Source organism: Pseudomonas sp. PGPR N4, from assembly GCF_059693665.1.
Window position 1 is genome coordinate 627,345 of the sequence record NZ_JCAUKV010000002.1, and the last position, 57,211, is coordinate 684,555.

53 protein-coding genes (2 of these 53 only partly in view) are annotated in these 57,211 nt (G+C 62.5%); 27 read left to right on the top strand and 26 right to left on the bottom strand.

Features of this window, described 5'->3' with window-relative positions:
• The 6 genes from exbB to AC58X1_RS12520 form a co-directional block, all read left to right on the top strand.
• Positions 1-942, top strand: partial view of a tonB-system energizer ExbB gene (gene exbB, locus AC58X1_RS12495; protein ID WP_188036948.1) — the 3' portion only. 24 nt of this gene lie to the left of the window's left edge; only the last 942 of its 966 coding nucleotides appear in the window; its start codon lies beyond the left edge, outside the window; the stop codon is at positions 940-942.
• 3 nt (positions 943-945) lie between these two features.
• The gene (gene exbD / locus AC58X1_RS12500; protein ID WP_101322869.1) at positions 946-1,374 is read left to right on the top strand and encodes a TonB system transport protein ExbD; all 429 of its coding nucleotides are present in this window, start codon (positions 946-948) and stop codon (positions 1,372-1,374) included.
• Positions 1,371-2,105 carry an energy transducer TonB gene (locus tag AC58X1_RS12505; protein ID WP_101322868.1) on the top strand — a complete coding sequence of 245 codons (735 nt, stop codon included), beginning with the start codon at positions 1,371-1,373 and terminating at the stop codon, positions 2,103-2,105. Before exbD ends, AC58X1_RS12505 begins: the two co-directional genes overlap by 4 nt.
• 93 nt (positions 2,106-2,198) lie before the next feature.
• A complete protein-coding gene (locus AC58X1_RS12510) occupies positions 2,199-3,125 on the top strand; it encodes a hydrogen peroxide-inducible genes activator (RefSeq protein WP_101322867.1) in 927 nt (308 codons plus the stop codon).
• Between the two features lie 3 nt (positions 3,126-3,128).
• On the top strand, positions 3,129-5,207 hold the full coding sequence (gene recG / locus AC58X1_RS12515; RefSeq protein ID WP_101322866.1) for an ATP-dependent DNA helicase RecG: 2,079 nt from the start codon (positions 3,129-3,131) through the stop codon (positions 5,205-5,207).
• 78 nt (positions 5,208-5,285) lie between these two features.
• Positions 5,286-6,689: an aminoacyl-tRNA deacylase and HDOD domain-containing protein gene (locus AC58X1_RS12520; RefSeq protein ID WP_497428910.1), complete on the top strand. Its 1,404-nt coding sequence runs from the start codon at positions 5,286-5,288 to the stop codon at positions 6,687-6,689.
• A 36-nt stretch (positions 6,690-6,725) separates the two neighbouring features.
• On the opposite strand, the gene AC58X1_RS12525 is transcribed toward AC58X1_RS12520, so the two are convergent.
• From AC58X1_RS12525 to AC58X1_RS12540, 4 genes are all read right to left on the bottom strand, one after another.
• On the bottom strand, positions 6,726-7,103 hold the full coding sequence (locus AC58X1_RS12525) for a helicase (protein WP_101322864.1): 378 nt from the start codon (positions 7,101-7,103) through the stop codon (positions 6,726-6,728).
• 153 nt (positions 7,104-7,256) lie between these two features.
• Positions 7,257-7,598 (bottom strand): HU family DNA-binding protein, encoded by a 342-nt coding sequence (locus tag AC58X1_RS12530; RefSeq protein ID WP_101322863.1) that lies wholly within the window; start codon positions 7,596-7,598, stop codon positions 7,257-7,259.
• A gap of 189 nt (positions 7,599-7,787) precedes the next feature.
• Complete coding sequence (locus tag AC58X1_RS12535) at positions 7,788-8,936, bottom strand: NAD(P)/FAD-dependent oxidoreductase (protein ID WP_497428911.1); 1,149 nt, start codon at positions 8,934-8,936, stop codon at positions 7,788-7,790.
• A 33-nt stretch (positions 8,937-8,969) separates the two neighbouring features.
• Positions 8,970-9,137, bottom strand: coding sequence for a rubredoxin (locus AC58X1_RS12540; protein WP_101322861.1), 168 nt, complete (start codon positions 9,135-9,137; stop codon positions 8,970-8,972).
• A 182-nt stretch (positions 9,138-9,319) separates the two neighbouring features.
• Here AC58X1_RS12540 and AC58X1_RS12545 point away from each other — a divergent pair, with 182 nt between their 5' ends.
• Positions 9,320-9,877 (top strand): chorismate--pyruvate lyase family protein, encoded by a 558-nt coding sequence (locus AC58X1_RS12545; protein ID WP_101322860.1) that lies wholly within the window; start codon positions 9,320-9,322, stop codon positions 9,875-9,877.
• Positions 9,877-10,767, top strand: a complete 891-nt coding sequence (gene ubiA / locus AC58X1_RS12550) for a 4-hydroxybenzoate octaprenyltransferase (RefSeq protein ID WP_150572479.1) — start codon at positions 9,877-9,879, stop codon at positions 10,765-10,767. Before AC58X1_RS12545 ends, ubiA begins: the two co-directional genes overlap by 1 nt.
• Positions 10,768-10,821: 54 nt before the next feature.
• Here ubiA and AC58X1_RS12555 read toward each other — a convergent pair whose 3' ends face one another.
• Complete coding sequence (locus AC58X1_RS12555) at positions 10,822-11,202, bottom strand: COG4315 family predicted lipoprotein (RefSeq protein ID WP_101322858.1); 381 nt, start codon at positions 11,200-11,202, stop codon at positions 10,822-10,824.
• A 150-nt stretch (positions 11,203-11,352) separates the two neighbouring features.
• On the opposite strand from AC58X1_RS12555, the gene phoB reads away from it, so the two are divergent.
• From phoB to AC58X1_RS12570, 3 genes are all read left to right on the top strand, one after another.
• Positions 11,353-12,042, top strand: coding sequence for a phosphate regulon transcriptional regulator PhoB (gene phoB, locus AC58X1_RS12560; RefSeq protein WP_103435541.1), 690 nt, complete (start codon positions 11,353-11,355; stop codon positions 12,040-12,042).
• A 49-nt stretch (positions 12,043-12,091) separates the two neighbouring features.
• A complete protein-coding gene (gene phoR / locus AC58X1_RS12565; protein WP_101322856.1) occupies positions 12,092-13,402 on the top strand; it encodes a phosphate regulon sensor histidine kinase PhoR in 1,311 nt (436 codons plus the stop codon).
• 145 nt (positions 13,403-13,547) lie between these two features.
• Positions 13,548-14,888, top strand: coding sequence for a hemolysin family protein (locus AC58X1_RS12570; protein WP_101322855.1), 1,341 nt, complete (start codon positions 13,548-13,550; stop codon positions 14,886-14,888).
• Positions 14,889-15,033: 145 nt separating this feature from the next.
• On the opposite strand, the gene AC58X1_RS12575 is transcribed toward AC58X1_RS12570, so the two are convergent.
• The 8 genes from AC58X1_RS12575 to AC58X1_RS12610 form a co-directional block, all read right to left on the bottom strand.
• The gene (locus AC58X1_RS12575) at positions 15,034-15,933 is read right to left on the bottom strand and encodes a peptidoglycan DD-metalloendopeptidase family protein (protein ID WP_101322854.1); all 900 of its coding nucleotides are present in this window, start codon (positions 15,931-15,933) and stop codon (positions 15,034-15,036) included.
• Positions 15,934-16,060: 127 nt separating this feature from the next.
• Positions 16,061-16,960 carry a response regulator gene (locus AC58X1_RS12580; RefSeq protein ID WP_101322853.1) on the bottom strand — a complete coding sequence of 300 codons (900 nt, stop codon included), beginning with the start codon at positions 16,958-16,960 and terminating at the stop codon, positions 16,061-16,063.
• Between the two features lie 164 nt (positions 16,961-17,124).
• A complete protein-coding gene (phoU, locus tag AC58X1_RS12585) occupies positions 17,125-17,895 on the bottom strand; it encodes a phosphate signaling complex protein PhoU (RefSeq protein ID WP_103435538.1) in 771 nt (256 codons plus the stop codon).
• 80 nt (positions 17,896-17,975) lie between these two features.
• Complete coding sequence (gene pstB, locus AC58X1_RS12590; protein WP_101322851.1) at positions 17,976-18,809, bottom strand: phosphate ABC transporter ATP-binding protein PstB; 834 nt, start codon at positions 18,807-18,809, stop codon at positions 17,976-17,978.
• Between the two features lie 99 nt (positions 18,810-18,908).
• On the bottom strand, positions 18,909-20,579 hold the full coding sequence (gene pstA, locus AC58X1_RS12595) for a phosphate ABC transporter permease PstA (protein ID WP_188036945.1): 1,671 nt from the start codon (positions 20,577-20,579) through the stop codon (positions 18,909-18,911).
• Between the two features lie 17 nt (positions 20,580-20,596).
• Positions 20,597-22,885 (bottom strand): ABC transporter permease subunit, encoded by a 2,289-nt coding sequence (locus tag AC58X1_RS12600; RefSeq protein ID WP_220632846.1) that lies wholly within the window; start codon positions 22,883-22,885, stop codon positions 20,597-20,599.
• Between the two features lie 137 nt (positions 22,886-23,022).
• Entirely contained in the window at positions 23,023-24,021 is a 999-nt protein-coding gene (locus AC58X1_RS12605) for a phosphate ABC transporter substrate-binding protein PstS (RefSeq protein ID WP_497428912.1), read from the bottom strand.
• Between the two features lie 161 nt (positions 24,022-24,182).
• The gene (locus tag AC58X1_RS12610; protein ID WP_150570346.1) at positions 24,183-25,472 is read right to left on the bottom strand and encodes an MFS transporter; all 1,290 of its coding nucleotides are present in this window, start codon (positions 25,470-25,472) and stop codon (positions 24,183-24,185) included.
• 353 nt (positions 25,473-25,825) lie between these two features.
• Between AC58X1_RS12610 and AC58X1_RS12615 the strand changes: the two genes are divergently transcribed.
• Entirely contained in the window at positions 25,826-26,224 is a 399-nt protein-coding gene (locus tag AC58X1_RS12615; protein ID WP_101322846.1) for an acyl-CoA thioesterase, read from the top strand.
• Between the two features lie 70 nt (positions 26,225-26,294).
• Positions 26,295-27,194: a D-hexose-6-phosphate mutarotase gene (locus AC58X1_RS12620; RefSeq protein WP_497428913.1), complete on the top strand. Its 900-nt coding sequence runs from the start codon at positions 26,295-26,297 to the stop codon at positions 27,192-27,194.
• A 171-nt stretch (positions 27,195-27,365) separates the two neighbouring features.
• Here the strand turns inward: AC58X1_RS12620 and AC58X1_RS12625 are convergent, their stop codons facing one another.
• From AC58X1_RS12625 to AC58X1_RS12645, 5 genes are all read right to left on the bottom strand, one after another.
• Positions 27,366-27,899 (bottom strand): DUF3299 domain-containing protein, encoded by a 534-nt coding sequence (locus AC58X1_RS12625; RefSeq protein WP_181088500.1) that lies wholly within the window; start codon positions 27,897-27,899, stop codon positions 27,366-27,368.
• Between the two features lie 49 nt (positions 27,900-27,948).
• Positions 27,949-28,194 (bottom strand): GlsB/YeaQ/YmgE family stress response membrane protein, encoded by a 246-nt coding sequence (locus tag AC58X1_RS12630; RefSeq protein ID WP_101322843.1) that lies wholly within the window; start codon positions 28,192-28,194, stop codon positions 27,949-27,951.
• Positions 28,195-28,291: 97 nt separating this feature from the next.
• On the bottom strand, positions 28,292-29,374 hold the full coding sequence (locus tag AC58X1_RS12635) for a 5-(carboxyamino)imidazole ribonucleotide synthase (protein WP_150570343.1): 1,083 nt from the start codon (positions 29,372-29,374) through the stop codon (positions 28,292-28,294).
• Between the two features lie 10 nt (positions 29,375-29,384).
• Complete coding sequence (purE, locus tag AC58X1_RS12640) at positions 29,385-29,876, bottom strand: 5-(carboxyamino)imidazole ribonucleotide mutase (protein ID WP_101322841.1); 492 nt, start codon at positions 29,874-29,876, stop codon at positions 29,385-29,387.
• A gap of 174 nt (positions 29,877-30,050) precedes the next feature.
• Positions 30,051-30,980 (bottom strand): LysR substrate-binding domain-containing protein, encoded by a 930-nt coding sequence (locus AC58X1_RS12645; protein WP_101322840.1) that lies wholly within the window; start codon positions 30,978-30,980, stop codon positions 30,051-30,053.
• A gap of 180 nt (positions 30,981-31,160) precedes the next feature.
• Between AC58X1_RS12645 and aspA the strand changes: the two genes are divergently transcribed.
• The 4 genes from aspA (at position 31,161) to AC58X1_RS12665 (ending at position 36,020) form a co-directional block, all read left to right on the top strand.
• Positions 31,161-32,585 carry an aspartate ammonia-lyase gene (aspA, locus tag AC58X1_RS12650; protein ID WP_101322839.1) on the top strand — a complete coding sequence of 475 codons (1,425 nt, stop codon included), beginning with the start codon at positions 31,161-31,163 and terminating at the stop codon, positions 32,583-32,585.
• Positions 32,586-32,764: 179 nt separating this feature from the next.
• Entirely contained in the window at positions 32,765-33,757 is a 993-nt protein-coding gene (locus AC58X1_RS12655; protein ID WP_401181788.1) for an AraC family transcriptional regulator, read from the top strand.
• Between the two features lie 116 nt (positions 33,758-33,873).
• Positions 33,874-34,914, top strand: coding sequence for a histone deacetylase family protein (locus AC58X1_RS12660; protein ID WP_101322837.1), 1,041 nt, complete (start codon positions 33,874-33,876; stop codon positions 34,912-34,914).
• Positions 34,915-34,916: 2 nt separating this feature from the next.
• Positions 34,917-36,020: a polyamine ABC transporter substrate-binding protein gene (locus tag AC58X1_RS12665; RefSeq protein WP_497428914.1), complete on the top strand. Its 1,104-nt coding sequence runs from the start codon at positions 34,917-34,919 to the stop codon at positions 36,018-36,020.
• Positions 36,021-36,176: 156 nt separating this feature from the next.
• Here AC58X1_RS12665 and pdxR read toward each other — a convergent pair whose 3' ends face one another.
• The gene (gene pdxR, locus AC58X1_RS12670) at positions 36,177-37,703 is read right to left on the bottom strand and encodes a MocR-like pyridoxine biosynthesis transcription factor PdxR (protein ID WP_497428915.1); all 1,527 of its coding nucleotides are present in this window, start codon (positions 37,701-37,703) and stop codon (positions 36,177-36,179) included.
• Positions 37,704-37,792: 89 nt separating this feature from the next.
• Here pdxR and AC58X1_RS12675 point away from each other — a divergent pair, with 89 nt between their 5' ends.
• The 3 genes from AC58X1_RS12675 to AC58X1_RS12685 are packed head-to-tail and all read left to right on the top strand — an operon-like array spanning position 37,793 to position 39,569.
• Entirely contained in the window at positions 37,793-38,422 is a 630-nt protein-coding gene (locus AC58X1_RS12675) for an FMN-binding negative transcriptional regulator (protein ID WP_150570339.1), read from the top strand.
• Positions 38,423-38,433: 11 nt separating this feature from the next.
• Positions 38,434-38,880, top strand: coding sequence for a GNAT family N-acetyltransferase (locus tag AC58X1_RS12680; protein WP_101322833.1), 447 nt, complete (start codon positions 38,434-38,436; stop codon positions 38,878-38,880).
• 14 nt (positions 38,881-38,894) lie between these two features.
• The gene (locus AC58X1_RS12685; RefSeq protein WP_181088495.1) at positions 38,895-39,569 is read left to right on the top strand and encodes a GNAT family N-acetyltransferase; all 675 of its coding nucleotides are present in this window, start codon (positions 38,895-38,897) and stop codon (positions 39,567-39,569) included.
• A gap of 1 nt (position 39,570) precedes the next feature.
• Here the strand turns inward: AC58X1_RS12685 and AC58X1_RS12690 are convergent, their stop codons facing one another.
• On the bottom strand, positions 39,571-40,470 hold the full coding sequence (locus AC58X1_RS12690; RefSeq protein ID WP_497428916.1) for a homocysteine S-methyltransferase family protein: 900 nt from the start codon (positions 40,468-40,470) through the stop codon (positions 39,571-39,573).
• 107 nt (positions 40,471-40,577) lie between these two features.
• On the opposite strand from AC58X1_RS12690, the gene AC58X1_RS12695 reads away from it, so the two are divergent.
• The gene (locus AC58X1_RS12695; RefSeq protein ID WP_101322830.1) at positions 40,578-41,396 is read left to right on the top strand and encodes an ABC transporter substrate-binding protein; all 819 of its coding nucleotides are present in this window, start codon (positions 40,578-40,580) and stop codon (positions 41,394-41,396) included.
• On the top strand, positions 41,393-42,211 hold the full coding sequence (locus tag AC58X1_RS12700; protein WP_101322829.1) for an amino acid ABC transporter permease: 819 nt from the start codon (positions 41,393-41,395) through the stop codon (positions 42,209-42,211). The genes AC58X1_RS12695 and AC58X1_RS12700 overlap by 4 nt, the downstream gene beginning before the upstream one ends.
• Before the next feature lie 68 nt (positions 42,212-42,279).
• Here the strand turns inward: AC58X1_RS12700 and oadA are convergent, their stop codons facing one another.
• Together oadA and AC58X1_RS12710 are read right to left on the bottom strand one after the other, a co-directional pair.
• Complete coding sequence (gene oadA, locus AC58X1_RS12705; RefSeq protein ID WP_101322828.1) at positions 42,280-44,088, bottom strand: sodium-extruding oxaloacetate decarboxylase subunit alpha; 1,809 nt, start codon at positions 44,086-44,088, stop codon at positions 42,280-42,282.
• An 11-nt stretch (positions 44,089-44,099) separates the two neighbouring features.
• Entirely contained in the window at positions 44,100-45,515 is a 1,416-nt protein-coding gene (locus AC58X1_RS12710) for an acetyl-CoA carboxylase biotin carboxylase subunit (protein WP_101322827.1), read from the bottom strand.
• Between the two features lie 202 nt (positions 45,516-45,717).
• Here AC58X1_RS12710 and AC58X1_RS12715 point away from each other — a divergent pair, with 202 nt between their 5' ends.
• Positions 45,718-46,665, top strand: a complete 948-nt coding sequence (locus tag AC58X1_RS12715) for a LysR family transcriptional regulator (protein WP_181003831.1) — start codon at positions 45,718-45,720, stop codon at positions 46,663-46,665.
• Here the strand turns inward: AC58X1_RS12715 and AC58X1_RS12720 are convergent.
• Entirely contained in the window at positions 46,607-46,825 is a 219-nt protein-coding gene (locus AC58X1_RS12720; RefSeq protein WP_101322825.1) for a PA3496 family putative envelope integrity protein, read from the bottom strand. The two genes, AC58X1_RS12715 and AC58X1_RS12720, sit on opposite strands and share 59 nt — an antisense overlap.
• A gap of 84 nt (positions 46,826-46,909) precedes the next feature.
• Complete coding sequence (hexR, locus tag AC58X1_RS12725; RefSeq protein ID WP_101322824.1) at positions 46,910-47,776, bottom strand: transcriptional regulator HexR; 867 nt, start codon at positions 47,774-47,776, stop codon at positions 46,910-46,912.
• A gap of 104 nt (positions 47,777-47,880) precedes the next feature.
• Between hexR and zwf the strand changes: the two genes are divergently transcribed.
• Positions 47,881-49,323 carry a glucose-6-phosphate dehydrogenase gene (gene zwf / locus AC58X1_RS12730; protein WP_101322823.1) on the top strand — a complete coding sequence of 481 codons (1,443 nt, stop codon included), beginning with the start codon at positions 47,881-47,883 and terminating at the stop codon, positions 49,321-49,323.
• Here the strand turns inward: zwf and AC58X1_RS12735 are convergent.
• Positions 49,320-51,686, bottom strand: a complete 2,367-nt coding sequence (locus AC58X1_RS12735) for a putative bifunctional diguanylate cyclase/phosphodiesterase (protein WP_497428917.1) — start codon at positions 51,684-51,686, stop codon at positions 49,320-49,322. The two genes, zwf and AC58X1_RS12735, sit on opposite strands and share 4 nt — an antisense overlap.
• Before the next feature lie 200 nt (positions 51,687-51,886).
• On the opposite strand from AC58X1_RS12735, the gene uvrD reads away from it, so the two are divergent.
• From uvrD to AC58X1_RS12750, 3 genes are all read left to right on the top strand, one after another.
• Complete coding sequence (gene uvrD / locus AC58X1_RS12740) at positions 51,887-54,070, top strand: DNA helicase II (RefSeq protein ID WP_497428918.1); 2,184 nt, start codon at positions 51,887-51,889, stop codon at positions 54,068-54,070.
• A gap of 134 nt (positions 54,071-54,204) precedes the next feature.
• A complete protein-coding gene (locus AC58X1_RS12745) occupies positions 54,205-55,059 on the top strand; it encodes a Tim44 domain-containing protein (RefSeq protein ID WP_101322820.1) in 855 nt (284 codons plus the stop codon).
• Positions 55,060-55,171: 112 nt separating this feature from the next.
• Positions 55,172-55,579, top strand: a complete 408-nt coding sequence (locus AC58X1_RS12750; protein ID WP_101322819.1) for an SMI1/KNR4 family protein — start codon at positions 55,172-55,174, stop codon at positions 55,577-55,579.
• A 50-nt stretch (positions 55,580-55,629) separates the two neighbouring features.
• Here the strand turns inward: AC58X1_RS12750 and AC58X1_RS12755 are convergent, their stop codons facing one another.
• Positions 55,630-57,211, bottom strand: the 3' portion of a protein-coding gene (locus tag AC58X1_RS12755) for a cation:proton antiporter (RefSeq protein ID WP_181105916.1). 179 nt of this gene lie beyond the right edge of the window; only the last 1,582 of its 1,761 coding nucleotides appear in the window; its start codon lies beyond the right edge, outside the window; the stop codon is at positions 55,630-55,632.

Below are 57,211 nucleotides of genomic sequence, written 5' to 3' on the forward strand. Positions count from 1 at the left end.
TCGCCAACCCAGTCGCGCGCCTGGCGCGCCATTGCCGCGCTGATGTTCAGCCTGGTGCTGGCCCCGGTCGCCATGGCCGATGAGCCAAACGCCACCGCTGCCACCACCCCAGCTGCCGCTACCGCGCCTGCCGCGCCCGCCGCTGAAGGCCAGGCCCCAGCCGCCGCACCTGCCGAAGGGCAAGTTCAGGCACCTGCCGAAGACAACGTGCAGCCGCTGGTCGAAGACACCTCGCTGGGCATGGCCCACGACCTGTCGCCATGGGGCATGTACAAGAACGCCGACATCGTCGTGAAAATCGTGATGATCGGCCTGGCCATCGCCTCGATCATCACCTGGACCATCTGGATCGCCAAAGGCTTCGAGCTGATGGGCGCCAAGCGCCGCCTGCGCGGCGAAATCGCAGCGCTCAAGCGCGTCTCCACCCTCAAGGAGGCTGCTGAAGCGTCCAACAAGGAAGGCACCCTGGCTCACACCCTGGTGCATGACGCCCTCGAAGAAATGCGCCTGTCGGCCAACGCTCGCGAAAAAGAAGGCATCAAGGAGCGCGTCAGCTTCCGCCTCGAGCGCCTGGTTGCCGCCAGCGGTCGTAACATGAGCAGCGGTACCGGCGTGCTCGCCACCATTGGTTCGACCGCGCCGTTCGTAGGTCTGTTCGGTACCGTATGGGGCATCATGAACAGCTTCATCGGCATCGCCAAGACCCAGACCACCAACCTCGCAGTAGTTGCACCCGGCATCGCCGAAGCACTGCTGGCGACCGCTCTGGGCCTGGTAGCGGCCATCCCGGCAGTGGTGATCTACAACGTCTTCGCGCGTTCCATCGCTGGCTACCGCGCACAGGTGTCCGACGCTTCGGCGCAAGTCCTGCTGCTGGTCAGCCGCGACCTCGACCACCAGGGTGGCGAACGCGTCGCCCCGCACATGGTGAAAGTGGGGTAAGCCATGGGCCTGCATCTTAACGAAGGTGGCGATGACCTCGCCGAAAACCACGAAATCAACGTTACGCCGTTCATCGACGTGATGTTGGTGCTGCTGATCATCTTCATGGTCGCAGCTCCCCTGGCCACCGTCGACATCAAGGTCGACCTGCCCGCCTCGACCGCCAAACCGGCGCCGAGGCCGGAGAAACCGGTGTTTGTCAGCGTCAAGGCCGACCAGAAGCTGTACGTCGGCGACGATATGGTTGCTCAGCCCAGCCAGCTTGGCCCGATGCTCGACGCCAAGACCAAGGGCGACAAGGAGACCACCATCTTCTTCCAGGCCGATAAAGGCGTGGACTACGGCGACCTGATGGAAGTGATGAACAACATGCGCGCGGCCGGCTACCTCAAGGTCGGTCTGGTAGGTCTCGAGACGGCAGCCAAAAAATGATCAAGACGCGGCACAAACTGGCGCGTTACAGCGGCAGCTTGGCGATCGTGCTGGGTGTCCATGCCATCGCTGTGCTGCTGACGCTCAATTGGTCGGTGCCTCAGGCCATCGAACTGCCCCCGGCAGCGATGATGGTCGAGCTGGCACCGCTGCCTGAGCCAGCGCCACCACCACCGCCCAAGGTCGCTCCGCAGCCTCCGACTCCGGTCGAAGAGCCGCCGCTACCGAAGTTGGTGGAGGCTCCAAAACCGAAAATCGCGATTGCCAAGCCGCCCAAGCCGAAGGCCAAACCGCAGCCGCCCAAGCCCGAGAAGAAGCCTGAGCCGCCCAAGGAAGCGCCACCCGCCGATGAGCAGGTAGTCGATACGCCGCCGAGCAATACGCCACCGCAGAAATCGGCAGCGCCAGCGCCAAGCATCGCCTCCAACAGCAAGGCCTTGCCGACCTGGCAGAGCGATCTGTTGCGTCACCTGGCCAAGTACAAGCGGTACCCTGAAGACGCCCGCCGGCGTGGCCTGCAAGGCATCAACCGGTTGCGCTTCGTGGTCGACGCCGACGGCAAGGTGTTGTCCTACTCGCTGGCCGGTGGTTCAGGCAGCGCAGCACTGGACCGAGCGACCATGGAAATGATCCGCCGTGCGGGCTCGCTGCCCAAGCCGCCGGCAGAGCTGCTGACCAATGGCTCGATCGAAGTGGTAGCACCCTTCGTCTACTCGCTGGATAAACGCTGACACTTTGTTTCTGTCACAAAAGCGCAAGTCTGATAACGTGCGTCTATCAATTGCAGCCGCTATGCTGGGGCTGCAACTTCATGGACGCACGTTATGACCCTCACTGAACTCCGCTACATCGTCACCCTCGCCCAAGAGCAGCACTTCGGCCATGCTGCCGAGCGTTGCCACGTCAGCCAGCCGACCCTGTCGGTCGGGGTAAAGAAGCTCGAGGACGAGCTTGGCGTGTTGATCTTCGAACGCAGCAAGAGCGCGGTTCGCCTGACTCCGGTCGGTGAAACCATCGTCGCCCAGGCGCAGAAGGTCCTGGAGCAGGCGCAAGGTATCCGTGAACTGGCCCAGGCCGGCAAGAACCAGCTGACCGCACCACTCAAGGTCGGCGCGATCTACACCGTCGGCCCGTACCTGTTCCCGCATCTGATTCCACAGCTGCACCGGGTCGCCCCGCAGATGCCGCTGTATATCGAAGAAAACTTCACCCACGTACTGCGCGAGAAACTGCGCAACGGCGAACTGGACGCAGTGATCATCGCCCTGCCGTTCAACGAGGCCGACGTGCTGACCCTGCCGCTGTACGACGAGCCGTTCTGCGCGCTGATGCCGGCAGATCACCCGTGGACCGCACGCAAGACCATCGACCCGGCCATGCTCAACGACAAGAGCCTGCTGCTGCTCGGTGAAGGCCACTGCTTCCGCGACCAGGTGCTCGAAGCCTGCCCGACCCTGGCCAAAGGCAACGACGGCTCCAAGCACACCACGGTCGAATCCAGCTCGCTGGAAACCATCCGCCACATGGTCGCCTCGGGCCTGGGCATCTCGATCCTGCCGCTGTCGGCAGTGCACAGCCATCACTACGCACCAGGCATCATCGAAGTGCGCCCGCTGACCGCACCGACGCCCTTCCGCACGGTGGCGATTGCCTGGCGCGCGAGCTTCCCGCGGCCCAAGGCGATCGAGATCCTGGCCGACTCGATCCGGCTGTGTTCGGTGGTCAAGCCACCCGTGGAACAGTCGGCCTGAGTCATGAGCGAGCTGTCCAAGGTACCGGTCACTGAACTCAAGGGCGTCGGCGAGGCAATGGCTGAAAAGCTTGCCAAGGTCGGCCTGGAGAACCTGCAGGACGTACTGTTCCACCTGCCCCTGCGTTATCAGGACCGCACCCGCGTAGTGCCAATTGGCCAGTTGCGCCCAGGCCAGGACGCGGTCATCGAAGGCGTGGTCAGTGGCGCCGACGTGACCATGGGCAAGCGCCGAAGCCTGGTGGTGCGCTTGGGCGACGGCACCGGCGTGCTGAGCCTGCGCTTCTACCACTTCAGTAATGCGCAGAAAGAAGCCCTCAAGCGCGGCACTCATGTACGTTGCTACGGCGAGGCTCGCCCAGGTGCTTCGGGGCTGGAGATCTACCACCCGGAATACCGCGCCCTCAACGGCAGCGAGCCGGCGCCGCCGGTCGAGCAGACCTTGACCCCGATCTACCCGTCCACCGAAGGCCTGACCCAGCAGCGCCTGCGCCAGCTGTGCCAGCAAAGCCTGGCCATGCTCGGCCCGCGCAGCCTACCAGACTGGCTGCCGCCGGAGCTGGCCAACGATTATCAGCTGGCGCCGCTCGACGAGGCGATCCGCTACCTGCACAACCCGCCCGCCGATGCTGATCTGGAAGAGCTGGCGGTGGGTCATCACTGGGCCCAGCACCGCCTCGCCTTCGAAGAGCTGCTGACTCACCAGCTGTCCCAGCAGCGCCTGCGCGAGAGCTTGCGCAGCCTGCGCGCGCCGGCATTGCCCAAAGCCAGCCGGCTGCCTGCGCAGTACCTGGCCAACCTGGGGTTCAACCCCACCGGTGCCCAGCAAAGGGTCGGCAACGAGATCGCCTACGACCTTAGCCAACCCGAGCCGATGCTGCGCCTGGTCCAGGGCGACGTCGGCGCGGGCAAGACCGTGGTCGCCGCCCTGGCTGCCCTGCAAGCGCTGGAAGCCGGTTACCAGGTCGCCCTGATGGCACCCACTGAGATCCTCGCCGAGCAGCACTTCATCACCTTCAAGCGCTGGCTGGAGCCGCTCGGCATCGAAGTCGCCTGGCTCGCCGGCAAGCTCAAGGGCAAGGCCCGGGTCAGCGCCCTGGAGCAGATCGCCGGCGGCGCGCCGATGGTGGTCGGTACCCACGCGCTGTTCCAGGACGAGGTCAAGTTCAAGCATCTGGCGCTGGCGATCATCGACGAACAGCACCGCTTTGGCGTTCAGCAACGGCTGGCCTTGCGCAAGAAAGGCGTGGCCGGCGAGCAATGCCCGCATCAGCTGATCATGACCGCCACACCAATCCCGCGGACGCTGGCCATGAGCGCCTACGCTGACCTCGACACCTCGGTGCTCGATGAGCTGCCGCCCGGCCGCACCCCGGTGAATACCGTACTGGTGGTCGACAGCCGCCGCTTCGAGGTGGTCGAACGAGTCCGCGCCGCCTGCGCCGAAGGGCGCCAGGCGTACTGGGTCTGCACCCTGATCGAAGAATCCGAAGAGCTGACCTGCCAGGCCGCCGAAAGCACCTTCGAAGACCTCGGCGCGGCCCTGGGCGAGTTGCGCGTGGGCTTGATCCACGGGCGCATGAAGCCAGCCGAAAAAGCTGCAGTGATGGCCGAGTTCAAAGCCGGCAACCTGCAGTTGCTGGTGGCGACCACGGTGATCGAAGTCGGCGTCGACGTGCCCAACGCGAGCCTGATGATCATCGAAAACCCCGAGCGGCTTGGTCTGGCCCAGCTGCACCAGCTGCGCGGGCGGGTCGGCCGCGGTAGCGCCGCCAGCCACTGCGTGTTGCTCTATCACCCGCCGTTGTCGCAGGTCGGCCGCGAGCGTCTGGGCATCATGCGCGAGACCAACGACGGTTTCGTCATCGCCGAGAAAGACCTCGAACTGCGCGGCCCTGGCGAAATGCTCGGCACGCGCCAGACCGGCCTGCTCCAGTTCAAGGTCGCTGACCTGATGCGCGACGCCGACTTGCTGCCAGCCGTGCGCGACGCAGCCCAGGCGCTGCTCACGCGTTGGCCGGCACACGTCAGCCCGTTGCTCGATCGCTGGCTGCGCCATGGCCAGCAATATGGCCAGGTGTGACACAAGTCCCACTACGCAACCAGCCTGCCGTTCAGACTGGTTATACTTCGCGTTTAAAGAAACTATTGGATCCAGCTCATGACTGAAGCAGCCCTGGACGCCGCATCCCCGCAAGCACCGTCTGTTATCCGCCAACTGCTGGACAAGCTCGGCGTAGCTTACAAGGAGGTGCCGGAGCATCCGTCCCTGCCTGCAGCCTCGCGTGTTCAAGCGGTGCTGCTCGATGACGAAATCGGCGCGCTGCTGGTGCTGTTCCCGCACACTCAGTTGCTGGACCTCAATCGCCTCGCCGAGCTGACCGGGCGCAAGCTGCACGCCGTGCCGCTGACGCGCCTGAACCAGATGCTCGACAAGCACAAACTCAAAGCGCTGCCTGCCCTGCCGGCCCTGACCAGCTCGCCCTGCCTGTATGACGAACGCCTGCTCGAGGCCGAGGCGCTGTTTATCCAGTCGGGCGAACGCGGCCTGCTGCTGCAGATCGAGCGCGGCGCGTTCAAGCGCATGCTGAGCAAGGCCAGCGCAGGCAAATTCGGCCAGACCGTGGCGGAGATCCAGCCCAACCTCAACCGTCCTGACGATGATCCCCACGAGATCACCCAGGCGGTGCAGGCGTTCACCGCGCGGCGGATCCAGAAGCGCCTGGAAGAAACCATCGAAATTCCACCACTGGCCGACACGGCGCAAAAGATCATCAAGCTGCGGGTCGACCCCAACGCCAGCATCGACGACATCACCGGTGTGGTCGAAACCGACCCGGCGCTGGCCGCGCAAGTGGTCAGTTGGGCCGGTTCGCCGTACTACGCCTCACCTGGCAAGATCCGTTCGGTAGAAGACGCCATCGTGCGTGTGCTCGGCTTTGATCTGGTGATCAACCTGGCACTGGGCCTGGCCTTGGGCAAGACCCTGAGCCTGCCCAAGGACCACCCGCAGCAGGCCACGCCGTACTGGCAGCAGTCGATCTACACCGCTGCCGTGATCGAGGGCCTGACCCGCGCCATGCCCCGCGCCGAGCGCCCGGAAGCTGGCCTGACCTACCTCGCCGGGCTGCTGCACAACTTTGGCTACCTGCTGCTGGCGCACGTATTCCCGCCGCACTTCTCGCTGATCTGCCGCCACCTGGAGGTCAACCCGCACCTGAGCCATACCTACATCGAACAGCATCTGCTCGGCATCAGTCGTGAGCAGATCGGCGCGTGGCTGATGAAGCTGTGGGACATGCCTGAAGAGCTGTCCAACGCGCTGCGCTTCCAGCACGATTCTGGCTACGATGGCGAACTGGCGGTGTTCCCCAATCTGGTCTGCCTGGCGACCAGCCTGCTGCGTTCGCGCGGGATCGGCTCAGGGCCGCAGGAAGAAATCCCCGATGCCCTGCTCGAGCGCTTGGGGCTGAGCCGCGAAAAGGCCGACGATGTCGTCAGCAAGGTGCTCGAAGCCGAAGCGCTGCTGCGCGAACTGGCCTCGCAGTTCCACCCTCCGCATTGAGCTGACCAGCACCGGGGCGTCAGGCGCCCCGCTCGCTCAGGCTTTGCGCTTGCGCGGTTTCAGGTACTTCATCAGGCCCTGGAACCAGATTACCAGCGCCGGATTGCCCTTGATCTGGATGTTCTTGTCCTGAATCCCCTGCATGAACGCCAGCTGTTTGTTGCTGGCCTGCAGGGTGGCGAAGCCGTAGGCGGCGTCCTTGAACGCAATCGCGAAGGCTGGCTGCGCATGTTGCCCGGCCTTGCTGCTGATGCGCTCGTTGCTGACGATGAAGTGACGGGCGACCTTGCCATCCAGGGTCTGCATCTGGAACACCAGATCCTTGTCCCGCAGCTGCTGCTGGAACGCCGGATTGTTGCGGCTGGCACGGGCCATCAACAAGCCCATGGCCCACAGAATAAAACGGAACTTCATCGGCAAGACTCGACTGTAATGTGACTGAAAGCGCTGAGTTTATCCTCTTTCAGAACACTTTATACAAGCCCGCCACCGTTACCCTATGGAAAGCAAAACGGACGCCATAAAGGCGCCCGTTCATTGGCTCTGCAACCGCTAGCAACGAGCCGCTTACTTTTTCTTCGCGGCAGCCTTGGCAGCGGGTTTGGCAGCGGCCTTGGCCGGTGCTGCCGCTTTGCCGGTCGGGTTGACCGTGTCCTTGAGACCCTTGCCTGGCTTGAACGCAACGGTGTTGCTGGCCTTGATCTTCACTGGCTCGCCAGTCTGCGGGTTTTTGCCAGTGCGGGCGCCACGGTGACGCTTCTCGAAAGTGCCGAAGCCAACCAGGGTAACGGTATCCTTATCGAGGGCCCCGGTGATGCTGTCGAGGATCGCATTGAGTACCTCATTGGCCTTTTCCTTGGTCAAATCGGCCTTTTCAGCGATGACAGCGGCGAGTTCTGGTTTGCGCATAGTGAAGCCTCTTGGACGGGAATTCTTGTTGTTATTGCCGTGCTGCCAGGGGAGGCAGCGCTCAAGGCGCCGCAGGCTCTAAACTGCGGCAGACGCGAGTGAGAATGGCACGCCAACCGGGACCGCGCCAGTATCAGCACGGCCATTGTGTCGGCAAGCCAACGGCATAAGCGACAGAACGCCAGCCATTTACGCCATAAGCGCCGGAAGCTGCCGATTTAGAGCGAGTTTTTCCATGACGGCGCTGCCTGTCAGGGCATAGCCGAGCAGCGCACCCGCCTCATCCCGGCAGGTCAGCTTGAGATCGGCGCCGTCACCTTCCACTTGCCACACGCCCATGCGGCCATGCGGCGGTGGCGCGACCACCAATGGGCAAGCGGGGGTCTTCACGGTGATCGGCATCGGCCCGTATGCCACCGCCTGCGGATTGCCGGCCAAGGTCTGCGCCAGCGCGCGTGCGCAGCTCATCAACGGCATCACGTACAACAGGTTGATGCCATCGACCTCGGCGCAATCGCCCAGGGCATAGATATTGCCGTGCGAGGTACGCAACTGACGGTCCACCACCACCCCACGATTGACCGCCAGCCCGGCCGCGGCGGCCAGTTCGGTGCGCGGGCGCAGGCCAATGGCCGAGACCACCAGGTCGCAGGCGATCACGCGGCCGTCGGACAAGTGCGCCTGCAAGCTAGCGCCATCGCGCTGCAGGCGGTCCAGCACGGGGCCTAGGTGGAAGCGCACGCCAAGGCTCTCCAGGCCTGCCTGCACCGCGCCTGCGGCGGCAGCCGGGATCAGGGTCGGCATCAGTTGCTCACAAGGGGCAACCACATCGACCTGGAAACCACCGAGGCTCATGTCGTTGGCAAACTCGCAGCCGATCAGCCCGGCGCCGAGAATCAGCACGCGCTGCTTGCCTGCCGCAGCGCGGCGAAAGCGGGCGTAGTCGACAAGGTCGTTGATCGCAAACACCGCATCGCTCGCGTCGCCCTGCAGCGGCAGCTGTACTGTCTGTGCGCCCAGCGCGAGAATCAAGTCACGGTACTCGACCACCTCTTCACCGATCCACAGCCGCTTGTGCCCAGGATCAATGCCGCTGATGCGCGTGTGCGTACGGATCTCCGCCTTGAGCTGATCGGCCATGGCCCCCGGCTCTGCCATGCACAGGCCGTCGGCGTCCTTGTTCTTGGCGAAGCCAGTGGACAGCATTGGCTTGGAATAGGAACGGCCGTCATCAGCGCTGATCAACAGCAGCGGCGTTTCGCCGTCGAGCTTGCGAAACTCACGGGCCAGGTTGTAGCCCGCAAGGCCGGTGCCGATGATCACTACTGGGGAGGTCATGCCGTATTCCTTTTACGTTGCCAAGGGTTGCTATCAGGCGATTTCGATCATTTCAAAGTCGCTTTTGCCTACGCCACAATCCGGGCACAGCCAGTCTTCAGGGACATCCTGCCATTGGGTGCCCGGCGCGATACCGTCATCCGGCCAGCCCTCGGCTTCGTTGTAGATCAGGCCACATACAATGCATTGCCACTTCTTCATCAACAGCTCCTCATCCAGGTTCAGGCTTGGCCTTGCCGCTTATCGCGCTGTTGCACGCAACAGGCTGAGTTATGGCTCGTGCGGCTGCCACGGGCTTTTTACTGGCCCAGCCTGCAGTATGCAAGCAGCGCAGGCAATCATGCTAAGCTCGGCGCCTCTCTGGCTGTAACAAGCATACCGACGTGTCGTACGAATCCCCGCTAGCAGCCGCTGTTGCGTGGCTGCCGTATCCACAGCTGGCAACCACGCTTGCCCAGCCGACCCTCGACTGGCTGTTCGATGAAGGCTCGCTGACCCGCCGCCTGACTGCCCTGTCTGCTGATCATTTCAGTGTCACCCCGTTGTTCCAGGGCTGGCAGCCGCTGCGCGATGACGAATGCCTGGCGCTTGGCCTTGAGCCTGGTGCGCAGGGCTGGGTCCGTGAGGTCTACCTGCGTGGCCATGGCCAGCCTTGGGTATTCGCCCGCAGCGTGGCCGGGCGCAGCGCGCTGGAGCGCGGTGGGCTGGACCTGGAAACCCTGGGCAGCCGTTCGCTGGGTGAGCTGCTGTTCTGCGATCAGGCCTTTGTGCGCCACCCTATCGAGGTGTGCAGCTACCCGCAGCACTGGCTACCGATTGAAGTCGCTGCTGCGAATCTGTGGGGCCGGCGCTCGCGCTTCGAGCGTGATGGCCTGCAACTACTGGTGGCCGAGGTGTTTCTGCCGGCCTTGTGGCAAGCCTCCAGCGAGGTAACCGGCTGATGTACCTGCAACTGCTGAAATCACTCAACCACCTGCACCCGCGCGCCTGGGACTTCGTCCAGCTGAGCCGCATGGATCGGCCGATCGGCATCTACCTGTTGCTGTGGCCGACCCTGACTGCGGTGTGGATTGCCGGCCAGGGCGCGCCGACGGTGGCCAATGTGCTGATCTTTGGCCTAGGCGTAGTGCTGATGCGCGCGGCCGGCTGCTGCATCAACGACTTCGCCGACCGCAAGGTCGATGGCCACGTCAAACGCACCGCCGACCGGCCGCTGGCCAGCGGTCGGGTCAAGCCACGCGAGGCGCTGGTGCTGTTCGCCGTGCTGGTGGCGGCGAGTTTCCTGCTGGTGCTGTGCACCAACGCCCAGACGGTTTGGTTGTCGTTCGGTGCGGTCGCCCTGGCGTTCTGCTATCCGTTCATGAAGCGCTACACCTATTACCCACAGGTGGTCCTGGGCGCAGCGTATTCGTGGGGTATCCCGATGGCCTTCACCGCCGCCGGCGGCGATCTGCCTGCCAGCGCCTGGCTGCTGTACATCGCCAACCTGCTGTGGACGGTGGGCTATGACACCTACTACGCCATGGTCGACCGCGATGACGATTTGAAGATCGGAGTGAAATCCACCGCGATCCTGTTTGGCGAGGCCGACCGGGCGATCATTCTTGGCTTGCAGCTGCTGTCGTTGGCCTGCCTGCTGCTGGCGGGCATCAAGTTCGGCCTGGGCGGCTGGTTCCACCTCGGCCTGGTGGGTGCGTTGGTGTGCTTTGCCTGGGAGTTCTGGTCGACGCGCAAGCTGGATCGCGACGCGTGCTTCAAGGCGTTTCTGCATAACCACTGGGCAGGCTTGCTGATCTTTATCGGCGTGGTGCTGGATTACGCCCTGGGCTGACTGCGCGCCCTGTGCCAGCGCTGTCAGGCGCTCGCGCAGGGCGCGGCGATGCCGTCAGGGCTTGGCTACATGCCAGACGTCCTTCATGCCATCGCCGGTGGTCTTGCCGGCTTCGGTGTCCTTGACGAAGGTGTACAGCGGCTTGCCATCGTAGGCCCACTGCATGCTGCCGTCGTCGCGCTTGATGTGGGTCCACTTGCCTGCCGCAGCCTTGTCATCTTCCTTGACCATCAGCGGCGGCCAGTTCTTGGCACAGTCGCCGTTGCACATCGACTTGCCGTCGCTGTCCTTGTCGAAGGTGTACAAGGTCATGCCCTTGTCATCCACCAGCATGCCGCCCTTGGCCATGCCCATGCCGCCATGCTCGGCTAGGGCTACCCCCGGCAGCGCCAAAACCGCGCAGAAGGCCATCCAGTTCAGCGTTGATCGTGTCATTGGATTTCACCGTATTTATTCGGGGGTTGGGATTTACAGCCTAGCTCAGCCGTCGATACTTGCAGTGGCAGCCCACGACTTGTCACACGACTGCAATAATTCCGTTATCTAATGCGGGCTAAGACATCCAATTCAGGAGAGGTTGAGAGCATGGTTGGCAGGAACATTCTGATCGTCGACGACGAGGCGCCCATTCGCGAGATGATCGCCGTTGCGTTGGAAATGGCCGGCTATGACTGCCTCGAGGCGGAGAACTCGCAGCAGGCTCACGCCATTATCGTCGACCGCAAGCCGGACCTGATCCTGCTCGACTGGATGCTCCCGGGCACCTCGGGCATCGAGCTGGCGCGCCGCCTCAAGCGTGATGAACTGACCGGCGACATCCCGATCATCATGCTCACCGCCAAGGGCGAAGAGGACAACAAGATCCAGGGCCTGGAAGTCGGCGCCGACGACTACATCACCAAACCGTTCTCGCCGCGGGAACTGGTCGCCAGGCTGAAAGCCGTGCTGCGCCGCACCGGCCCGAGCGACAGCGAGTCGCCAATCGAGATCGGCGGCCTGCTGCTCGACCCGATCAGCCACCGCGTCACCATCGACGGCAAGCCAGCCGAGATGGGCCCAACCGAATATCGCCTGCTGCAGTTCTTCATGACCCACCAGGAGCGCGCCTACACCCGTGGCCAGTTGCTCGATCAGGTCTGGGGCGGCAACGTCTACGTCGAAGAGCGTACCGTCGATGTGCACATCCGCCGCCTGCGCAAGGCGCTGGGTGAGGCCTACGAAAATCTGGTACAAACCGTGCGCGGCACTGGCTATCGTTTCTCGACCAAAAGCTGAGCGACGCCTGCGCAGCTGGCTGCACACTGTTGTACAAGGACCGTAACAATTGAACCAGAACTGGCATGCGACCCTGATTCGCCACCTGCTGCTGTTGATCACCGTCTGCATCATTGGCGGCCTGGTCAGCGGCTACTATGGCTGGAGCTTTGCCATCGGCCTGGCGCTGTACCTGGGCTGGACCCTCAAGCAGTTGCTGCGCCTGCACGACTGGCTGCGCAACCATCAACCCGACGAAGCACCACCCGACGGCTACGGCCTGTGGGGCGAGGTGTTCGACAGCATCTACCACCTGCAACGCCGCGATCAGCGCGTGCGCGGGCGCTTGCAGGCAGTGATCGACCGAGTCCAGGAGTCAACGGCTGCCCTGCGTGACGCGGTGATCATGCTCGACAGCGACGGCAATCTGGAATGGTGGAACCGCGCAGCGGAAACCCTGCTCGGCTTCAAGACCCCGCAGGATGGCGGCCAGCAGGTAACCAACCTGGTCCGCCACCCACGCTTCAAAGAATACTTCGAAGCAGAAAACTACCTTGAGCCGCTGGAAATCCCCTCGCCGATCAACGACCGCATGCGGGTGCAGCTGCACATCACCCGCTATGGCAACAACGAGCACCTGATGCTGGTGCGCGACGTCACCCGCATTCACCTGCTCGAGCAGATGCGCAAAGACTTCGTCGCCAACGTCTCGCACGAACTGCGCACGCCGTTGACGGTGATCAGCGGCTACCTGGAAACCCTCTTGGATAACGTCGAAGACGTCAATCCACGCTGGACCCGAGCCCTGCAGCAGATGAGCCAGCAAGGGTCGCGCATGCAGACGCTGCTCAACGACCTGCTGTTGCTGGCCAAGCTCGAAGCCACCGACTACCCCTCGGACAACCAGCCCGTGGCAGTCGATGCATTGCTCACCGCGATCAAGGCCGATGCCCAGGCGCTGTCTGGCCCGCGCCAGCAGAACATCAGCCTCGAGGCCAGCCCTGGGGTCTACCTCAAGGGCAGCGAGTCGGAGCTGCGCAGTGCGTTCTCCAATCTGGTGTTCAACGCCGTCAAGTACACCCAGGACGGCGGCAACATCCGCATCCGCTGGTGGGCCGATGAACAGGGCGCGCACCTGTCGGTGCAGGACTCGGGGATGGGGATCGAGGCCAAGCACCTGCCGCGCCTGACCGAACGCTTCTACCGGGTGGACTCCAGCCGCAACTCCCACACCGGCGGCACCGGCCTGGGCCTGGCGATCGTCAAGCACGTGCTGCTGCGCCACCGCGCGCGGCTGGAGATCAGCAGCGTGCCCGGCCACGGCAGCACCTTTACCTGCCATTTTGCCGCTGTGCAGATGGATATCGGCAAGGGCAGATAGCCACAGCGGGTGGCTGGCACTGACCGACGCCGCCCTGCCCCCCCTTTGCTTTTGCCGCCTCAGCCGCTACATTGGCTGTCCTGCGCCGGCACAGCTGGCGGCTTTTTATCATCATTTTCGCAGACGGACCCCGTAAAACCCCATCATGGACCCTTCCCCTGGTATCAGCGTCACCTCCCTGTTTGCCGACTTCGGCATGATTCTTTTTGCACTGTTCCTGGTCTTGCTCAACGGCTTCTTCGTTGCCGCCGAGTTCGCCATGGTCAAACTGCGCTCGACCCGGGTCGATTCGATCGCCGAGCTGCACGGCTGGCGCGGCAGCATTCTGCGCAAGGTGCACAACCAGCTCGATGCCTACCTGTCTGCCTGTCAGCTGGGTATCACCCTCGCCTCGCTGGGCCTGGGCTGGGTCGGTGAGCCGGCCTTCGCCCACCTGCTCGAGCCGTTGCTGGCGTACTTTGGCGTCGACTCGCCGGAGCTGATCAAGGGCGTGTCGTTCTTCATCGCCTTCTTCGTTATCTCGTACCTGCACATCGTTGTCGGTGAGCTGGCGCCCAAGTCGTGGGCGATCCGCAAACCCGAGCTGTTGTCGCTGTGGACGGCGGTGCCGCTGTACCTGTTCTACTGGGCCATGTACCCGGCCATCTACCTGCTCAACGCCAGCGCCAACGCCATCCTGCGGGTGGCTGGCCAGGGCGAGCCGGGGCCGCACCATGAGCACCATTACAGCCGCGAAGAGCTCAAGCTGATCCTGCACTCCAGCCGTGGCCAAGACCCGAGTGATCAGGGCATGCGCGTACTGGCGTCGGCGGTCGAGATGGGCGAGCTGGAGGTGGTCGACTGGGCCAACTCGCGCGAGGACATGATCAGCCTCGACGCCAAGGCGCCGCTCAAGGAAATCCTGGCGATGTTCCGCCGGCACAAATTCAGCCGCTACCCGGTGTACGATGCCGAGCGTGAGGAATTCACCGGTTTGCTGCACATCAAGGACCTGTTGCTGGAGCTGGCCGACCTCGACCATATCCCCGGCAGCGTCGACCTGGACGACCTGACCCGGCCACTCGAGCGGGTGTCCCGGCACATGCCGCTGTCGCAGCTGCTCGAGCAATTCCGCAAGGGCGGCGCGCACTTTGTGCTGGTTGAAGAAGCCGATGGCAAGGTGATCGGCTACCTGACCATGGAAGACGTGCTGGAAGTGCTGGTCGGTGATATTCAGGACGAGCACCGCAAGACCGAGCGCGGCATCCTCGCCTACCAGCCAGGCAAGCTGCTGGTGCGCGGCGATACTCCGCTGTTCAAGGTCGAGCGGCTGCTGGGCGTTGACCTTGACCACATCGAGGCCGAAACCCTTGCAGGGCTGGTCTACGAGACGCTGAATCGGGTGCCTGAAGAAGAGGAACTGCTCGAAGTCGAAGGCCTGCGCATCATCATCAAGAAGATGAAAGGGCCCAAGATCGTTCTGGCCAAGGTGCTCAAGCTGGAATAACCAGCGGTCTACCACATCTTTGGGGCTGCTGTGCAGCCCTTTCGCGACACAAGGCCGCTCCTACAGGGTCCGCGCAAGCACGTCATGCGCGGTCAACTGTAGGAGCGGCCTTGTGTCGCGAAAGGGCCGCGCAGCGGCCCCAATTTCACGGATTGCCCGCCGTGAAATTAGGCAACCCGCCAAGGGGTCGGTCGAACTGATAGGGGATCGACTCCAGTGCCAAACCGACATTGCGCTGCACCACAAAGTGTAGATGCGGCCCGCTGCTGTTGCCGGTATTGCCCGACTTGGCCAGCGCATCCCCTACGCTGACCCGCTGCCCCTCGCCGACCACCACCGAGCCCTGCATCAGGTGCAGGTAGACGCCCATGGTGCCATCGCTATGGAGAATGCGCACAAAGTTGCCTGAGGCATTGGTACCGCGGCCGTTCTGGCTGTTCTCGGTCTTGATCACCACCCCGCCACGCGCAGCGACGATCGGCGTGCCTTCAGGCATGGCGATGTCCATCGCATAGCGACCCTTGGCACCGAAGTGGCTGTAGCGCCCGTTCGGCCCCTGACTCAAACGAAACGGCCCGCCACGCCAAGGGAACGGGTAGCGAAATGCCTGCGGCCGCTGCAGCGGGCTGCCGAGGGCGTAGTCGAGTTTGCTTTGATAACCCAGTTGCTTGCCGGGCTGGGCCATGACCACGCTGAGCAACTGGGTCGAGCGTGCTGGCAGCACCTTGCGCACGATCCGCGGCGCGTTGCCCCCCTGAGCATTGCTCAGCCCTTGCAGCCGCAACTCGACCTCGACCGGCGCGAACAGCTCATTGTGCGCGCTGAAGCGCATCCCGCCGGTAATCACCTCGCTGTACAGCCGCACCTGGCCGTCGAGGCGCTCGACGATCGGCTCGCGAAAGATCACATAGGCCTTGGCGCCCTCGCTGTCGTGATCGGAGTACGACACAACACCGTAGGCATCAGTGGTTCGATACAACGTCATGGCCACACTCGACGCCGAAGCCGTGAGCAAGGCACAGAACAGCAGCAGGCGGCTGGGCATGGGATGGTGGCTTTATGACAGTTGGGTTCTGTCGAAGCCTAGCAGGCGGATTGCCATTGGGTATGGCAGTTGGTCGGCGCAGCCGCGGCCCGTGCTGACAGGGGCCGCGGCTGCGTCGGACAGCGCCTCACGCGCCGGGAGTGAAGTGCTTCTGAGTAGTGCCGCGGGCAATCAAGCGCGACAGGTAGTCGAGCTTCTGCGCGTCTTGGTCGACAAACTTGAAGGTCAGCTGCAGCCAGTCGCTGTCCGGCTTCGGCTCCATCGCCGCCACTGCATGCAGATAGCCGTTCAGACGCGCGACTTCAGCGTTGTCACCCTGCTCAAGGTCGAGCACCGCGCCTTCAAGCACCTGCGGCAGGTTGGCGCTGCGACGCACCACCAGCAGCGCTTCCTTCAGGCTCAGGGCCTTGATCACACAGGCTTGCGCGCCGCTGGCGAGGCGCAATTGGCCTTGGCCACGACCGGCCGGTGCGGCACTTGGCGCGGCCTTCGGTGCTGCTGCGGCGACCAGCGGCCGGGCAGCCTCGGCGGCCACCGGAGCGGCTCTGACAGCCTCCGGGCGACCACCGGTCAAGGCGCTCAGCGAGTCATTGGCAAACGCCGAATTGACCTTGGCCACGCCGCCCGACATCAGGCTGTCGAGCTTGCCGATCTTGCTCAGGGATTTTTTCACCTTGGTCAGCAGCTGTTCGTTGGTGAACGGCTTGCCGACAAAATCGGACACCCCGGCCTGAATCGCCTGAATCACGTTTTCCTTGTCGCCACGGCTGGTCACCATGATGAACTGCAGGGCTTTCATCTCTGGCTGCTGACGGCACCAGGTGAGCAATTCCAGGCCCGACATTTCCGGCATTTCCCAGTCGCATAGGACCAGGTCGAAATGCTCCTTACCGAGCAATGCCATGGCTTTGCGGCCGTTCACTGCATCTTCGATGACCATACCCGGGAAGGCGTTGCGCAGGCACTTCTTTACCAGATCGCGAATGAACGGGGCGTCATCCACAACCAGCACATTGACTTTACTCATCGATACTCCTCTTGATCCCGACTAGCATAACGCTCACTGATGGCCATTTGCCAAGCAGCGAATCAGGTCGGGACGTCGCACACTGTTCGCGGGTGCCTGCTGGCTGCTCGACCGCAAACGAAAACGCCCGGCACTGGGCCGGGCGTTGAGGCTCGGGAGCAATCCTATTTATCGTCCGATTCAGCCAAAACATTAGCGATTTCAGCCTCGCGGCCTGCGGTGCCTTCGACCTCGGCTTTCATCCGCTTCAAGCCCATGTGGCGCACGTCGGTGCCGCGCACCAGGTAGATCACCAGTTCGGCGATGTTGCGTGCGTGATCGCCGATCCGCTCCAGCGAACGCAATGCCCAGATCACGCTGAGTACCCGCGAGATCGAGCGTGGGTCTTCCATCATGTAGGTGACCAGCTCGCGCAGCGCAGTCTTGTATTCGCGGTCGATGGTCTTGTCGTACTGCGCTACCGACAGCGCCAGCTCGGCGTCGAAGCGGGCAAATGCGTCCAGTGCGTCGCGGACCATGTTGCGCACCTGGTCGCCGATGTGGCGCACTTCGACGTAACCACGCGGCGACTCGCCTTCTTCACACAGCTGGATGGCGCGGCGAGCGATCTTGGTCGACTCGTCGCCGATGCGCTCAAGGTCGATTACCGATTTGGAAATGCTGATGATCAGGCGCAGGTCAGAAGCCGCCGGCTGTCGACGGGCCAGAATGCGCACGCATTCTTCGTCGATGTTGCGCTCCATCTGGTTGATCTGCTCATCGACTTCGCGCACTTGCTGGGCCAGGCCCGAGTCAGCCTCGATCAGCGCGGTGACCGCATCGTTGACCTGCTTCTCGACCAGCCCGCCCATGGCCAGCAGGTGGCTGCGCACTTCTTCGAGCTCGGCATTGAACTGCTGGGAGATGTGATGGGTAAGGCTTTCTTTGTTGATCATGCGTTCGCTCCGCGCAGAAGCCAGCTGCTGCAAGCTTCAAGGTATTCGGGTCGGTGACGGCGTGAAGCCGGCAGCGGCTACTAGCCGTAACGACCGGTGATGTAGTCTTCGGTCTGCTTCTTGGCCGGGTTGGTGAACAGCGTATCGGTGTCCCCATACTCGATCAGTTTGCCCATGTACATGAACGCGGTGTAGTCGGAAACGCGCGCCGCCTGCTGCATGTTGTGGGTGACGATGACGATGGTGTACTTGGATTTCAACTCGTAGATCAGTTCTTCGACCTTGAGCGTGGAAATCGGGTCGAGCGCCGAGCACGGCTCATCGAGCAGCAGCACTTCTGGCTCGACGGCAATCGTGCGGGCAATCACCAGACGTTGCTGCTGACCACCGGACAGGCCCAGAGCCGACTCGTGCAGGCGGTCTTTGACCTCATCCCACAAGGCCGCGCCGCGTAGCGCCCATTCGACCGCTTCGTCGAGGGTGCGCTTCTTGTTGATGCCCTGGATGCGCAGGCCATAGACCACGTTCTCATAGATGGTCTTGGGGAATGGGTTGGGCTTCTGAAACACCATGCCAACCCGACGACGCAGCTCGGCTACGTCTTCGCCCTTGCGGTAGATGTTGGTGCCGTAGAGGTTGATTTCGCCTTCTACGCGGCAACCGTCAACCAGGTCGTTCATCCGGTTGAAGGTGCGCAGCAAGGTCGACTTGCCGCAGCCGGACGGGCCAATGAAGGCGGTCACGCGCTGCTTGGGGATATTCAGGCTGACGTCGAACAGCGCCTGCTTGTCGCCGTAGTAAAGGGACAGGCCGGGCACTTCGATGGCCACAGCTTCTTCAGCCAGGCGCAGGCTCTGCTTGTTGCGACCCAGGGCCGACATGTCGATGCCATGAGCTTGAGTTTCATGTTGCATGGTTTCACTCCGTTTGTAGCTGCCGGCTTCGAGCTGCAAGCTGCGGTCTGGGCAAAAGCGCCTGGCTGCTGAGCCCGGCGCTTGTGGCGTGAAGCTGAATCAGTGGTCGAGCGCCTTGTACTTCTCGCGCAGGTGGTTACGCATCCACACCGCCGACAGGTTGAGCGTGGCAATCACCAGCACCAGCAGCAACGCGGTGGCGTACACCAGCGGCCGCGCGGCTTCGACGTTGGGGCTCTGGAAGCCGACGTCGTAGATGTGGAAGCCCAGGTGCATGATCTTCTGATCAAGGTGCAGATAAGGGTAGTTGCCGTTGACCGGCAGCGTCGGCGCCAGCTTGACCACCCCCACCAGCATCAGCGGCGCGACTTCGCCAGCGGCGCGGGCGACGGCGAGGATCATGCCGGTCATCATCGCCGGGCTGGCCATCGGCAGCACGATCTTCCACAGCGTCTCGGATTTGGTCGCACCGAGCGCCAGCGAGCCTTCGCGCAGGGTCCGCGGGATTCGCGCCAGGCCTTCTTCAGTGGCCACGATCACTACCGGCACGGCCAGCAACGCCAGGGTCAGCGATGCCCAGAGCAGGCCCGGGGTACCCAAGGTCGGCGCTGGCAACGCTTCCGGGAAGAACAGCCGGTCGATCGAGCCGCCCAGCACGTAGACAAAGAAGCCCAGGCCAAACACGCCGTAGACGATCGCCGGGACGCCGGCGAGGTTGTTCACGGCGATGCGGATCAGCCGGGTGACCGGGCCCTGCCGGGCGTATTCACGCAGATAGACCGCCGCGAGCACACCGAACGGGGTGACGATGATGGCCATGATCAGGGTCATCATCACCGTGCCGAAGATGGCCGGGAAGATCCCGCCCTCGGTGTTTGCCTCACGCGGGTCGTCGCTGAGGAATTCCCACACTTTGGCGAAATAGGTGCCCAGCTTGGTAACGATGCCCATGCCGTTCGGCTGATAGGCATGCACGACCTTGTCGAGGTTGATCTCCAGCTCGCGGCCATTGCCATCGCGCACCACCAGGCTGTCCCGGCTGAAATCGCGGTGCAGCGCGCCGAGGCGTTCTTCGATGGCCTTGTAGCGGCTGTTCAGCTCGGCACGCTCGGACTCAAGGTCGGCCTGCGCGGTGGCGTCCAGCTTGCCCGCCAGCTCCAGCTTGCGGCTCTGCAGGCGCAAGCGTTCAAGGCCATGGTTGATGGCACCGATGTCTTTCTTCTCAAGGTCTTGAAGCTCGCCGGCAAGGTCGCTCGCGCGTTTCAGGCGGGCTTGCAGTTCGCCCCAGGCCGCATCGCCCTGGGCCACTACCTGGCCGTCCTGCTTGACGCTGACCAGGTAGCCATAGAAGTTGCCCCACTCGCGGCGCTCCAAGGCGATCAAGTCCGCCGGGGCGGTCTGATCGACCAGCCAGTCGCCGACCACCCAGGTGAAGTCGCTGCCATTGATGTCGCGGTTGCCGACCTTGATCAGCTCCCGAGTCATGAATTCCGGGCCGTTGTCCGGCACTGGCAGGCCAGCGCCCTTGAGCCGCGCCAGGGGTACCTGTTCCTGCTGCACTACTTCGCCGACGACGATGTGCTCGGCCTGCCCTGGCACCTTGTAGGTGGCCTGGATCACGTCGGCCGGCCAGAAGTGGCCAAGGCCGCGCACGGCGATCACCGCCAGCAGGCCAACGGTCATGATCACGGCGATGGCGACGGCGCCACCGCTGATCCAAACGCCGGGAGCGCCGCTCTTGAACCAGCCTTTGAGGGAATCCTTTTTCACGGATCTCTACCTTTCTATCAAAGCGACGAGTATTTCTTGCGCAGACGCTGACGAATCAGCTCGGCCAGGGTGTTCATCACAAAGGTGAACATCAGCAGCACCAGCGCGGCGAGGAACAGTACCCGGTAGTGGCTGCCGCCGACTTCCGACTCCGGCATTTCCACCGCGACGTTGGCCGCGAGGGTGCGCATGCCTTCGAACAGGTTCATCTCCATCACCGGCGTGTTGCCGGTGGCCATCAGCACGATCATGGTTTCGCCGACTGCGCGGCCCATGCCGATCATCAGCGCCGAGAAGATCCCCGGGCTGGCCGTCAGAATCACCACTCGGGTGAGGGTCTGCCAGGGCGTTGCGCCCAGCGCCAGCGAACCCAGGGTCAGGCTGCGCGGCACGCTGAACACGGCGTCTTCGGCGATCGAGTAGATGTTCGGGATGACCGCAAAGCCCATCGCGATACCGACCACCAGGGCGTTGCGCTGGTCGTAGGTGATGCCCAGGTCATTGCTGATCCACAGGCGCATGTCGCCGCCGAAGAACCAGCTCTCGAGGAACGGGCTCATGGACAGCGACAGCCAGCCAGTGAAGAGGATCACCGGCAGCAGGATCGCGGCTTCCCAGCCGTCCGGCACGCGCAGGCGGATCGACTCAGGCAGGCGGCTCCAGCCAAAGCCGGCCAGAAGAATACCCAATGGCATCAGCAGGAACAGGCTGAACACGCCCGGCAAGTGCGCTTCCAGGTACGGCGCGAGGAACAGACCGGCGAAGAAGCCGAGAATCACCGTCGGCATCGCCTCCATCAACTCGATCACCGGCTTGACCTTGCGGCGCATGCCCGGAGCCATGAAGTAGGCGGTGTAGATCGCCGCAGCGATGGCCAGCGGTGCCGCCAGAATCATCGCGTAGAAGGCTGCCTTGAGGGTGCCGAAGGTCAGTGGCGACAGGCTCAGCTTGGGCTCGAAGTCGGTGTTCGAGGCAGTCGACTGCCAGACGTACTTCGGCTCCTCGTAGTTCTCGTACCAGACCTTGCCCCACAGCGCGCTCCAGGACACTTCCGGGTGCGGGTTCTTCAGGCTCAACGGCAGCAGTTTGCCGCTTTGCTCGATGATGATGCGGTTGGCCCGCGGCGACAGGGCCAGAATGCCTGCGCCATCGGCAACTGGCTCGACCAGCAAGGTGCGGTGCGCGGTGCTGTGGAACACGCCCAGCTGGCCGGCGCTGTCCAGAGCAATGAAGCCCTTGCGGCGCTCTTCGGCGTCGATCTGCACCACCGGCGCGGTACCGAGCTGGAAGCTGCGGATCAGTTTGAAGCGCGACTCGCCATCCGGGTCGCGAGCCATGAACCACTGGCTCAGGCCACCCTTGGAATCACCAAAGATCAGCGAGATACCGCCCACCAGCTGGGTGCTCGCGGTTATTTCCGCCTGGCCGTCTTCGAGCAGCTTGTAGCGACCGTTGAGATTCTTGTCGCGCAGGCTGAACACATCGGCCTGGGCGCGACCGTTGACCACATACAGCCACTGCTGACGCGGGTCGACATAGATCGCTTTGACCGTTTCGGTCATCTGCGGCAGGTCGATGCTGGTCTGCTCGCTGCTGACCTCGCCGGTCATCATGTTTTCTTCGCGGGTCAGCTGGCTGACCAGCAACTGCGAGCCGTGCGAGCCGGCCAGGATCAGCGACTCACCATTGAGACTGACGTTGACATGTTCCAGCGCGCGGCCTGCGCTATCGAGCACGAATGGCGTCTCGCCGTAAGGGAAGTCGATGCCCGGGTTGATGGTCTTCTTGTTGTCCGGGTAGGTGACCTTGTAGGTGTGACTGAACACCAGTGCCTGACCGTTGGACAGACCCAGCACGATCAGCGGGCTGCCCGGTTGATCAGCGCTGATCGAGGTCACGTGCGCAGCGGCCGGGACTGGCAGGTCAACACGTTTCAGCTCGGCACCGGTCTTGCTGTCGAAGAACAACGCCTGACCTTGGTCGGACACGCGCAGGCCAACCAGGTTTTGTTCTTCAAGCGCGATCAACAGCGGCTTGCCGGCATCCTGCTGCAGCCAGGTGGGCTGCAACGCCTGCTTGCGGGTCAGCTCTGCGCCCTGGAACAGCGGCAGCACCACGTAAGCCAGATAGAAGAAGATCAGGGTGATCGCCGCAAGCACGGCAAGCCCGCCCACCAGTACATACCAGCGGGTCAGGCGATCTTTGAGGGCGCGCATGCGGCGCTTGCGTTGCAACTCGGGCGTATTGAAGTCAATGCGCACCGGCGGAGCCTTGTCGCTCATGGTGGAGTTGGCCAGATCATTCATGCGCACACCCTAGCGGTCCCATATTACAAAAACATGACAGTGCGTTGACGCAACAAAGCCCGCCGCACAGTAAGCCTGGCGCCGGACCGAAAATAGCTGACAGGGCCGGCCCGCAGGCCAACCCCGTCCAGTGTTACTTAATGCTTGGCAACGTTGCCGGCATGCGACAGGCCCAGATCAGCCAGCGCCTTGGCAGCTACCTTGGCCGGCAGCGGGATGTAGCCATCTTTTACTACAACCTGCTGGCCTGCTTGCGACAGCACCAGCTTGATGAACTCGGCGTCGAGCGGAGCCAGCGGCTTGTTCGGCGCCTTGTTGACATAGACGTAGAGGAAGCGCGACAGCGGGTACTTGCCGTTGAGGGCGTTCTCTTCGTTGTCTTCGATGAACTCGCCACCTTCTTTCTTGGCCAGCGGCACGGTCTTGACGCTGGCAGTCTTGTAGCCGATGCCCGAGTAGCCAATGCCGTTCAGCGAGCTGCTGATCGACTGTACCACCGAAGCCGAACCAGGCTGCTCATTGACGTTAGGCTTGAAGTCGCCTTTGCACAGGGCTTCTTCCTTGAAGTAGCCGTAGGTGCCGGATACCGAGTTGCGACCGAACAGCTGCACCGGCTTGTTGGCCAGGTCGCCGGTCACATCGAGGTCACCCCAGGTTTTCACGTCGGCCTTGGCACCGCACAGGCGCGTCGACGAGAACACCGCATCGACCTGCGCCATGGTCAGGCCCTTGATCGGGTTGTCCTTGTGCACGAAGACTGCCAGGGCGTCGACCGCGACCGGGATAGCAGTTGGCTTGTAGCCGTACTTCTGCTCGAAGGCCTGCAGCTCGACGTCCTTCATCTTGCGGCTCATCGGGCCGAGGTTGGCGGTGCCTTCGGTCAGCGCGGGTGGCGCAGTCGAGGAGCCGGCAGCCTGAATCTGGATGTTTACGTTGGGGTATTCCTTCTTGTAGGCCTCGGCCCACAGAGTCATCAGGTTCGCCAAAGTATCGGAACCGACGCTGGAGAGGTTGCCCGATACACCGGTGGTCTTGGTGTAAGTCGGGATCGCTGGGTCGACAGCGGCCACCGCGTTGGCGGTTGCAACGCCAGCGGCGACGAACGTGAGGGCCGCCATCAAACGCTTCAGTTTCATGCCTTGCTCCTAGCAGGAATAGGGGGTGTGCTGGATGGAACGGGCCCCAGTATCTGCAGGGCGCATGAACACTCTATGACTTCAATGTGACAATTGGATGAAAGGCCATCATCGCACCCGCGAGATGGCCTTTCACTTTTGCTCGAGTTGAAACGCCTTTGTCAGCGTTTTTTCGCCAGCAGATACAAGCCCACCAGCAGGCCGACCGTGCACAGCACCGCCACGTAGTAAGCCGGCGCCATCGGGCTGATCTTCAACAGGCCGGTCACCGCCATCGGCGTCAGCCCGCCGAAGATCGCATAGGCGACATTGTAGGAGAACGACAAGCCGCTGAAGCGCACCGCCGCTGGAAACGCCTTGACCATCACATACGGCACCGCGCCAATCACGCCCACGCACAGACCGGTGACCGCATACAGCGGGAATAGCAGCTCGGGGTGGTTGGGCAGGCTGTGGTAGAAGCTCCACGAGCTGGCCAGCAGCGCCAGGCTGCCGATCACCAACACACGCCCGGCACCGAAGCGGTCGGCCAGGCTACCGGCGGCAATGCAACCCAGGCTGAGCAGGACGATGGCCACGCTGTTGGCCTTGAGCGAATCCAGCGCGCTGACCTGGTACAGCGTCTGCAGCAGCGCCGGGGTCATCAGGATGACGACCACGATGCCTGCCGACAGCAGCCAGGTCAGCAGCATCGACAGCACGATCGCGCCACGGTGGTCACGCAGCACTGCCCGCAGCGGCAGCTCTTCGGCGAGGGCCTTGCGTTGCTGCATCTCGGCGAACACCGGGGTTTCGTGCAGCCAGCGGCGCAGGTACACCGAGAACAGGCCGAATACACCGCCGACCAGGAACGGGATGCGCCAGGCGTAATCGGCCACTTCCACCGGGGTGTAGACGGTGTTGATCAGGGTTGCCACCAGCGAGCCGAGCAAGATGCCCGCGGTCAGCCCGGCGGTCAGGGTGCCGCAAGCGTAGCCGGTATTGCGCGCCGGCACGTGCTCGGAGACGAACACCCAGGCGCCGGGCACTTCCCCGCCAATCGCCGCGCCCTGGATCACCCGCATCAGCAGCAACAGGATCGGCGCCCACAGGCCGATCTGCGCGTAGGTCGGCAGCAGGCCCATGATCAGCGTCGGCAGAGCCATCATGAAGATGCTCAGGGTGAACATCTTCTTGCGCCCGAGCAGGTCACCGAAGTGCGCCATGATGATGCCGCCCAAGGGCCGGGCCAGGTAACCCGCGGCAAAGATGCCGAAGGTCTGCATCAGGCGCAGCCATTCGGGCATGTCCGGCGGAAAGAACAGCTTGCCGACCACGGTGGCAAAGAACACGAAGATGATGAAATCGTAGAACTCCAGCGCCCCGCCCAGGGCGGACAGCGAGAGCGTCTTGTAGTCACTGCGGGTCAGCGGCCGCGAAGGCTGCTCGATACTGCTCGGCACGGAGGTCATCGGAGGTCTCTTGTAGGACGTGCAGGCCGCTTGTAACGCGGCTTCTGGATAGTTGAGGGAGGAAGATAACAAATTGCCTGCCAGCGCTCATAGCGGCAGAAAAACTCTCTCGATATTCATCAATGCATGGTCGTGCCTGGCGGCAGGCGTCTATATACTGCCCATTCGAATGAAAAGAATGCTCCCGTTGTGGGATGTTGTGCGAAAACGCCGGTCATTATGCTCAGGCGGTTTCGCAGAGTTTCCCTGCGGCCGCCCTCCAAAACGAAATCAGCGTAGTATGACCTGATCGTTTTCACGGCGACCTTGATTGCGCCAACCAACGAAGCGTCACGGGTCAGAGGCCCCACGGCATGATTGAGCTCGAACAAGAAGATCCTATTCCGCAAGGCGATTTGGCTCTGCAGATCACCGCGTTGCCCCGCGAAACCAATGGCTTTGGCGATATCTTCGGCGGCTGGCTGGTCGCGCAGATGGACCTCGCCGGTACCGCCATGGCCAGCCGCGTTGCCGGTGGCCGGGTGGCAACCGTAGCTATCGACCGCATGGCCTTTCTGGTCCCGGTGGCGGTTGGCGCGCAACTGTCGTTCTACACCCAAACGGTGGAAATCGGCCGCAGCTCGATCCAGATGATGGTCGAAGTGTGGAGCGACGACCCGCTGTCCAGCGAATGGCGCAAGGTCACCGAGGCGGTGTTCGTGTTCGTCGCCATCGATGGCAGTGGCCGCACCCGCTCGGTCCCTCGTCGCTGAGCCACGCCGGGGTTAAACTCGTTGCACAGCACAGGGTCGAAAACCCAGGTGCAAACAACGAGATGAGCGTATGGCTAACTTTCAGGTCGAAACCGAAACCCACGGCGAGCTTGCTTGCTGGCGCGTCAGCTGCCCGCAGGCGGAACTGCTGATTGCTCAGCAAGGCGCGCAGATTCTCAGCTACCAGCGCATCGGCCAACCGCCGCTGCTGTGGTTGAGTGAACAAGCGCTGTTTCGTCAGGGCAAATCGGTGCGTGCCGGGGTCCCGGTATGCTGGCCGTGGTTTGGCAACCTGCAACGTAACCCACTATCTGTTCAAAAAATGTACAACGGCACAGAGGCCCCGGCTCATGGGCTGGTGCGTGGCCGGGACTGGCAGTTGCTGGGCATCGAGCAGGTTGGCGAAACGGTCCAGATCCAGTTCTCGCTGCCTGAGGCTGCCAACGGCGAACTGCCGGGCTGGCCGCACAAGGTCGAGCTCACGCTGCTGATCGAAGTTGGCGCGCAGCTCAGTGTCACCCTCACCAGTCACAACCTCGGGGATGACAGCGTCACCATCAGCCAGGCCTTGCACAGCTACTTTGCCGTAAGCGATGTGCGCCAGGCGCAGGTCGAGGGTGTTGCAGGGCTGAGCTACATCGAAACCCTGGCTGACTGGGAGCAGCGCACGCAGCAGGGCGCGCTGGCGTTCAACGGCGAAACCGACCGCATCTACCTCGATAGCCCTGAGCAGCTAAGCATTGTCGACCCGCACTGGCAGCGACGGATTACCCTGACCAGCAGCGGCTCGCGCTCGGCGGTGATCTGGAACCCCTGGACCGACCGCGCCCGCGAATTGCCGGACATGGCAGACGATGGCTGGCAGCGCATGCTGTGCATCGAGACGGCGAATGTCTGGGATGACGTTGTCGAGCTCAAGCCTGGTGAGCGCAATGTCTTGAGCGTTCAGATCGCCAGCGAAACGCTCTGATCTGCTGGCCCCGGTGAGGGCTGCGCCCTCATTTCGCGACACAAGGCCGCTCCTACAAGGGACCGCGTTGCCAGGTAATGCGCGATCCCTGTAGGAGCGGCCTTGTGTCACGAAAGGGCTGCGAAGCGGCCCCAAAATTCTGCGGTGCTGCAAATATCCTGGTGGTCCACATCACAGGTCCGCATCTTCCACGACCCGCACCTGCTTGGCCTCCAACGCATAGGCAGCATCCGCCAGATCATTGCTGACCTTCTCCACCTGCAGACGCCCACTGACCCACAGCGGTGTGTAGATATCGTCGATTTTCAGACCTTTGGGGTAGCGCACCAGCACCAACTGATTGGGCGGTGGCGGTGGTACGTGGATGCAGGCGCCTGGATACGGCACCAGGAAGAACAACGTGCTGTTGCCCTTGGCGTCGCTTTCCAGCGGCACCGGATAACCACCGAGCCGAATCTGCTTGCCGTTCATGGCCGGCACGGTCTTGCTCGAGTACATCACTGCCGGCAAGCCTTTGCTCTGCTTGAGGCCGCCCTTGTCGGTAAAGGTACCGGTAGCTTCAGGCGAGTCGTGGTCGATTTCTGGCATCTGCTCCAGCGCCAGTTGGTCCGACTTGGGCATCAGTTCCAGCCAGTCGGTTTCGGGCAGCTCGGCATGGGCCAGGGTGCTGGCCAGCAGCAGGGGAAGGAGGAACAACGCACGCATGAGAACGCTCGGCAACTCGGGGAGAATTGCCGAGCATTCTACCGTGCAATCAGCGTTTCTTGATCATGCCGTAGATCACCAGCAGGACCACGGCGCCAACCAGCGCACCGAAGAAGCCTGCAGCCTGACCGGCCTGATAGATGCCCAGTGCCTGGCCGCCGTAGGTCGCCAGCAGGGAGCCTGCGATACCCAGGAGGATGGTCATGATCCAGCCCATGCTGTCGTCGCCTGGCTTGATGAAGCGCGCCAGCAAGCCAACGATGAGGCCGATGAAAATGGTTCCGATGATGCCCATGGCAATCCCTCTGCATTTGAAGATGAGGCATGCCAAAGCCTAGACAGCGCTTTGGCATGTTGCCATCTCAGAGGGCAGGCAACCGGCAGAGGTTCCCTCAGCCTGCGATCAACGCCTCTACTTCGGCGATTTTCTCATGCAGGCTGACCATGTCGGCGCAGCGCAGAGTGGCGTGGCCGACCTTGCGCCCGGCCTTGAAGGCCTTGCCGTAGTGATGCAGGTGGCAGTCGTCGACGGCAACGATCTTGTCCACCGCCGGCACTTCACCGATGAAGTTGAGCATGGCGCTCTCACCGACCTTGGCAGTTGAACCCAACGGCAGGCCGGCGATGGCCCGCAGGTGGTTCTGGAACTGGCTGCACTCGGCGCCTTCGATGGTCCAGTGCCCGGAGTTGTGCACGCGCGGGGCGATTTCGTTGGCCTTGAGGCCACCGTCGACTTCGAAGAACTCGAACGCCATCACGCCGACATAGTCGAGCTGCTTGAGCACGCGGCCAACGTAGTCTTCGGCCAGCGACTGCAACGGGTGGTCTTCACTGGCAACCGACAGGCGCAGAATGCCGTTGTCGTGGGTGTTGTGTACCAGCGGGTAGAAGCGCGTTTCGCCATCGCGACCACGCACCGCCACCAGCGACACTTCGCCAGTGAACGGCACGAAGCCTTCGAGCAGGCACGGCACGCTGCCGAGCTCGGCAAAGGTACCGACCACATCTGCAGCTGTGCGCAGCACCTTCTGGCCCTTGCCGTCGTAACCCAGGGTACGGGTCTTGAGCACGGCCGGCAGGCCGATGCTGGCGACTGCCGCGTCGAGGTCAGCCTGCGAGAGGATGTCGGCGAAGGCTGGGGTCGGAATACCCAGATCGCGGAACATGCTCTTCTCGAACAGACGGTCGCGTGCGATGCGCAGCGCTTCGGCGCTCGGGTACACCGGCACGAACTGCGAGAGGAAAGCCACGGTTTCGGCCGGGACGCTTTCGAACTCGAAGGTTACCAGGTCGACTTCGTCGGCCAACTGGCGCAGGTGGTCCTGGTCGCCATAGTCAGCCCGCAGATGCTCGCCGAGCGGCGCGGCGCAGGCGTCCGGGGCCGGGTCGAGAAATGCGAAGTTCATGCCCAGCGGAGTACCCGCCAGGGCCAGCATGCGGCCCAACTGGCCGCCACCGATTACACCGATCTTCATGTGCTAAGCCTCAAACCTGACGCGGGTCAGGATTGTCCAGGACGGTTTCGGTCTGCTCTACGCGGAACTGCTTGAGCGCTGCGTGGAACTGCGGGTACTTGGCACCGAGGATGCTCGCCGACAGCAGCGCGGCGTTGATCGCGCCAGCCTTGCCGATGGCCAGGGTCGCGACCGGTACGCCGGCCGGCATCTGCACGATCGACAGCAGCGAGTCGACGCCCGAGAGCATGGCCGACTGGACCGGCACGCCGAGTACCGGCAGGTGGGTCTTGGCGGCGCACATGCCTGGCAGGTGGGCAGCGCCACCAGCACCGGCGATGATCACCTCGATGCCACGGCCATCGGCCTCATCGGCATACTGGAACAGCAGATCCGGAGTACGGTGGGCAGAAACCACCTTCACTTCGTAGGGAATGCCGAGTTTTTCCAGCATATCGGCGGTGTGGCTAAGGGTGGACCAATCGGACTTGGAGCCCATGATCACGCCAACCAGTGCACTCATCGTCGAGCCTCTTCGCTTGTGCGCCCGCAGGCGCGTCAAAAAACAACAAGCCACGCGGGACGACCGGCGTGGCTTGTATGCTGATCACGACCGGAATATCTATCCGGTCCAGGGGCCGCGCAGTATAACGTAACGCAAGCGCATCCCGGCACCCCTGGCGACCAACTGTCGAGCCTATTTTTCGGGGGTTTGGCTGACTTTCGGGTCAACTGTGCCGCCTTCCAGTTTGCGCCACAGCAGCCTTACGTTGGCCTTGCGCACCAGTGCGCAGCGGTACAGGCGGATCTCCAGCGGCACATGCCAGGCACTGCTGCCGCATACCGCCAGCTCGCCGCGGGCCAGCTCACCCTGCATCGACAGGCGCGGCACCCAGGCCACGCCCATGCCTTCCAGGGCCATGCTCTTGAGGCTGTCGGCCATCGCCGTTTCATAAACGGTGGTGTAGCGCAGGTTGCGCTGACGCAGCAGCAGGCTCACCGAACGGCCCAGAAACGCCCCGGCGCTGTAGGCCAGCAACGGCACGCTGTTTTCACCTTCCAGGTCGAACAGTGGCTGACCATCCGGCCCGACTGCGCAAACCGGCAGCATCTCGGTGGTGCCCATATGCAGTGACGGGAAGATCTCGGCATCCATCTGCAGCGCAGCGTCCGGGTCGTAGAAGGCCAGCATCAGGTCACAGCCGCCTTCGCGCAGGGCGTGCACGGCATCACCGACGTTGGTCGCGACCAGCCGAGTGGCGATGTTGAGGCCGTCGTTGCGCAATTGGGCCACCCAGCGCGGGAAGAACCCCGAGGCCAGCGAATGCGCCGCAGCCACCTGGATAACCTCGCCCTGCCCGCCTTCTAAATGATGCAAATGGCGGAGAACTTCGCTCAATTGGTCGACAACAGTGCGCGCCGTGACCAGAAACAGCTGCCCGGCTTCAGTCAGCTCGATCGGCGTGCGCGAGCGGTTTACCAGGGTCAGCCCGAGTGCCGCTTCAAGGCTGCGGATGCGCCGGCTGAAAGCAGGCTGGGTAACGAAGCGACGCTCGGCCGCCTGCGAAAAACTGCGCGTCGAGGCCAGCGCGCTGAAATCTTCCAGCCATTTGCTTTCTAGGTTCATGCAGCCATCTCCCGGCATGCACCAAAATGGAACACGCTCGAATGTCAGTTGACGTCACATCAATCATTATGCCGTTTGTGCATAGGATAGCGCCTAACAGCATTGGCCGACAAATGCGCTCCAGCCTAGGATTGGCGGCATTCCGGCAGGTGCCGGGTCAAACTCGAGATGATATCTATCATGTCCTCCGCTGCATCGTTCCGCGTCGAAAAAGATCTGCTTGGTACCCTTGAAGTCCCTGCTGATGCCTACTACGGCATTCAGACTTTGCGCGCTGCCAACAACTTCCACCTCTCCGGCGTCCCGCTGTCGCATTACCCGAAACTGGTAGTCGGCCTGGCGATGGTCAAGCAGGCTGCTGCTGATGCCAACCGTGAGCTGGGGCACCTGAGCGATGCCAAGCATGCTGCGATCAGCGAGGCTTGCGCCCGTCTGATCCGTGGTGACTACCACGAGCAGTTCGTGGTCGACATGATTCAAGGCGGTGCTGGTACTTCTACCAACATGAACGCCAACGAAGTCATCGCCAACATCGCGCTGGAGGCCATGGGTCACCAGAAGGGCGAATACCAGTACCTGCACCCGAACAACGACGTGAACATGGCGCAGTCGACCAACGACGCCTACCCGACTGCGATCCGTCTGGGTCTGCTGCTGGGTCACGACGCTCTGCTGGCCAGCCTCGACAGCCTGATCCAGGCCTTCGCTGCCAAAGGTCAGGAATTCAACCACGTACTGAAGATGGGCCGCACCCAGCTGCAGGACGCCGTACCGATGACCCTCGGTCAGGAATTCCGCGCCTTCGCCACGACCATGACCGAAGACCTCAACCGTCTGCGCTCGCTGGCACCTGAGCTGCTCACCGAAATCAACCTCGGCGGCACCGCCATCGGCACCGGCATCAACGCCGACCCGGGCTACCAGATGCTCGCCGTGCAGCGCCTGGCGGCCATCAGCGGCCAGCCACTGGTACCGGCTGCCGACCTGATCGAAGCGACTTCCGACATGGGCGCCTTCGTGCTGTTCTCGGGCATGCTCAAGCGTACTGCGGTCAAGCTGTCGAAGATCTGCAACGACCTGCGCCTGCTGTCCAGCGGCCCACGTACCGGCATCAACGAGATCAACCTGCCAGCGCGTCAGCCAGGCAGCTCGATCATGCCCGGCAAGGTCAACCCGGTTATCCCGGAAGCGGTCAACCAGGTCGCCTTCGCGATCATGGGCAACGACCTCGCCCTGACCATCGCTGCCGAAGGTGGCCAGCTGCAGCTGAACGTGATGGAGCCGCTGATCGCCTACAAGATCTTCGACTCGATCCGCCTGCTCCAGCGCGCCATGGACATGCTGCGCGAGCACTGCATCGTCGACATCACTGCCAACGAACAACGTTGCCGTGAACTGGTCGAGCACTCGATCGGCCTGGTCACCGCACTGAACCCTTACATCGGCTACGAAAACGCCACCCGTATCGCCCGCATCGCCCTAGAAACAGGCCGCGGCGTACTGGAACTGGTGCGTGAAGAGAAGCTGCTCGACGAAGCGATGCTCAACGACATCCTGCGTCCGGAAAACATGATTGCTCCACGCCTGGTGCCACTCAAGGCATAACCGGCTGCTGTAACCCGTCTCACCAGGTTTGAGGGACTAGACACCTCTCGACCTTTCAAGGGCCCGAGCGCATGCATCGGGCCCTTTTTTTATCTGCGCTTTGCCGCCCCGGGGTATCAGCCTGCGGTGCGGCACACAACTTGCTCGCTAATCCCTCCCAAGCCACGGGATAGACGAGCATGCTGCACAGCCACCTGACCACCCTCAATGCCGTTTCGCTGATCCTCAAGGTTTTTCAGGAAGAGCATAACGACGCCTCGAGCCTGCTGGCCGGCAGCGGCATTGGCCCGGCCGACCTTGGCCATGCCGATGCGCGCATTACCACCCAGCAGGAATTGCAGGTGTGTGCCAACGCCGTGGCTCGCCGCGAGGAGATCGGCTTGGAGCTCGGCCGGCGCATGCATGTGTCGTGCTACGGCATGCTCGGTTACGCCTTGCTCTCCAGTGCCACTTTGGGTGACGCCCTGCGCCTGGCGCTGCGCTACCCGGCGTTGTTGGGCACCGTGTTCAGCCTGCGCCTGATCGAAGATGGCCAGCGGGTGTGGCTGAGTGCCAGTGACTACGCCGACAGCCCGGCCTTGGCCAGCTTCAATGCCGAATTCTGCCTGGTATCACTGAAAACCATCTGCGAAGACTTGCTCGGCCAGCCGCTGCCGTTGCTGGCAGCCCGCTTCGCTCAGCCAGCGCCTGGCTATCACGGGCTGTATGCCGAGACTTTCGACTGCCCGCTGGGCTTTGCCGCCCGTGACAACGCCTTCGCCTTCGAGCGGCGCTGGCTGGACACGCCGCTGCCGCTGGCCGACCCGATTACCCACAAGGCCATGAGCGAGCGCTGCCGCCAGCTAAACCTGGAGTTCACCGGGCGCCAGGCCTGGCTCGGGCGGATTCGCCAGCTGTTGCTGCAGCAACTGGATGCAGCACCTGGCCTGGAAGGCCTGGCGCGGCAAATGAACTGCTCATCGCGGACCCTGCGCCGGCACCTGCAGTTGCTGGGCAGCAGCTACCAGCAGATCCTCGACAGCCTGCGCTTCGAGCGTGCCAAGCAATTGCTCGCCGAGGACCAGATGCCCATCTACCGAATCGCCGAAACCCTCGGCTTCAGCGAGACGGCGAGTTTCCGCCATGCCTTTCAACGCTGGAGCGGTGTAGCGCCGAGCCACTTTCGCGGTTAGCCCTGAGTGGCCAGCGAGCTTGGCCACATTGATCCCCTTTTGGCCATGCCTGCCGTTCTCCCTCAGCTGCCCGCCCCTGACAATGGGTCACGCCAGTTACTTCGGAGAACAACAAAATGCTGACGATCTATTCCGATGATCACCGCCTGCACCACGGCCGTTGCGAGCTTATCGACGGGCAGCTGATGCCCTGCTTCGAGATGCCTTCGCGCGCCGATCATGTGCTTGAGCGGGTCAAGGCGCGCAATCTTGGCCCGGTACAAGCGCCTCGCGACTTTGGCCGCGCACCGTTGCAGCGCATCCACAGCGCCGACTACCTGAATTTCTTCGAAGGCGCCTGGGCGCGCTGGGCCGCACTGGGCCACGACGGCGACCTGCTGCCATTCACCTGGCCGGCGCGCACTCTGCGCCAGGTCAAACCGACGGGGCTGCATGGTGAGCTGGGTTACTACAGCTTCGATGCCGGTGCACCGATTACCGCCGGCACCTGGCAGGCCGCCTACAGCGCTGCGCAGGTCGCCCTCACCGCCCAGGACGCCATCCAGCAAGGCGCCCATGCCGCCTTTGCGCTGTGCCGGCCACCGGGCCACCATGCCGCCAGCGAAGTCATGGGCGGTTACTGCTACCTGAACAACGCCGCCATCGCCGCCCAGGCATTCCTCGACCAGGGCCACAACAAAGTGGCGATCCTTGACGTCGACTATCACCACGGCAACGGCACTCAAGACATCTTCTACAGGCGTGACGACGTGTTCTTCGCCTCGATCCACGGCGACCCGCAGGACGAATTTCCGTTCTTCCTCGGCTATGCCGATGAGCTTGGCGAAGGCCCCGGCGAGGGCTGCAACATCAATTATCCGCTGCCCGCCGGCAGTGATTGGACGGCGTGGAAGCAGGCGCTGGTGGCGGCCTGCGAGCGCATCGCCCGCTATGCACCGGATGTGCTGGTGATCTCGCTTGGCGTCGATACGTTCAAGGATGACCCGATTTCGCAGTTCAAACTCGACAGCCCGGATTACCTGGAAATGGGCGAGCACATTGCACGGCTGGGCAAGCCGACCTTGTTCGTGATGGAAGGTGGCTACGCTGTGGAAGAAATCGGCATCAACGCAGTCAACGTGCTGGAAGGTTTCCAGCGTGCCCAGCCAGGAGCCTGACCATGATCACCCTCAAGCACATGCTCGCCCCGTTGCTCGCCGTTGGCCTGCTCAGCAGCACAATTCAGGCTCAGGCCGAACAGCGCACGTTGCGCGTGTACAACTGGTTCGACTACATCACCCCGCAGACCCTCACTGATTTCCAGAAGGACAGCCAGGTCAAACTGATCTACGACATCTTCGACACCAACGAAGCGCTTGAAGCCAAGCTGCTGACCGGCAACTCGGGCTATGACGTAGTAGTGCCGTCCAACGTGTTCCTGGCCAAGCAGATCGAGGCCGGCGTGTTCCAGCCGCTGGACCGCAGCAAACTGCCCAACTGGCAGCACCTCGACCCGGCCTTGATGAGGCTGATCGAAGCCAATGACCCCGGCAACAAGTACGCCGTGCCCTATATGTATGGCACCGTGCTGATCGGCTTCAACCCGGCCAAGGTCAAGGCAGCGCTGGGCGACAACGCGCCGGTGGAAAGCTGGGACCTGATCTTCAAGGAAGAAAACCTGGCCAAGCTCAAGCAGTGCGGCGTGGCCGTGCTCGACTCGCCGTCCGAGGTGCTGCCGCTGGCGCTGAAGTACCTGGGCCTGGACCCCAACAGCAACAAGGCCGAGGACTACAAGAAGGCCGAAGCGTTGCTGCTTAAGATTCGCCCGTATATCACCTACTTCCATTCCTCGAAGTACATGGCTGACATCGCCAATGGCGATATCTGCGTCGCGGTCGGCTATTCCGGCAGCTTCTCCCAGGCCGCCAACCGTGCCCGGGAAGCCAACAATGGGGTAGTCGTGGATATGCGCCTGCCGAAAGAAGGCGCGCCGATCTGGTTCGACATGCTGGCGATTCCGAAGAATGCCGCCAACGCCGAGGACGCGCATGCGTTCATCAACTACCTGCTGCGCCCGGAAGTGATCGCGCCAATCAGCGACTTTGTCGGTTACCCCAACCCCAATAAAGACGCTACCGAGAAGGTCAGCGCGGCGATTCGCAACAACCCCAACCTGTACCCGACGGCTGAGGCGATGCAAACGCTGTACACCCTCAAGCCCTTGGCGCGCGATGCCGAGCGAGCCCGGACCCGCGCCTGGACCCGGATCAAATCTGGTACCTGATAGCATTCGGGCCATCACGCCGCTCTTTGTAGGAGCGGCCTTGTGTCGCGAAAGGCCAGCGTAGCTGGCCCGGCGATATCGGCTGCGAAGGTGAAATCTGGGGCCGCTACGCGCCCCTTTCGCGACACAAGGCCGCTCCTACACACCGCGGTTCTCCTACCGCCAGGCCTTGCGCAGGCGCATCACGGCGTCTGCAATCTGCGCTTCCGGGACCGCGGCAAAGCCGAGCACCAGCCCTGCGCGCTTATCCACAGGTTCATCGCTGTCTTCCAGCCAATAGCCGCTCAGCGGATTAACCTCTACCCCCGCCGCTTCCGCCAATGCCACCAGCGCCTGTTCTCTGGCAAAGTTATCCACAGGTACCATCACGTGCAGCCCTGCCGCCACTTCCGGCATCGCACCCAAGCCTGCTACGGTGGTCGGCCAACCGGCCTTGAGCACATTGCGCCTGCTCAGTGCCGCCCGCCGCATGCGCCGGATGTGGCGCTGGAAATGCCCCAACGCCATGAACTGCGCCATCACCGACTGCGTACCTACCTCGGAATGACGCACCGCCAGCGCACGGGCCTGGCTGAAGGGCTCGACCAAGCTTTGCGGCAACACCAGATACCCCAACCGCAAGGCCGGGAAGGCAATCTTGCCAAAGGTGCCTACGTACAACACCCGCCCCTGCTGATCCAGCGCAGCCAAGGGCGCCAGCGGTGCGCCGCTGTAGCGGTACTCGCCGTCGTAATCGTCCTCGATGATCCAACCGTCGCTGCGCTCGGCCCAGGCCAGCAATTGCAGGCGCCGGGCGAGGCTCATGGTGACGCCGGTGGGGTATTGATGAGCCGGCGTTACATAGGCCACGCGGCAATCCGGTAGCTGCTCGAGCCTGGCGCAATCCAGGCCCTCAGCGTCCACTGGTACTCCCTTGACCTGACCGCCCGCAACTGCAAAGGCGTGCCCTGCCGCCCGGTAGCCCGGGTTTTCCACAGCTACGGCCTGGCCAGGCTGCACCAGCAGCTGTGCACAAAGGGTTATCGCCTGCTGTGCACCACTGGTGATCACTATTTGCCCAGCCGTGCAGCTGATGCCCCTTGATTGGCGCAGGTAAGCGGCAATCAGTTCGCGCAGCTGCGGTTCACCAGCCGGGTCGCCATAGCCAAGCCGGGCTGGATCGGGATTACGCCAGAAACCCGCATGCAGCTTGGCCCAGACGTCGAACGGGAACAGGTCGAACGCAGGTACGCCCACCCGAAACGCACGAGGAGGACCGCTGCGGGGCGCGGGTAGATGATGATTTTTCAGACGGTCCAACCACACGCTGGAAGACGCATTGCTGGATAAATCCTCAGTGCTTTTATCCACAAATGTGGATAACCCTGTTGATAACCTAGGGTATAACCCTGTGGATACTTCTGTGGACAGTTTTGGCAGGCGGCTGACATAGGTGCCATCGCCCACCCGACTTTCAATGTACCCCTCGGCGTACAACTGGTCGTATGCGCGCACCACGCTGTTGCGCGACAGCGCCAGCACCTTGGCCAGATCGCGGCTGGCCGGGAGCCGGGTGCCACTACTCAGACGACCATCCAGCACCCTCGCGCGCAACGCCTGATACAACTGCAGGCTGAGACCTCGACGGCGGTCGAGCACGATCCCGGCCGGGTCGAATGGCAGTGCAAGCGGCTGATCACGCATGGCATTGGACCTATGAAAACAGTCATTAATGGCTCTTAACCTGAGCCAATAGCCTGCCTAGGATAGAGCCATTGCACAAGGATCCCGCCATGTACAACAGCAAACCCCATCAAGAGCATGATCTACAGCGCTTGCAGCAACAGATGCTGGAAACCCGCCTGGCTGTACTCATCACCCACGGCGAACAGGGTTTGCTTGCCAGCCATATCCCGGTGCTGATCGACACCGGCGAAGGTGAGTACGGCACGGTTTATGGCCACCTGGCCCGGGCCAACCGCCAGTGGCAGGAGTTGCAACAAGGCAGCGAAGCATTGCTGGTGTTTGCCGGTGCCGATGCTTATGTCAGCCCGAGCTTCTATCCGAGCAAAGCCGCCACGCACAAGGTCGTGCCGACCTGGAACTACCTGGCCGTGCATGCCTACGGCAGCGCCGAAGTGATCGAAGATGGCGCCGCCCTGCTCGACATCGTCAGCCACCTGACCGACCGCCACGAACAAGGCCGCGACACGCCCTGGCAGGTAGGCGATGCGCCAAGCGACTACATCGAAGGCATGTTGCGCGCCATCGTCGGTTTTCGCTTGCCGATTAGCCGCATACAGGGCGCACGCAAGCTTAGCCAGAACCGCTCCGCCGAAGATGTCGCAGGCGTGCGCGACGGCCTGGCCAGCAGCACCGACGCGCAAGACAACCAACTCGCCGCGCAGATGCGGCCACTGTGAAGGAATCACCCATGCCAGCCGTTATTATCCGCCCCGTCACCGCCGACGATCACGCCGCCTGGCTGCCACTGTGGCAGGCCTACCTACGCTTTTATGAAACCGAGCTGGCCGACGAGGTCAGTGCGGTAACCTGGCAGCGCCAACTCGATCCGCAGCAGCCCACCCACTCGGCGCTGGCCTGGGTCGATGGCAAGGCGGTGGGCATGGTCAACTGGATCTATCATCGTACCAACTGGAGCGTCAGCGACGCCTGCTACCTGCAGGATCTCTATGTCGACGGCAGCCAGCGCGGCCTGGGTATCGGCCGCCAGCTGATCGAGCATGTGCACAGTACCGCCAAGGCCATCGGTTGCTGCAAGGTCTACTGGATGACCCACGAGACCAATGCCACCGCCATCAAGCTGTACGAGCAGGTGGCCGAACGCCCAGGCTTTATCCAATTCCGGCAAACGCTGTAAGACAGGAGCCGTAGATGAGTCAGCCAAGTAACTGGAAACCCGCGACAGCTCCGCAAGCCGAGCCGATCGAGGGCCGCTTCATCCGCCTGGAAAAGCTCGACCCGGCTCGCCACGGCGATGACTTGTGGGAGGTGCTGCAGGGCCCCGAGGCAGACCCGACGCTGTGGGATTACCTGCCTTACGGCCCGTTCAGCGAGCGAGCGAGCTTTGATCGCTGGCTGGACGGCAACGCGGCCAGCCGCGACCCGCTGTTCTACAGCGTCATCGACCGCGCCAGTGGCCAGGTACAGGGCATTCTCAGTTTGATGTCGATAGTGCCGGACCACGGCCGCATCGAGATCGGCCACATCGCCTTTGCTGGCGCGATGCAGCGTACGCCCAAAGGTAGCGAGGCGGTCTATCTGCTCGGCAAGCTGGGTTTCGCCCTGGGCAACCGCCGCCTGGAATGGAAGTGCAACAACGCCAATGCCCGCTCCAAGCGCGCGGCGGAGCGTTTCGGTTTTGTCTTTGAAGGGGTGTTCCGCCAGCACATGGTGATCAAGGGCCAGAACCGCGACACGGCCTGGTACTCGATCACCGATGACGAATGGCCCACCGTTGCGGCGGGCTTTGAGCGTTGGCTGAGTGCCGACAACCAGCGCCCAGAAGGTCAAGCGCAGACGCTGGAAGCCTGTCGTAACCCGAGCTGAATCAGCTCAGGTTGTTTTTCAGCTCGGCGATATGCTCCGGACCGATGCCGCAGCAACCGCCGAGCAGGCTTGCACCGCGCTGACGCCAGTCCTGCGCCCAGCTCAGGTAGCCCGGTGGGTCGAGGTCATCGCGCAGCTCGTCGAGGCCGTCGTTGGCGGTGGCATCCTTGGGCTGCGGCGGGAAGGCGTTGGCGTAGGCACCGATGGCGATATCAGCACCCAGGCGCTCGAATACCGCACGGGCGGCGTCGATAGCGGCGCCGATCACTTCTGGCTGGCTGCAGTTGAACAGCAGCGCAGCCACGCCCAGCTCCGCGACCGCTTCGGCGGCCTGGGTCACGGTCTCACCGGAACGCAGGGTCGGCACGTCACCGACGTCTTCATCCTGCAGCGTGAACGACACCCACAGCGGCTTGCCGTCCGCCGGCAGCTGCCGGGCAATCGACTGTACTTCGATGATCGCGCTCTGCGTTTCGGCCAACCACAGGTCGACATACGGCGCTAGGCCGACCACCAGCGGCAACAGCACTTCGCTGACGCGCTCCGGCTCGTACAAATCCGGGCGATACGAGCCGAACAGCGGCGGCAACGAGCCAGCCACCTTCACCGCACGCTCGCTGGCATCGGCAGTCGTGCGCGCCAGCTGACCAGCGGTGGCGGCCAGAGCAAAGCCTTCATTGGCGAAGCGCTCTTCACCAATGTGGAACGGCACTACCGCATAACTGTTGCTGGTAATCACCCCGGCACCGGCCTCGATGTAGGCAGTGTGCACGGCGATCACTGCCTCTGGCGCCTCGCTCAAGGCCAGTGCAGACCACTCTGGCTGGCGGAACGGCGCGCCACGGCGCTGCAGCTCCCGACCCATACCGCCATCAAGAATTTCCAACGCTCGCTCGGCCATATAACTTCCGCTTATATTGATATGAATAATATTCACTAGTGATGTAAAACTTATAACTATTAAATAACCATCAGCGTTTTTTTAACAACCTTTTTGCAGGTGTCCTTATGCGTTTACCTTCCTTGCTTTGCGCGGGCCTGCTGGCCTTGAGCGCTACCTCTGCCTTTGCCGGTGCCACCTTGGACCGCGTCGAGTCGCGCAAGGAAGTCGTCAACGTATTGATGGAGAGCTATCCGCCGTTCTCCTTTTTGAATGACCAGAACCAGCTCGACGGTTTTGACGTCGACGTGGCCAAGGCGGTCGCACAGAAACTCGGGGTCAAGCTGCGCCTGGAAACACCGTCCTGGGACGTGATCGCCGCCGGCCGCTGGAGCGGTCGCTATGACCTGTGCATCTGCTCGATGACGCCGAGCAAGGCCCGCGCTGAAGTGTTCGACTTCCCGGTTGAATACTACGCCTCGCCGGCGGTGATCGTGGTCAATGCCAAGGATGATCGCATTCATTCAGCCAAGGACCTCGAAGGGCGCAAGGTCGGCCTGACCAGCGCCTCCAGCTACGAGAGCTACCTGAACAAAAACCTGGTGATCGAGGGCGCCGAAGAGCAAAAGCTGGAGTACCCTTTCGAGTTCGTCCAGATTGCCCCGTATGACACCGACAACGTCGCTTTCCAGGACCTCGGCCTGGGTGCCGGCGTACGCCTGGATGCCATCCTCACCAACCTGGTGACCGCGCAACCGCGTCTGAATCAGGACAAGCGCTTCAAGCTGGCCGGCGCGCCACTGTATGAAGAGCCCAACTCGGTGGCCATCGAAAAAGGCGACCCGGAGTGGGATGCCAAGGTGCGTCAGGTGTTTGCCGAGCTGAAAGCCGATGGCACGCTGGCCAAGCTGTCACAGAAATGGATCGGCGCTGACATCAGTAAATGAACGCTCATCAACCCGCTCCCAAGCCCGTAGGTAAAACCGCCTTGCGCCTGTTCGGCTTTCGCACACGGCTATACCTGACGTGGCTGGTGTTGCTGCTGCTGTTTGTCGGCTTCTTTCTCAGTTTTGATCTGAATTTCGCGATTATCGTCGACAAGTTCCCCAATCTAGCGGGCTTCAAGCTGGGCCCTAACGGCTTCCTGCAGGGCGCGGCGCTGACGTTGTTCCTGTGCCTGTGCTCGATGCTGGTGTCGGTGCTGTTGGGCTTTGCCGCAGCGCTGGCGCGACTGTCGCCAAGCGCGGTGCTGTTTGGCGTGGCCAGTTTCTACACGTCGTTCTTCCGCGGCACGCCGTTGCTGATCCAGATTCTGCTGATCTACCTCGGCCTGCCGCAGTTGGGGCTGGTGCCGGGGGCGATTGCTGCGGGGATCATCGCCCTGTCGCTGAACTACGGTGCTTACCTGAGCGAGATCTTCCGCGCCGGGATCATCGGCGTAGCGCTCGGCCAACGCCAGGCGGCACTCGCTCTGGGCATGCGTCCGGCAGCGATCTTCTGGCATATCACCTTGCCGCAGGCGATGCGCACGATCATCCCGCCGAGCGCCAACCAGTTCATCTCGATGCTCAAGGATTCGTCGCTGATTTCGGTGATGGGGGTTTGGGAGGTGATGTTTCTGGCGCAGTCGTATGGGCGTTCCAGCTATCGGTATCTGGAGATGCTGACTACAGCGGCGGTGATCTATTGGGTGCTGTCGATCATGCTGGAACTGGTGCAGGCAAGGCTTGAGCGCTACTTCGGCAAAGGCTATCAGCGCTGAGATTGGATAAAAAAAGGGGAGCTATCCGCTCCCCAATGAGGTTAACCGCTTGTAGATGAAGGCCTTGCTCAGCCCTCGATCTCGATCAGAATCTCGCCTGGTGTAACCCGGTCGCCCTTGGCAACATGGATGGCCACAACCTTGCCGGCGATAGGCGCCTGCACTTCGGTCTCCATCTTCATCGCCTCGGTGATCAGCACCGCCTGGCCGGCCTTGACCACATCGCCTTCCTTGACCAGCACATCGACGATATTGCCCGGCATGCTGGTGCTGACATGGCCCGGCCCGCTGGCCTGCTTGCGCTTGCTGCCGCCACCGCCAACGAAGTCGTTGAGCGGCTCGAATACCACTTCCTCCGGCATACCGTCGATCGACAGGTAGAAGTGACGCTTGCCCTCGGCCTTGACGCCGACACCGGTGATGTCGACACGGTAGGTCTCGCCGTGCACGTCGATGACGAACTCGGTAGGCACGCCTTCGCCGCCAGGGGCAGCCACTGCGCCAGCCTCAGGGATTGGCAGGAGCACTTCAGGAGTCAGGGTGCCGGCCGCGCGCTCTTCGAGGAACTTGCGCCCGATGTCCGGGAACATGGCGAAGGTCAGCACGTCTTCTTCGCTTTGCGCCAGGGCACCAATGTCGGCACGCAGCTTGGTCATCTCAGGCTTGAGAAGATCGGCCGGGCGTACGTCGATGACTTCTTCGCTACCGATGGCCTGGCGGCGCAGCTGTTCGTTGACCACACCCGGAGCCTTGCCGTAACCGCCTTGCAGGTACAGTTTGACCTCGTTGGTGATGGTCTTGTAGCGCTCGCCGGCGAGTACGTTGAAGAACGCCTGAGTACCGACGATCTGCGAGGTCGGGGTCACCAGCGGTGGGAAGCCGAGGTCTTCACGAACCCGCGGGATCTCTGCCAGCACTTCGTTCATGCGGTTGAGGGCGCCCTGCTCCTTGAGCTGGTTGGCCAGGTTGGAAATCATCCCGCCAGGGACCTGGTTGACCTGCACACGGGTGTCGACCGCGGTGAATTCGCTCTCGAACTGGTGGTACTTCTTGCGCACGGCATAGAAGTACAGGCCGATTTCCTGCAGCAGTTGCAGGTCCAGGCCAGTGTCGAACTCGCTGCCCTTGAGCGCGGCAACCATCGACTCGGTACCCGGATGGCTGGTGCCCCAGGCGAAGCTGGAGATGGCTGTATCGATATGATCGGCGCCGTTTTCCACGGCCTTGAGCTGGCACATAGCGGCCAAGCCAGCGGTGTCATGGGAGTGGATGAATACCGGCAGCGACTGCTCAGCCTTGAGCGCTTTGACCAGCTCGCCAGTGGCGAACGGCGTCAGCAGGCCGGCCATGTCCTTGATTGCCACCGAGTCACAACCCATGGCTTCCATCTGTTTGGCCTGGGCCACGAATGCGTCGATGGTGTGCACCGGGCTGACGGTGTAGGCAATGGTGCCCTGGGCATGCTTGCCGGCAGCCTTGACCGCTTCGATTGCCACACGCAGGTTACGCACGTCGTTCATGGCGTCGAAGATGCGGAACACGTCGATGCCGTTGACCGCTGCCTTGGCCACGAAGGCCTTGACCACGTCATCGCTGTAATGGCGATAGCCGAGCAGGTTCTGCCCGCGCAGGAGCATCTGCAGGCGGGTGTTGGGCAATGCCGCTCGCAGCTGGCGCAGGCGCTCCCACGGGTCTTCCTTGAGGAAGCGCACGCAGGCGTCGAAGGTTGCGCCGCCCCACACTTCCAGCGACCAGTAGCCGACCTTGTCGAGCTTTTCGCAGATCGGCAGCATGTCTTCGGTGCGCATGCGCGTGGCCAGTAGGGACTGGTGGGCGTCGCGCAGGATTGTGTCGGTTACGTGGATTTTCTTGGACATTGTTGTATTCCTCACAGGCCTGCGTGGGCGGCGATGGCGGCGGCGATGGCCAGGGCCAGCTCTTCGGGTTTGCGCTTGATCGAGTAGTTGGTCAGTTCAGGGTGGCTTTCAACGAAGCTGGTATTGAACTGGCCGCTACGGAATTCCGGGTTACGCAGGATTTCCTGGTAGTACGCGGCGGTGGTCTTGACCCCCTGCAGGCGCATGTCGTCCAGAGCGCGCAGGCCGCGGTCCATGGCTTCTTCCCAGGTCAGTGCCCAGACCACCAGCTTCAGGCACATCGAGTCGTAGTACGGCGGGATGGTGTAGCCGGTGTAGATCGCCGTATCGGTGCGCACGCCCGGGCCGCCCGGGGCGTAGTAACGGGTGATCTTGCCAAAGCTTGGCAGGAAGTTGTTTTTTGGGTCTTCGGCGTTGATGCGGAACTGCAACGCGTAGCCGCGGTGCTGGATGTCTTCCTGCTTGACCGACAGCGGCAGACCGGAGGCGATGCGGATCTGCTCGCGGACCACGTCGATACCGGTGATTTCTTCGGTGATGGTGTGTTCGACCTGGACCCGGGTGTTCATCTCCATGAAGTACACCTCGCCATCGGCGAGCAGAAACTCCACGGTACCGGCGTTCTCGTAGTCGACCGCCTTGGCCGCGCGCACCGCCAGATCGCCAATGTAGGCGCGTTGCTCCGGGGTCAGCTGCGGGCTGGGGGCGATTTCGATGAGTTTCTGGTTGCGGCGCTGGATCGAGCAGTCACGCTCGAACAGGTGCACCACATTGCCAAAGCTGTCGCCGAGGATCTGCGCCTCGATGTGCTTGGGGTTGACGATGCACTTTTCCAGGAATACTTCAGCCGAGCCAAAGGCCTTGGTGGCTTCGGAGATCACCCGGGGAAACGCCTGCTCGAGCTCTTCGCGGCTGTTGCAGCGACGGATACCACGGCCGCCACCACCGGAGGTTGCCTTGAGCATGACCGGGTAGCCAATGCGCTCACCTTCGTTGAGCGCCTCGTGGATATCCGCCACGTTACCCTCGGTGCCGGGGGTGACCGGGACACCGGCCTGGATCATGGTCCGGCGTGCTTCGGTCTTGTCGCCCATGCGCCGAATCACATCCGCCGACGGGCCGATGAACTTGATCCCACGCTCGGCGCAGATCTCCGCCAGCTCAGCGTTCTCGGAGAGAAAACCATAGCCAGGATGCAATGCATCACAGCCGGTCTCGACCGCCAGGTTGACCAACTTGCGCGGGTTCAGGTAGCCAGCCAGTGGCTCGGCACCAATGCTGTGGGCCTCATCTGCACGCTTGACGTGCAGCGCATGGCGGTCGGCGTCGGAATAGATCGCCACCGAACGAATGCCCATTTCAGCGCAGGCACGCACGATCCGAACTGCAATTTCACCCCGGTTGGCGATCAGGATTTTTTTTATCACTGGATTCTTCCCAAAGCCGTTGGAACATACGAGCCGGTTCTACCGCTCGGCGCGGCCAGACGCTGCTGGCCAGTCGCACATTCACCCTAGCGCCAGCGCACGATAAACAAAAATCAATATTTGTTAGGGGCAGCATTAGCAAAAGCTTATAGTTCGGTAACAAGGTTTTGCCAAACGGTGGGTATAAATGCGTAAGTCATTGATGCGTATGACATTGCGTCAGTTGCAGATCTTCAATGAGGTGTGCGATTTGCGCTCTTACAGTCGCGCTGCCGAAGAGATGTCGTTGACGCAACCCGCCGTAAGTCTACAGATCCGCCAGCTGGAAGAGCTGGTTGGCCAGCCGTTGTTCGAGTATGTCGGCAAGAAGCTGTACCTGACCGAAGCCGCCGAGGCGTTGCAGCGCGCCAGCCGCGACATCTTCGGCCGCCTGGAAAACCTCGACATGCAACTGTCGGACATGCAGGGCTCGCTGCAGGGGCAGCTGAAACTGGCCGTCGAGTCCAGTGCCAAGTACTTCGTGCCGCACTTGTTTGCGGCCTTCAAGGAGCGTCACCCCGAGGTCAACCTGACCCTCACCGTGGTCAACCGGGCGCAGGTGATCCGGCGCCTGTCGGACAACCGCGACGACTTGATCATCATGTCGATGGTGCCGCAGGACATGGGCCTTGAGTTTCTGCCGTTTCTGAACAACCCGATCGTTGCCGTGGCACCACCGGATCACCCGCTGTGCAAGCTCGACACGCTGCGCCTGCAAGACCTCGAGCCGCATACCCTGCTGATCCGCGAACAGGGCTCAGGCACGCGCAAGGCCTGCGAAGAATACTTCAAGGACAAGCGCGTGCACTTCACCCAGACCCTCGAGGTAGCCTCGGCAGAAGCGCAGCGCGAGTGTGTCAGCGCCGGCCTCGGCATTGCCCTGCTGACCCGCCATGCGTTGCGCCTGGAACTGGCCACTGGCAGGCTCAAGGAGCTGCCAGTGGAAGAGCTGCCGCTATACCGCAGCTGGTGTGTCGTGCAGGCCAAAGCCAAGCGTCAGTCGCCGGTTGCCCTGGCGTTTCTGGCGTTCATCCGCAGCGAACGTGCGTTGATCAGTGGGCTTGTGGAGCGTTTTTCGGCGACGCCCCCGGCAGTACCTGCCACACCGTGATATCCCTCAGTTCGGAATAATCGGCGATTTCGCGCAACAGTTGCCGTTGCTCGGAATAGCTTTCGATCGCCCGGCGGAATTCCATCCGGCGCTGATCCTTCTGCTGTTGTTTGCGCGCTTTGGCGTTGGGTTGAAACGAGCCATCGAAGTCACGAGTCATGCCTGTCTCCCTGAGCGAGTGCGGGGAGCTTCAGACTGACCGAGCTGGTTTACCGTGAGGTGACAGCTCGATTAACTTTTATGGTCAGTCGTCCATGGCCTTGATCGACTTGGGCGACAGGCGCAGGCTGCGCAAGCTGCGCTTGACGCTCTTGAGGTGGTTGACCAGGCTCGGCCCGCGCGCCATGGCCACGCCCATGGCCAGCACGTCGATCACCACCAGGTGGGCAATCCGCGAGGTCAGCGGGGTGTAGATCTCGGTGTCTTCGTGCACGTCGATGGCCAGATTGACTGTGGATAACTCGGCCAACGGTGTCTGGCTTGGGCACAGGGTGATCAGGTTGGCGCCGCTCTCACGGACCAGATTGGCCGTGATCAGCAAGTCCTTGGAGCGCCCTGACTGCGAGATGCACACCGCCACGTCACCGGGCTTGAGGGTTACCGCCGACATCGCCTGCATGTGCGGGTCGGAATACGCCGCCGCGCTGAGCAGCAGGCGGAAGAACTTGTGCTGGGCGTCGGCCGCGACCGCGCCAGATGCACCAAAGCCGTAGAACTCAACCCGCTGGGCCTGGGCCATGGCTGCCACAGCACGCTGCAAGGCCTCCGGATCGAGCTGCTCGCGCACCTCCATCAGGGTATGCAGGGTGGTGTCGAAAATCTTCAGGCTGTAGTCGGCAACCGAGTCGTCTTCGTGGATCGCGAACTGACCAAAACTGGCGCCAGCAGCCAGGCTCTGCGCCAGTTTCAGCTTCAGATCCTGAAACCCTGAACAGCCAATCGCCCGGCAAAACCTCACTATGGTCGGCTCGCTGATACCGACGTTGTGGGCAAGGTCGGCCATCGAGCTGTGCATGACGGCAGCGGGGTCCAGCAGCACATGGTCGGCTACTTTCAGTTCCGATTTACGCAGCAAGTGGCGCGATTGGGCGATATGGTGCAACAGATTCACGGGCTGGACTCGGTTATGATCGACTGGCCGGGGATGTAGCTTTCTTGTAGTTATACTACATGACCGGCAAAGCGCCCAGTTAAACGAACGTGGAGAGTGGTGGCTTGACGATTCCTTGCGACATTCTGGTCTTTGGCGGCACCGGTGATCTGGCCCTGCACAAACTGCTGCCGGCGCTCTATCACCTGTACCGCGAGGCGCGCCTGCACAATGCCGTACGGATCATCGCGCTGGCACGGCGCAACCTGCACCGCGACGACTTCCTCAAGCTCGCCGAACGCCATTGCCGGGTGCAGATCGCCCGCAACGACTTCGATGAAGAGGTGTGGCGACGCTTCTGCGCGCGGCTCGACTACTTCGCCATGGACGCCTCGCAGAGTGCTGACTTCGGTCGCCTGGCACGCTATCTGGGCGAGCCTGGCGGGCTGACCCGAGTGTTCTATCTGGCCACCGCGCCGCACCTGTTCGTACCGATCGCCACCCACCTGCGCATCGCCGGGTTGGCCGACCACGAAGCGCGCATCGTGCTGGAAAAACCCATCGGCCACTCGCTGCAGTCGGCTACCGCGATCAACCAGGCCATCGGTGAAGTGTTCGCCGAATCGCAGGTGTTTCGCATCGATCACTACCTGGGCAAAGAGACCGTGCAGAACCTGATGGCGCTGCGCTTTGCCAATGCCCTGCTGGAGCCGGTGTGGCGCAATGGCCAGGTCGATCATGTGCAGATCAGCGTGTGTGAAACCCTCGGTGTCGAGAGCCGCGGCGGCTACTACGACCGGGCCGGCGCCACCCGCGACATGCTGCAGAACCACCTGCTGCAGTTGCTCTGTCTGGTCGCCATGGAGCCGCCGGCGCAGTTCGAGGCCGAGGCCGTGCGCGACGAGAAGGTGAAGATTCTGCGCGCGCTCAAGCCCATCAGCGGCCAGGACGTGCAGGACAAGACCGTGCGCGGCCAGTACAGCGCCGGGCATATCGGCGGCCAGGAAGTGCCGGCCTACTATTTCGAGAAAGACGTCGACAACGACAGCGATACCGAGACCTTCGTCGCCGTTCAGGCGCAGATCGACAACTGGCGCTGGGCCGGGGTGCCGTTCTACCTGCGCACCGGCAAGCGCATGGCGCGGCGCTCGTCGCAGATCGTCATCCAGTTCAAGCCGGTGCCGCACGAGCTGTTCAGCGGCGGTCAGGTCAATCAATTGCTGATCCAGCTCCAGCCCGATGAGCGCATCAGCCTGCGCATGATGACCAAGACCCCGGGCAAAGGCATGCGTCTGGAGCCGGTCGAGCTGAACCTCAACCTCGCTCAGGCGTTCGGCCAGACCCGCCGCTGGGAAGCTTACGAGCGCTTGCTGCTGGACGTGCTCGACGGCGACTCGACGCTATTCATGCGCCGCGATGAGGTCGAAGCCGCCTGGGCCTGGATCGACCCGATCCTGCAGGGCTGGGAAGAGCACTTCCAGGCGCCGCGGCCATACCATGCCGGCAGCAATGGGCCAGAGCTGGCCAACAGCTTGCTCAGCCGCCACGGCAGGCACTGGTACAGCTAAGCCTTGGCGGCGGCCGGGTTGCTCAGCAACCCTATAAAGGCTGCCACATCCACCGGCTTGCTGATCAGATAGCCTTGCGCCTCATCACAACCCTGGGCTGTGAGCACGTCCAGTTGCTCCTGGGTCTCGACACCCTCGGCCACGACCTTCAAACCGAGACTATTGGCCATGACGATGATCGCACGGGTGATCGCGGCGTCCTGACTGCCCTCGTGCAGCCCGCTGATGAAGGTCTGATCGATCTTCACGTAGTCCACCGGCAAGCGCTTCAGGTAACTCAGTGATGAATAGCCCGTGCCGAAGTCATCGATCGCCAGTTTGACCCCCAGCGCATGCAGCTGCTCGAAGATGGCGATGATGTGCTCGACGCTATCCAGCAGCTGGCTCTCAGTCAGCTCAAGCTCCAGTTGCTCTGGCGCCAGCCCGGTTTCTTCCAATACCTGGCGCACCAGGCTGACCAGCTTACCTTGGCGCAGCTGATAGACCGACAGGTTGACCGAGACGCGAACCTGCACGCCCTCACGCAGCCACTGGCACGCCTGCCGGCAGGCCTGGCGCAGAACGAACTCGCCCATCGGCGCGATCAACCCGGTTTCTTCGGCCAGGCCAATGAACGCGCTGGGCGGGACCATGCCCAGTTGCGGATGCTGCCACCGCACCAATGCCTCGGCCGCATGCAGCTTGCCGCTGCGCAGGCACAGTTTGGGTTGGTAATAGACGCACAGCTGACCCTCATCGATGGCCTTGCGCAGCTGAATCTCCAGCTGCAGGCGCTCCAGGGTGCTGGCGCGAAGGCTCTCGGTGTAGAACTGGAAGTTGTCACCGCCCAGGTGCTTGGCGTGACGCTTGGCCATGTCCGCCTGGCTGATCAGGGTATTGCCATCGAACGCCGCGTCAGACAACAGGCTAATGCCCACCGAGGCACTGATCACCACCTCATGATCATCCTGGCGCAACGGCACGCGCAGCTTGTCGAGCAAGCGGGTGGTCACCCGGACGAGGCTGGACAGGTTGCTGTAGCCGTCGAACAGCACGGCAAACTCGTCGCCCGACAGGCGCGCCACGGTGTCGGCTTCGGGCACGGCATTGGCGATGCGCTGGGCGATCTTTTTCAGCAACTGGTCGGCCAGCTCGTGGCCGAGGCTTTCATTGAGCAATTTGAAGCGATCAACGTCGATGTGCAGCAAGGCCAGGCTGCGCCCGTTCAGCCGCGCGCGCTGGCCGGCCTCATGTACGCGCAAACGGAACAGCGCCCGGTTGGCCAGGCCGGTCAGCTCGTCATAGTGAGCGAGGTAGCGCAGCCGCTCTTCAGACGCGCGCCGCGCCGACAGATCGGTGAAAAAGCCGACGATATTGTTGAGCTTGCCAGACGCTCCGCGCACGGCGGTGAGTTGCAGCCACTGCGGATACAACTCGCCATTGCGGCGGGCTTCGACCAGCTCGCCCTGCCATTGGCCGTGCTGGGTCAGGGCATGCTCCATGGACTGCTGATAACGTCGGGCGTCGCTGCTGCAGGGCAGCTCGAGCAACTGGCGGGCGAGCAGCTCGGCAATGGAGTAGCCAGTCATCTGGCAGTAGGCCTGGTTGACGGCAAGCAAGGTGAAGTCGGCCGTGAGCACCACGATACCGTCGTTGCAGGCTTCAAATACAGACGACGCCAAGCGTTGCTGTTCTTCAAGCGCCTTTTGCGCGTAGATGCGCTGCAGGTCTTCGTTCAGCGCCTGATTCTGAAAGCGCCGTAACAGGCTGCGATCGACCAATCTATGCACCTGCCAGGCGACCACCATTAGCGCCCCCAGCAGAATCAGCCCCAACCAACCCCAGCCGCGTTGCTGGCCGGCGTCGAAGTAGAACAGGAAGGCAATCGGCGGCAGCAGGCAGGGCAAGGCGAAACTGAGAAACGCCGGCAAGCTGACGGCATAGGACACGCTGGCAGACAACGCCGCTACCCCAAGCAAGCCGAACACCCAGGCCTGCTGGACGAAATTGGCCACCGGCACCAGGGCAATCGCTGCGCTGGCCAGGGTCAGGCCACTGAACGCCGAGCCCAGCAGAAACATCCGCCGCCAGCTCAGGCTGGCCTGGCGCTGGGTCGGTGCGGCGTCGAACGCGGTGACCTGCACCAAGCGCAGCCCCGCCAGCGCCAGCAACCAGATCAGCCAGGTGCCCAGCAGCAGATAGCGTCCAGGGCTCCACAGCAGCCACGCGCAAAGCAGGCCGTTGAACAGCATCAATAGTGTAGGCAGCAGCGAGCCTTGATACAGCAGCCGGGTGCGCTCGATGGAAAGCTGAGTGGCGAATTGCCTGCGCACATTCCTCGACATCTGCGGCAATACGCCGACCGCCGTGCAATCCTGAGTCATGTCATTTTCTTGTTATTGGCTGGCGACAAAAAGTTGCCCGGATCTTACACAAGCGAAGGCGCGGGCCAAACTGCTCTGTGTCATCCAGTGCCCATACCGGCGGATCGACATCACAGAACCGATGAACGGCTGGCGCCTGAGGTGAATATTTATACAGTAGAGATTTGCCCCCTCCCCCCACAGCAACCTAGAATGGCCGGATGCGCACAGACGACCTCTCCCTCCTGCTGAATTCCCTCAACGATGCCCAACGCCAGGCCGTAGCGGCCAAGGTCGGGCGTCAACTGGTGCTTGCTGGCGCCGGTTCCGGTAAAACCCGCGTGCTGGTGCACCGTATCGCCTGGTTGATCCAGGTCGAACAGGCCTCGCCGCACTCGATCCTGTCGGTGACCTTCACCAACAAGGCTGCCGCCGAAATGCGCCAGCGGATCGAGCAACTGATGGGGATCAGCCCCGCCGGCATGTGGGTGGGTACCTTCCACGGCCTAGCCCACCGCTTGTTGCGGGCACACTGGCAGGAAGCCAAGCTGGCGCAGAACTTCCAGATTCTCGACAGCGATGACCAGCAGCGCCTGGTCAAACGGGTGATGCGCGAGCTGGGCCTGGATGAGCAGCGCTGGCCGGTGCGCCAGGCCCAGTGGTTCATCAACGGGCAGAAAGATGAAGGCCTGCGCCCGCAGCACATTCAAGCGGGCGGCGATCTGTTCCTGGCGACCATGCGCAGCGTCTATGAAGCTTACGAGCAAGCTTGCGAACGCGCCGGCGTGATCGACTTCTCCGAACTGCTGCTGCGTGCGCTGGACCTGTGGCGCGACAACCCGGGCCTGCTCGAGCACTACCAGCGGCGCTTCCGCCACCTGTTGGTGGATGAGTTCCAGGACACCAACGCCGTGCAGTACGCCTGGTTGCGCCTGCTCGCCAAAGGCGGCGACAGCCTGATGGCGGTGGGCGACGACGACCAGTCGATCTACGGCTGGCGCGGTGCCAAGATCGAAAACATCCATCAGTACACCGAAGACTTCCCCGACGCCGAGATGATCCGCCTGGAGCAGAACTACCGCTCCACCGGCGGCATCCTCAAGGCCGCCAACGCCCTGATCGCCAACAACACCGACCGTCTCGGCAAAGAGCTGTGGACCGATGTCGGTGAAGGCGAGCCGCTGACCTTGTACGCCGCCTACAACGAGCACGACGAGGCACGTTATGTAGTCGAGTCGATTGAGAGCGTGATCAAGCAAGGCCATGCGCGCAGCGACATCGCCATCCTCTATCGCTCCAACGCCCAATCGCGGGTGCTTGAAGAGGCCCTGCTGCGCGAACGCATCCCTTACCGGATCTACGGCGGCCAACGCTTCTTCGAGCGCGCCGAAATCAAGAACGCCATGGCCTACCTGCGCCTGCTCGAGGGCCGTGGCAACGACGCTGCGCTGGAGCGGGTGATCAACGTGCCACCGCGTGGCATCGGCGAAAAGACGGTTGAAGCGATCCGCGACCACGCTCGCCATGCGCAGCTGTCGATGTGGGAAGCGATGTGCCAGCTGATCGCCGCCAAAGGCCTCAAAGGCCGCGCCGCGAGTGCGCTGGGTGCCTTTATCGAGTTGATCGAAGGGCTGGCGGCCAAAGCCGTCGAAATGCCACTGCACGTCATGACCCAGACCGTCATCGAGCAGTCCGGGCTGATCATCTATCACCAGGAAGAAAAAGGTGAAAAGGGCCAGGCACGGGTAGAAAACCTTGAGGAACTGGTCAGCGCTGCGCGTAACTTCGAAAGCAGCGACGAAGACGCCGACCTGTCGCCGCTGTCGGCCTTCCTCGGCCACGCCTCGCTGGAAGCCGGTGAGTCGCAGGCTGATGAACACGAAGACAGCGTGCAATTGATGACCCTGCACAGCGCCAAGGGCCTGGAATTCCCCTACGTGTTCCTGGTCGGCCTGGAAGAAGGCCTGTTCCCGCACAAGATGAGCCTGGAAGAACCTGGCCGCCTGGCCGAAGAGCGCCGTCTGGCATATGTCGGCATCACCCGGGCCATGCGCCAGCTGTTCATGACCTACGCCGAGACGCGTCGTCTGTATGGCAGCGAGACCTACAACAAGGTCTCGCGCTTCGTCCGCGAAATCCCCGCTGGGCTGGTGCAGGAAGTGCGCCTGTCGAACTCGGTCAGCCGCCCGTTCGGCGGCTCGCAGGCGCCGGCCAGCAATATCTTTGCCAATGCCAACATCCCGCAGACCTCGTTCAACCTTGGCCAGCGCGTGCAGCACTCGGTGTTTGGTGAGGGCGTGATCCTCAACTTCGAGGGCTCTGGCGCCCAGGCACGGGTGCAGGTGAATTTCGCCGAGGGCAGCAAGTGGCTGATGCTCGGTTACGCCAAGCTCGAGGCCATCTAAGCCAACGCGGATGCCTGAGCGGTTGCTGAATGACCGTTCAGGCAAAAGCTCGAAACATTATGCTGCTGGTCATGTCTGCTACAACATGTGCAACATGACGCGCGTGCAATCCACAATCAGGGGATATCCCACTTATGCAACGTTTTCTTAGCATCGCCCTGGCGCTGTGCCTCGGCCTGACGCTGAGCCTGGACGCCAATGCCAAACGCTTCGGCGGCGGCAAGAGCTCGGGCGCCGCGCCTATGCACCAGACTCGCCAGGCTACGCCAAACACTCCAGCTGCCGCACCAAATGCTGCAGGTCGTGCGCCGGCCGCCGCCAGCGGTGCTTCGCGCTGGTTGGGCCCACTCGCTGGCCTGGCCGCCGGTGGTCTGCTGGCCTCCATGTTCATGGGTGACGGTTTCCAGGGCATGCAGATCATGGACTTCCTGATCATGGGCCTGATCGCCTTCCTGGTGTTCCGCTTCATCGCTGCGCGTCGCCGCAAGCAACAACCACAAGTTGCTGCTGCAGGCCATGCACCGTTCCAGCGTGAGGCTTACAACCAGCAAGCAGCGCAGCCGTCGATCTTCGGTGGTTCTGCAGCACCTGTTGCTGCCGCACCTGCGATCAACGCACCCGCCTGGTTCAACGAGCAAAGCTTCCTGAATGCCGCGCGCAGCCACTTCCAGACGCTGCAGCAGCACTGGGACGCCAACGAGATGGACAAGATCTCCGAGTTCGTGACCCCGCAACTGCTTGCGTTCCTCAAGCGCGAGCGCGCTGATCTGGGTGATGGCTTCCAGTCCACCTACATCGACAACCTCGAAGTACAGTTGGACGGTGTCGAAGATCGCGCCGACAAGACTATCGCCACCCTGACCTTCAGCGGTGTGTCGAAAACCTCGCGTTTCGACCAGGGCGAGGCGTTCAGCGAAAGCTGGCACATGGAGCGCGCCCAAGGCGACAACCAGCCTTGGCTGGTCGCCGGTATCCGCCAAAACGGCTGATCCAGGCTTGCTGCATAAAAAACCCCGGGCTTGCCCGGGGTTTTTGCTTTTGCCAGAGCGCCCTACTAGGGTATAACCCGCAGCGTTGTCATCAAGCGAGAGGATGTGAACCGTGGAAGAAGTGATCGAACAACTGCGTGAAGCCAATGAGCCGGTGCCGGTGCCCCTGGAGCTTCCTGACGAAGATCAGTTGGTCGAAGTCGAGGAGCAGCTGTTCATCAATATTCCGTTCGTATTCAAGGAATATCTGCTGACAGTCAGCGATGTGATCTACGGCAGCCTGGAGCCGGTCACCGTCACCGACCCACAGTCACACACCTATCTGCCGGAAGTTGCTGCCAACGCCTGGGATGCCGGCGTACCACGCGAGCTGATCCCGATCTGTCAGGATGGCGAGAACTACTACTGCGTCGAAGAAGACGGCACCGTGGTGCTGTGGTCGGGCGAAGAAGAGCTGGTCACCGAAGAAAGCTGGGAATCGGTCTGGCACTGGGCGCGCGACGTCTGGCTGGAAAGCTGATCCGGCTCAACGCAATCGCGGCGCACTCTGCACCGCGATTGCGTTGAATGTCAGTGGGCCTGATCGCGGTTGTTTTCCAGGGTTTCGAGCAGAGCGATCTGCATCCGCGTGTGCACGCGGATGAACCAACGCCACAGTACCGCGACAACCACCGCAGCAACCACCACGATCACCAGCAGCAGCTCGTTGGTCGGCAAGATACTCGCCGACAACGCCGACAGCAGCAGGAAGATCACCAGCAGTGACAACAACGGGATAACCTCGGCGATCACCCGCCGGACCCGCTGCGTATGCCGCCCGGCCATCTCTGGCTTGACCCCCATCTCCGCCAACAGCATCGACAGTGCCTTGAGCTTGCGGTACGCCGCAATCAGGAACGGCAGCGACAGCAACAGCGCGGCGCCCCAGATCAGCGCCTTCTGCTGGCTGACATCGCCCAGCCACTCGTTCAGCCAAAGGCCGATCCGCTCGGCAAAGTAGCCCCCGGTAAAGAAGATCGCGATCACCAACGCCAGGTTGACCCCTACCTGCAGCAGGATGCGCCGGATCATCGCCGCGAGCATGGCACCCTCACCTTGCGGCTGAATGCTGCGCAGCCATTCGCCATACAGCGACAGCACCCGCGACAGCCGGCTGGGCATGATCTGGCCGAGCTTGATCGACAGCGGATCAGCCGCCCGAATCAGATACGGCGTAAGCAAGGTAGTAATCGCCGAGACCGCTACCGCCACCGGATAGAGGAAGTCGCTGGTGACCTGCAAGGTCATGCCCAGCGCGGCGATGATGAACGAGAACTCGCCAATCTGCGACAGGCCCATGCCGACCCGCAGCGAGGTACGCCCATCGTTGCCGGCAATGAACGCACCCATGCCGCACGAGAGCATCTTGCCCAGCACCACGGCAAAGGTGATCACCACAATCGGCCAGGCGTAGTCGACCAGCACCTGCGGGTCGATCATCAGGCCGATGGCCACAAAGAAGATCGCGCTGAACATGTCGCGTACCGGCTCGATCAAGCGTTCGATCTTCAGCAGTTGCCGCGACTCGGCCATGATCGCACCGATCAGGAAGGCACCGAGGACCATGCTGTACTCGAGCTTGACCACCAGCAGGCAGAAGCCGAAGCACAGCCCCAGCACGGTGATCAGGAGCATCTCGTTGCTTTCGAACTTGGCCACGTAGGCCAGCAGCCGCGGCACCAGCAGAATGCCGATGACCAACGCCACGATCATGAACAGCGACAGCTTGCCGACTGTGGAGAAGACTTCGCCAGAGCTTACCGAGCCGCTGACGGCGATACCCGAAAGCAAGGCGATGATGCCGATACCGAGGATGTCCTCGACGATCAGCACGCCGAAGATCAGCTGCGCGAAGCGCTCGTTCTTCATCTTCAGGTCATTGAGGGCTTTTACTATGATGGTGGTCGAGGAAATCGCCAGGATCGCGCCGAGGAACAGCGAGTCCATGGTGTTCCAACCGAACCAGCGGCCGATTTCGAAACCGATCCAGATCATCAGGACGATTTCCAGGAAGGCCGCGATAAATGCCGTGGCACCCACCTTGAACAACTTGCGCAGGCTGAACTCAAGGCCCAGGCAGAACATCAGGAAGATCACCCCAAGCTCGGCCAGG

Coding starts and splice junctions, on each gene's coding strand:
- exbD (WP_101322869.1), top strand. CDS start 946: ATGGGCCTGCATCTTAACGAAGGTGGCGATGACCTCGCCGAAAACCAC.
- AC58X1_RS12505 (WP_101322868.1), top strand. CDS start 1,371: ATGATCAAGACGCGGCACAAACTGGCGCGTTACAGCGGCAGCTTGGCG.
- AC58X1_RS12510 (WP_101322867.1), top strand. CDS start 2,199: ATGACCCTCACTGAACTCCGCTACATCGTCACCCTCGCCCAAGAGCAG.
- recG (WP_101322866.1), top strand. CDS start 3,129: ATGAGCGAGCTGTCCAAGGTACCGGTCACTGAACTCAAGGGCGTCGGC.
- AC58X1_RS12520 (WP_497428910.1), top strand. CDS start 5,286: ATGACTGAAGCAGCCCTGGACGCCGCATCCCCGCAAGCACCGTCTGTT.
- AC58X1_RS12525 (WP_101322864.1), bottom strand. CDS start 7,103: ATGAAGTTCCGTTTTATTCTGTGGGCCATGGGCTTGTTGATGGCCCGT.
- AC58X1_RS12530 (WP_101322863.1), bottom strand. CDS start 7,598: ATGCGCAAACCAGAACTCGCCGCTGTCATCGCTGAAAAGGCCGATTTG.
- AC58X1_RS12535 (WP_497428911.1), bottom strand. CDS start 8,936: ATGACCTCCCCAGTAGTGATCATCGGCACCGGCCTTGCGGGCTACAAC.
- AC58X1_RS12540 (WP_101322861.1), bottom strand. CDS start 9,137: ATGAAGAAGTGGCAATGCATTGTATGTGGCCTGATCTACAACGAAGCC.
- ubiA (WP_150572479.1), top strand. CDS start 9,877: ATGTACCTGCAACTGCTGAAATCACTCAACCACCTGCACCCGCGCGCC.
- AC58X1_RS12555 (WP_101322858.1), bottom strand. CDS start 11,202: ATGACACGATCAACGCTGAACTGGATGGCCTTCTGCGCGGTTTTGGCG.
- phoB (WP_103435541.1), top strand. CDS start 11,353: ATGGTTGGCAGGAACATTCTGATCGTCGACGACGAGGCGCCCATTCGC.
- AC58X1_RS12570 (WP_101322855.1), top strand. CDS start 13,548: ATGGACCCTTCCCCTGGTATCAGCGTCACCTCCCTGTTTGCCGACTTC.
- AC58X1_RS12575 (WP_101322854.1), bottom strand. CDS start 15,933: ATGCCCAGCCGCCTGCTGCTGTTCTGTGCCTTGCTCACGGCTTCGGCG.
- AC58X1_RS12580 (WP_101322853.1), bottom strand. CDS start 16,960: ATGAGTAAAGTCAATGTGCTGGTTGTGGATGACGCCCCGTTCATTCGC.
- phoU (WP_103435538.1), bottom strand. CDS start 17,895: ATGATCAACAAAGAAAGCCTTACCCATCACATCTCCCAGCAGTTCAAT.
- pstB (WP_101322851.1), bottom strand. CDS start 18,809: ATGCAACATGAAACTCAAGCTCATGGCATCGACATGTCGGCCCTGGGT.
- AC58X1_RS12600 (WP_220632846.1), bottom strand. CDS start 22,885: ATGAATGATCTGGCCAACTCCACCATGAGCGACAAGGCTCCGCCGGTG.
- AC58X1_RS12605 (WP_497428912.1), bottom strand. CDS start 24,021: ATGAAACTGAAGCGTTTGATGGCGGCCCTCACGTTCGTCGCCGCTGGC.
- AC58X1_RS12610 (WP_150570346.1), bottom strand. CDS start 25,472: ATGACCTCCGTGCCGAGCAGTATCGAGCAGCCTTCGCGGCCGCTGACC.
- AC58X1_RS12615 (WP_101322846.1), top strand. CDS start 25,826: ATGATTGAGCTCGAACAAGAAGATCCTATTCCGCAAGGCGATTTGGCT.
- AC58X1_RS12620 (WP_497428913.1), top strand. CDS start 26,295: ATGGCTAACTTTCAGGTCGAAACCGAAACCCACGGCGAGCTTGCTTGC.
- AC58X1_RS12625 (WP_181088500.1), bottom strand. CDS start 27,899: ATGCGTGCGTTGTTCCTCCTTCCCCTGCTGCTGGCCAGCACCCTGGCC.
- AC58X1_RS12630 (WP_101322843.1), bottom strand. CDS start 28,194: ATGGGCATCATCGGAACCATTTTCATCGGCCTCATCGTTGGCTTGCTG.
- AC58X1_RS12635 (WP_150570343.1), bottom strand. CDS start 29,374: ATGAAGATCGGTGTAATCGGTGGCGGCCAGTTGGGCCGCATGCTGGCC.
- purE (WP_101322841.1), bottom strand. CDS start 29,876: ATGAGTGCACTGGTTGGCGTGATCATGGGCTCCAAGTCCGATTGGTCC.
- AC58X1_RS12645 (WP_101322840.1), bottom strand. CDS start 30,980: ATGAACCTAGAAAGCAAATGGCTGGAAGATTTCAGCGCGCTGGCCTCG.
- aspA (WP_101322839.1), top strand. CDS start 31,161: ATGTCCTCCGCTGCATCGTTCCGCGTCGAAAAAGATCTGCTTGGTACC.
- AC58X1_RS12655 (WP_401181788.1), top strand. CDS start 32,765: ATGCTGCACAGCCACCTGACCACCCTCAATGCCGTTTCGCTGATCCTC.
- AC58X1_RS12660 (WP_101322837.1), top strand. CDS start 33,874: ATGCTGACGATCTATTCCGATGATCACCGCCTGCACCACGGCCGTTGC.
- AC58X1_RS12665 (WP_497428914.1), top strand. CDS start 34,917: ATGATCACCCTCAAGCACATGCTCGCCCCGTTGCTCGCCGTTGGCCTG.
- pdxR (WP_497428915.1), bottom strand. CDS start 37,703: ATGCGTGATCAGCCGCTTGCACTGCCATTCGACCCGGCCGGGATCGTG.
- AC58X1_RS12675 (WP_150570339.1), top strand. CDS start 37,793: ATGTACAACAGCAAACCCCATCAAGAGCATGATCTACAGCGCTTGCAG.
- AC58X1_RS12680 (WP_101322833.1), top strand. CDS start 38,434: ATGCCAGCCGTTATTATCCGCCCCGTCACCGCCGACGATCACGCCGCC.
- AC58X1_RS12685 (WP_181088495.1), top strand. CDS start 38,895: ATGAGTCAGCCAAGTAACTGGAAACCCGCGACAGCTCCGCAAGCCGAG.
- AC58X1_RS12690 (WP_497428916.1), bottom strand. CDS start 40,470: ATGGCCGAGCGAGCGTTGGAAATTCTTGATGGCGGTATGGGTCGGGAG.
- AC58X1_RS12695 (WP_101322830.1), top strand. CDS start 40,578: ATGCGTTTACCTTCCTTGCTTTGCGCGGGCCTGCTGGCCTTGAGCGCT.
- AC58X1_RS12700 (WP_101322829.1), top strand. CDS start 41,393: ATGAACGCTCATCAACCCGCTCCCAAGCCCGTAGGTAAAACCGCCTTG.
- oadA (WP_101322828.1), bottom strand. CDS start 44,088: ATGTCCAAGAAAATCCACGTAACCGACACAATCCTGCGCGACGCCCAC.
- AC58X1_RS12715 (WP_181003831.1), top strand. CDS start 45,718: ATGCGTATGACATTGCGTCAGTTGCAGATCTTCAATGAGGTGTGCGAT.
- AC58X1_RS12720 (WP_101322825.1), bottom strand. CDS start 46,825: ATGACTCGTGACTTCGATGGCTCGTTTCAACCCAACGCCAAAGCGCGC.
- AC58X1_RS12735 (WP_497428917.1), bottom strand. CDS start 51,686: ATGACTCAGGATTGCACGGCGGTCGGCGTATTGCCGCAGATGTCGAGG.
- uvrD (WP_497428918.1), top strand. CDS start 51,887: ATGCGCACAGACGACCTCTCCCTCCTGCTGAATTCCCTCAACGATGCC.
- AC58X1_RS12745 (WP_101322820.1), top strand. CDS start 54,205: ATGCAACGTTTTCTTAGCATCGCCCTGGCGCTGTGCCTCGGCCTGACG.